This window comes from Thermodesulfobacteriota bacterium, from assembly GCA_034189135.1.
Lineage (GTDB): Bacteria > Desulfobacterota > Desulfobacteria > Desulfobacterales > JAUWMJ01 > JAUWMJ01.
In genome coordinates this window covers 1-57671 of the sequence record JAXHVO010000021.1, presented here as the reverse complement: position 1 = coordinate 57671, position 57671 = coordinate 1, and the positions used below count along the sequence as shown (strand labels likewise).

60 protein-coding genes and 2 tRNA genes (1 of these 62 running past the window's edge) are annotated in these 57671 nt (G+C 42.7%); 41 read left to right on the top strand and 21 right to left on the bottom strand.

The window, feature by feature from the left end; translation table 11 throughout:
* The 8 genes from SWH54_02695 to SWH54_02660 all read left to right on the top strand — a co-directional run.
* Window positions 1-1462 carry the 3' portion of a fumarate reductase/succinate dehydrogenase flavoprotein subunit gene (locus SWH54_02695; protein ID MDY6790155.1) on the top strand. It extends 452 nt beyond the left edge of the window, so 1462 of the gene's 1914 nt are visible here — the last part of the coding sequence; its start codon lies off the left edge, out of view; its stop codon occupies window positions 1460-1462.
* A complete protein-coding gene (locus tag SWH54_02690; protein MDY6790154.1) occupies window positions 1459-2226 on the top strand; it encodes a succinate dehydrogenase/fumarate reductase iron-sulfur subunit in 768 nt (255 codons plus the stop codon). The genes SWH54_02695 and SWH54_02690 overlap by 4 nt, the downstream gene beginning before the upstream one ends.
* 620 nt (window positions 2227-2846) lie before the next feature.
* Window positions 2847-3233, top strand: a complete 387-nt coding sequence (locus SWH54_02685; GenBank protein MDY6790153.1) for a response regulator — start codon at window positions 2847-2849, stop codon at window positions 3231-3233.
* Between the two features lie 69 nt (window positions 3234-3302).
* Window positions 3303-3995: a response regulator gene (locus SWH54_02680; protein ID MDY6790152.1), complete on the top strand. Its 693-nt coding sequence runs from the start codon at window positions 3303-3305 to the stop codon at window positions 3993-3995.
* 366 nt (window positions 3996-4361) lie between these two features.
* The gene (locus SWH54_02675) at window positions 4362-5465 is read left to right on the top strand and encodes a mechanosensitive ion channel family protein (protein MDY6790151.1); all 1104 of its coding nucleotides are present in this window, start codon (window positions 4362-4364) and stop codon (window positions 5463-5465) included.
* 118 nt (window positions 5466-5583) lie between these two features.
* Window positions 5584-6216 (top strand): PTS sugar transporter subunit IIA, encoded by a 633-nt coding sequence (locus tag SWH54_02670; protein MDY6790150.1) that lies wholly within the window; start codon window positions 5584-5586, stop codon window positions 6214-6216.
* 152 nt (window positions 6217-6368) lie between these two features.
* Window positions 6369-8093 (top strand): chloride channel protein, encoded by a 1725-nt coding sequence (locus SWH54_02665; protein MDY6790149.1) that lies wholly within the window; start codon window positions 6369-6371, stop codon window positions 8091-8093.
* Between the two features lie 72 nt (window positions 8094-8165).
* The gene (locus SWH54_02660) at window positions 8166-8933 is read left to right on the top strand and encodes a universal stress protein (protein MDY6790148.1); all 768 of its coding nucleotides are present in this window, start codon (window positions 8166-8168) and stop codon (window positions 8931-8933) included.
* A gap of 85 nt (window positions 8934-9018) precedes the next feature.
* On the opposite strand, the gene murI is transcribed toward SWH54_02660, so the two are convergent.
* A complete protein-coding gene (murI, locus tag SWH54_02655; protein ID MDY6790147.1) occupies window positions 9019-9807 on the bottom strand; it encodes a glutamate racemase in 789 nt (262 codons plus the stop codon).
* A 201-nt stretch (window positions 9808-10008) separates the two neighbouring features.
* Between murI and SWH54_02650 the strand changes: the two genes are divergently transcribed.
* Window positions 10009-10287, top strand: coding sequence for a hypothetical protein (locus tag SWH54_02650; GenBank protein MDY6790146.1), 279 nt, complete (start codon window positions 10009-10011; stop codon window positions 10285-10287).
* A 77-nt stretch (window positions 10288-10364) separates the two neighbouring features.
* Here SWH54_02650 and SWH54_02645 read toward each other — a convergent pair whose 3' ends face one another.
* The 8 genes from SWH54_02645 to SWH54_02610 form a co-directional block, all read right to left on the bottom strand.
* Window positions 10365-10769: a YkgJ family cysteine cluster protein gene (locus SWH54_02645; GenBank protein ID MDY6790145.1), complete on the bottom strand. Its 405-nt coding sequence runs from the start codon at window positions 10767-10769 to the stop codon at window positions 10365-10367.
* A complete protein-coding gene (gene recR / locus SWH54_02640; GenBank protein MDY6790144.1) occupies window positions 10762-11361 on the bottom strand; it encodes a recombination mediator RecR in 600 nt (199 codons plus the stop codon). The genes SWH54_02645 and recR overlap by 8 nt, the downstream gene beginning before the upstream one ends.
* Window position 11362: 1 nt before the next feature.
* Entirely contained in the window at window positions 11363-11674 is a 312-nt protein-coding gene (locus tag SWH54_02635; protein ID MDY6790143.1) for a YbaB/EbfC family nucleoid-associated protein, read from the bottom strand.
* A gap of 230 nt (window positions 11675-11904) precedes the next feature.
* A complete protein-coding gene (dnaX, locus tag SWH54_02630) occupies window positions 11905-13575 on the bottom strand; it encodes a DNA polymerase III subunit gamma/tau (GenBank protein ID MDY6790142.1) in 1671 nt (556 codons plus the stop codon).
* Between the two features lie 122 nt (window positions 13576-13697).
* A tRNA-Ser gene (locus SWH54_02625) sits at window positions 13698-13791 on the bottom strand.
* A 37-nt stretch (window positions 13792-13828) separates the two neighbouring features.
* Window positions 13829-13921: transfer RNA gene (locus SWH54_02620), tRNA-Ser, on the bottom strand.
* Window positions 13922-14032: 111 nt separating this feature from the next.
* The gene (locus SWH54_02615; GenBank protein MDY6790141.1) at window positions 14033-14755 is read right to left on the bottom strand and encodes a tRNA1(Val) (adenine(37)-N6)-methyltransferase; all 723 of its coding nucleotides are present in this window, start codon (window positions 14753-14755) and stop codon (window positions 14033-14035) included.
* A 205-nt stretch (window positions 14756-14960) separates the two neighbouring features.
* Window positions 14961-15278, bottom strand: a complete 318-nt coding sequence (locus SWH54_02610; protein MDY6790140.1) for a DUF721 domain-containing protein — start codon at window positions 15276-15278, stop codon at window positions 14961-14963.
* A 394-nt stretch (window positions 15279-15672) separates the two neighbouring features.
* On the opposite strand from SWH54_02610, the gene hflK reads away from it, so the two are divergent.
* The gene (gene hflK, locus SWH54_02605) at window positions 15673-16710 is read left to right on the top strand and encodes an FtsH protease activity modulator HflK (protein ID MDY6790139.1); all 1038 of its coding nucleotides are present in this window, start codon (window positions 15673-15675) and stop codon (window positions 16708-16710) included.
* Complete coding sequence (gene hflC / locus SWH54_02600) at window positions 16707-17648, top strand: protease modulator HflC (protein ID MDY6790138.1); 942 nt, start codon at window positions 16707-16709, stop codon at window positions 17646-17648. Before hflK ends, hflC begins: the two co-directional genes overlap by 4 nt.
* 92 nt (window positions 17649-17740) lie before the next feature.
* Here hflC and SWH54_02595 read toward each other — a convergent pair whose 3' ends face one another.
* On the bottom strand, window positions 17741-17839 hold the full coding sequence (locus SWH54_02595; protein ID MDY6790137.1) for an AURKAIP1/COX24 domain-containing protein: 99 nt from the start codon (window positions 17837-17839) through the stop codon (window positions 17741-17743).
* 207 nt (window positions 17840-18046) lie between these two features.
* On the opposite strand from SWH54_02595, the gene rplM reads away from it, so the two are divergent.
* The 3 genes from rplM (at window position 18047) to SWH54_02580 (ending at window position 19799) form a co-directional block, all read left to right on the top strand.
* Window positions 18047-18481 carry a 50S ribosomal protein L13 gene (gene rplM, locus SWH54_02590; protein MDY6790136.1) on the top strand — a complete coding sequence of 145 codons (435 nt, stop codon included), beginning with the start codon at window positions 18047-18049 and terminating at the stop codon, window positions 18479-18481.
* A 45-nt stretch (window positions 18482-18526) separates the two neighbouring features.
* Window positions 18527-18922 carry a 30S ribosomal protein S9 gene (gene rpsI, locus SWH54_02585; GenBank protein MDY6790135.1) on the top strand — a complete coding sequence of 132 codons (396 nt, stop codon included), beginning with the start codon at window positions 18527-18529 and terminating at the stop codon, window positions 18920-18922.
* A 103-nt stretch (window positions 18923-19025) separates the two neighbouring features.
* Window positions 19026-19799 carry a creatininase family protein gene (locus tag SWH54_02580; GenBank protein ID MDY6790134.1) on the top strand — a complete coding sequence of 258 codons (774 nt, stop codon included), beginning with the start codon at window positions 19026-19028 and terminating at the stop codon, window positions 19797-19799.
* A gap of 221 nt (window positions 19800-20020) precedes the next feature.
* Here SWH54_02580 and accC read toward each other — a convergent pair whose 3' ends face one another.
* Together accC and SWH54_02570 are read right to left on the bottom strand one after the other, a co-directional pair.
* Window positions 20021-21373 carry an acetyl-CoA carboxylase biotin carboxylase subunit gene (gene accC / locus SWH54_02575; GenBank protein MDY6790133.1) on the bottom strand — a complete coding sequence of 451 codons (1353 nt, stop codon included), beginning with the start codon at window positions 21371-21373 and terminating at the stop codon, window positions 20021-20023.
* Window positions 21357-21611 (bottom strand): acetyl-CoA carboxylase, encoded by a 255-nt coding sequence (locus tag SWH54_02570; protein ID MDY6790132.1) that lies wholly within the window; start codon window positions 21609-21611, stop codon window positions 21357-21359. Before SWH54_02570 ends, accC begins: the two co-directional genes overlap by 17 nt.
* Window positions 21612-21653: 42 nt before the next feature.
* Between SWH54_02570 and SWH54_02565 the strand changes: the two genes are divergently transcribed.
* The 7 genes from SWH54_02565 to SWH54_02535 all read left to right on the top strand — a co-directional run bounded on the left by SWH54_02565 (window position 21654) and on the right by SWH54_02535 (window position 27905).
* Entirely contained in the window at window positions 21654-22409 is a 756-nt protein-coding gene (locus SWH54_02565; protein MDY6790131.1) for a GntR family transcriptional regulator, read from the top strand.
* Between the two features lie 60 nt (window positions 22410-22469).
* Window positions 22470-23462, top strand: a complete 993-nt coding sequence (locus tag SWH54_02560) for a TRAP transporter substrate-binding protein (protein MDY6790130.1) — start codon at window positions 22470-22472, stop codon at window positions 23460-23462.
* 114 nt (window positions 23463-23576) lie between these two features.
* The gene (locus SWH54_02555) at window positions 23577-24080 is read left to right on the top strand and encodes a TRAP transporter small permease (GenBank protein MDY6790129.1); all 504 of its coding nucleotides are present in this window, start codon (window positions 23577-23579) and stop codon (window positions 24078-24080) included.
* Complete coding sequence (locus SWH54_02550; protein ID MDY6790128.1) at window positions 24080-25390, top strand: TRAP transporter large permease subunit; 1311 nt, start codon at window positions 24080-24082, stop codon at window positions 25388-25390. Before SWH54_02555 ends, SWH54_02550 begins: the two co-directional genes overlap by 1 nt.
* Before the next feature lie 53 nt (window positions 25391-25443).
* Window positions 25444-26220 carry a 5-oxoprolinase subunit PxpA gene (locus SWH54_02545; GenBank protein MDY6790127.1) on the top strand — a complete coding sequence of 259 codons (777 nt, stop codon included), beginning with the start codon at window positions 25444-25446 and terminating at the stop codon, window positions 26218-26220.
* Between the two features lie 15 nt (window positions 26221-26235).
* Window positions 26236-26946 carry a 5-oxoprolinase subunit PxpB gene (gene pxpB / locus SWH54_02540; GenBank protein ID MDY6790126.1) on the top strand — a complete coding sequence of 237 codons (711 nt, stop codon included), beginning with the start codon at window positions 26236-26238 and terminating at the stop codon, window positions 26944-26946.
* A complete protein-coding gene (locus tag SWH54_02535) occupies window positions 26946-27905 on the top strand; it encodes a biotin-dependent carboxyltransferase family protein (GenBank protein ID MDY6790125.1) in 960 nt (319 codons plus the stop codon). The genes pxpB and SWH54_02535 overlap by 1 nt, the downstream gene beginning before the upstream one ends.
* An 8-nt stretch (window positions 27906-27913) precedes the next feature.
* Here the strand turns inward: SWH54_02535 and SWH54_02530 are convergent, their stop codons facing one another.
* Window positions 27914-29128 carry a Xaa-Pro peptidase family protein gene (locus SWH54_02530; GenBank protein MDY6790124.1) on the bottom strand — a complete coding sequence of 405 codons (1215 nt, stop codon included), beginning with the start codon at window positions 29126-29128 and terminating at the stop codon, window positions 27914-27916.
* A gap of 168 nt (window positions 29129-29296) precedes the next feature.
* Between SWH54_02530 and SWH54_02525 the strand changes: the two genes are divergently transcribed.
* From SWH54_02525 to SWH54_02505, 5 genes are all read left to right on the top strand, one after another.
* Window positions 29297-30325: an ABC transporter permease subunit gene (locus tag SWH54_02525; protein ID MDY6790123.1), complete on the top strand. Its 1029-nt coding sequence runs from the start codon at window positions 29297-29299 to the stop codon at window positions 30323-30325.
* Window positions 30326-30636: 311 nt separating this feature from the next.
* On the top strand, window positions 30637-31680 hold the full coding sequence (locus SWH54_02520) for an ABC transporter permease subunit (GenBank protein MDY6790122.1): 1044 nt from the start codon (window positions 30637-30639) through the stop codon (window positions 31678-31680).
* 58 nt (window positions 31681-31738) lie between these two features.
* A complete protein-coding gene (locus tag SWH54_02515; protein ID MDY6790121.1) occupies window positions 31739-33640 on the top strand; it encodes an extracellular solute-binding protein in 1902 nt (633 codons plus the stop codon).
* 34 nt (window positions 33641-33674) lie between these two features.
* On the top strand, window positions 33675-34649 hold the full coding sequence (locus tag SWH54_02510; GenBank protein MDY6790120.1) for an ABC transporter ATP-binding protein: 975 nt from the start codon (window positions 33675-33677) through the stop codon (window positions 34647-34649).
* Window positions 34650-34746: 97 nt separating this feature from the next.
* Entirely contained in the window at window positions 34747-35745 is a 999-nt protein-coding gene (locus SWH54_02505) for an oligopeptide/dipeptide ABC transporter ATP-binding protein (protein ID MDY6790119.1), read from the top strand.
* A 107-nt stretch (window positions 35746-35852) separates the two neighbouring features.
* Here the strand turns inward: SWH54_02505 and SWH54_02500 are convergent, their stop codons facing one another.
* Entirely contained in the window at window positions 35853-37877 is a 2025-nt protein-coding gene (locus tag SWH54_02500) for a urocanate hydratase (GenBank protein ID MDY6790118.1), read from the bottom strand.
* 327 nt (window positions 37878-38204) lie between these two features.
* Between SWH54_02500 and SWH54_02495 the strand changes: the two genes are divergently transcribed.
* The 11 genes from SWH54_02495 to SWH54_02445 all read left to right on the top strand — a co-directional run bounded on the left by SWH54_02495 (window position 38205) and on the right by SWH54_02445 (window position 47936).
* Window positions 38205-38945 carry a GntR family transcriptional regulator gene (locus tag SWH54_02495; GenBank protein MDY6790117.1) on the top strand — a complete coding sequence of 247 codons (741 nt, stop codon included), beginning with the start codon at window positions 38205-38207 and terminating at the stop codon, window positions 38943-38945.
* 302 nt (window positions 38946-39247) lie between these two features.
* Window positions 39248-40402, top strand: a complete 1155-nt coding sequence (locus SWH54_02490) for an ABC transporter substrate-binding protein (protein MDY6790116.1) — start codon at window positions 39248-39250, stop codon at window positions 40400-40402.
* 132 nt (window positions 40403-40534) lie between these two features.
* Window positions 40535-41395 carry a branched-chain amino acid ABC transporter permease gene (locus tag SWH54_02485; protein ID MDY6790115.1) on the top strand — a complete coding sequence of 287 codons (861 nt, stop codon included), beginning with the start codon at window positions 40535-40537 and terminating at the stop codon, window positions 41393-41395.
* A gap of 3 nt (window positions 41396-41398) precedes the next feature.
* The gene (locus SWH54_02480; protein MDY6790114.1) at window positions 41399-42268 is read left to right on the top strand and encodes a branched-chain amino acid ABC transporter permease; all 870 of its coding nucleotides are present in this window, start codon (window positions 41399-41401) and stop codon (window positions 42266-42268) included.
* Entirely contained in the window at window positions 42268-43032 is a 765-nt protein-coding gene (locus SWH54_02475) for an ABC transporter ATP-binding protein (protein MDY6790113.1), read from the top strand. The genes SWH54_02480 and SWH54_02475 overlap by 1 nt, the downstream gene beginning before the upstream one ends.
* Complete coding sequence (locus SWH54_02470; protein ID MDY6790112.1) at window positions 43019-43753, top strand: ABC transporter ATP-binding protein; 735 nt, start codon at window positions 43019-43021, stop codon at window positions 43751-43753. The genes SWH54_02475 and SWH54_02470 overlap by 14 nt, the downstream gene beginning before the upstream one ends.
* A gap of 21 nt (window positions 43754-43774) precedes the next feature.
* A complete protein-coding gene (ftcD, locus tag SWH54_02465; GenBank protein MDY6790111.1) occupies window positions 43775-44671 on the top strand; it encodes a glutamate formimidoyltransferase in 897 nt (298 codons plus the stop codon).
* Between the two features lie 35 nt (window positions 44672-44706).
* Entirely contained in the window at window positions 44707-45960 is a 1254-nt protein-coding gene (gene hutI, locus SWH54_02460) for an imidazolonepropionase (GenBank protein ID MDY6790110.1), read from the top strand.
* A 10-nt stretch (window positions 45961-45970) separates the two neighbouring features.
* Window positions 45971-46591, top strand: coding sequence for a cyclodeaminase/cyclohydrolase family protein (locus SWH54_02455; protein ID MDY6790109.1), 621 nt, complete (start codon window positions 45971-45973; stop codon window positions 46589-46591).
* A gap of 9 nt (window positions 46592-46600) precedes the next feature.
* Window positions 46601-47425: an ATP-dependent sacrificial sulfur transferase LarE gene (gene larE, locus SWH54_02450; protein MDY6790108.1), complete on the top strand. Its 825-nt coding sequence runs from the start codon at window positions 46601-46603 to the stop codon at window positions 47423-47425.
* Window position 47426: 1 nt separating this feature from the next.
* Complete coding sequence (locus SWH54_02445) at window positions 47427-47936, top strand: hypothetical protein (GenBank protein ID MDY6790107.1); 510 nt, start codon at window positions 47427-47429, stop codon at window positions 47934-47936.
* Between the two features lie 57 nt (window positions 47937-47993).
* On the opposite strand, the gene SWH54_02440 is transcribed toward SWH54_02445, so the two are convergent.
* Window positions 47994-49334, bottom strand: coding sequence for a sigma 54-interacting transcriptional regulator (locus SWH54_02440; GenBank protein MDY6790106.1), 1341 nt, complete (start codon window positions 49332-49334; stop codon window positions 47994-47996).
* A 446-nt stretch (window positions 49335-49780) separates the two neighbouring features.
* Here SWH54_02440 and SWH54_02435 point away from each other — a divergent pair, with 446 nt between their 5' ends.
* The 4 genes from SWH54_02435 to SWH54_02420 all read left to right on the top strand — a co-directional run bounded on the left by SWH54_02435 (window position 49781) and on the right by SWH54_02420 (window position 52177).
* A complete protein-coding gene (locus SWH54_02435) occupies window positions 49781-50128 on the top strand; it encodes a NifB/NifX family molybdenum-iron cluster-binding protein (GenBank protein MDY6790105.1) in 348 nt (115 codons plus the stop codon).
* A gap of 109 nt (window positions 50129-50237) precedes the next feature.
* Window positions 50238-50453 (top strand): hypothetical protein, encoded by a 216-nt coding sequence (locus SWH54_02430; protein ID MDY6790104.1) that lies wholly within the window; start codon window positions 50238-50240, stop codon window positions 50451-50453.
* 9 nt (window positions 50454-50462) lie between these two features.
* Complete coding sequence (locus SWH54_02425; GenBank protein ID MDY6790103.1) at window positions 50463-51581, top strand: multiheme c-type cytochrome; 1119 nt, start codon at window positions 50463-50465, stop codon at window positions 51579-51581.
* 161 nt (window positions 51582-51742) lie between these two features.
* Window positions 51743-52177, top strand: coding sequence for a rhodanese-like domain-containing protein (locus SWH54_02420; GenBank protein MDY6790102.1), 435 nt, complete (start codon window positions 51743-51745; stop codon window positions 52175-52177).
* An 80-nt stretch (window positions 52178-52257) separates the two neighbouring features.
* Here the strand turns inward: SWH54_02420 and SWH54_02415 are convergent, their stop codons facing one another.
* From SWH54_02415 to SWH54_02390, 6 genes are all read right to left on the bottom strand, one after another.
* Window positions 52258-53916, bottom strand: a complete 1659-nt coding sequence (locus tag SWH54_02415; protein ID MDY6790101.1) for a TPM domain-containing protein — start codon at window positions 53914-53916, stop codon at window positions 52258-52260.
* Window positions 53917-54074: 158 nt separating this feature from the next.
* Window positions 54075-54653, bottom strand: coding sequence for a LemA family protein (locus tag SWH54_02410; GenBank protein ID MDY6790100.1), 579 nt, complete (start codon window positions 54651-54653; stop codon window positions 54075-54077).
* A gap of 257 nt (window positions 54654-54910) precedes the next feature.
* Window positions 54911-55693 carry a TPM domain-containing protein gene (locus SWH54_02405; protein ID MDY6790099.1) on the bottom strand — a complete coding sequence of 261 codons (783 nt, stop codon included), beginning with the start codon at window positions 55691-55693 and terminating at the stop codon, window positions 54911-54913.
* A complete protein-coding gene (locus tag SWH54_02400; protein ID MDY6790098.1) occupies window positions 55677-56414 on the bottom strand; it encodes a hypothetical protein in 738 nt (245 codons plus the stop codon). The genes SWH54_02405 and SWH54_02400 overlap by 17 nt, the downstream gene beginning before the upstream one ends.
* Window positions 56415-56726: 312 nt before the next feature.
* Entirely contained in the window at window positions 56727-57089 is a 363-nt protein-coding gene (locus tag SWH54_02395; protein ID MDY6790097.1) for a CHC2 zinc finger domain-containing protein, read from the bottom strand.
* The gene (locus tag SWH54_02390; protein ID MDY6790096.1) at window positions 57046-57351 is read right to left on the bottom strand and encodes a hypothetical protein; all 306 of its coding nucleotides are present in this window, start codon (window positions 57349-57351) and stop codon (window positions 57046-57048) included. The genes SWH54_02395 and SWH54_02390 overlap by 44 nt, the downstream gene beginning before the upstream one ends.
* Between the last annotated feature and the right edge of the window lie 320 nt (window positions 57352-57671).

The following is a 57671-nucleotide window of genomic DNA, read 5'->3' as shown; positions in this document are numbered from 1 at the left end:
AGTCCAAAGAACTTTTTATGCAAGGGGACAGACAGGTCAGCAGCTTCTTCTTGGCGCATACAGTGCCCTTATGCGACAGGTGGGAACAGGCAAAGTTAAAATGTTTCCCCGAAGGGAAATGCTCGACCTCGTCGTTGTGGACGGGCAGGCCAGGGGAATAGTTGCCCGAAACCTGATTACCGGTGAAATTGAAACACATTCAGGCGATGCTGTTGTCCTGTGCACCGGTGGCTACGGCAATGTTTACTTTCTTTCCACCAATGCCATGGCATCCAATGCCAGCGCCGCGTTCAGGGCATATAAAAAAGGGGCATATTTTGCCAATCCGTGTTTTACCCAAATTCATCCCACCTGTATTCCGGTACACGGCGATTACCAGTCTAAACTCACCCTAATGAGCGAAAGCCTGAGAAACGACGGTCGGGTATGGGTGCCTAAAAATCCGGGAGACAAACGCAGACCTCACCAGATTCCGGAGTCTGAACGGGATTATTATCTGGAGAACAAATATCCCAGTTTCGGAAACCTGGTGCCGCGGGATGTGGCTTCCCGCAACGCCAAGGAACAGTGTGATATGGGAAAGGGAGTAGGAGAAACCGGTCTTGCCGTGTATCTTGATTTTGACGATGCCATAAAAAGAGACGGGAAGGATGTGATAGAAAAAAAATACGGTAATCTCTTTCAGATGTATGAAAAAATAACCGCTGAAAACCCCTACGAAACACCGATGATGATTTATCCTGCGATTCACTATACCATGGGAGGGTTGTGGGTCGATTACAATCTGATGAGTACCATAGACGGTCTTTTTGTTCTCGGAGAGGCCAACTTTTCTGATCACGGAGCCAACCGTCTGGGAGCAAGTGCTTTGATGCAGGGGCTTGCAGACGGGTATTTTGTTTTGCCATACACCATAGGCGGATATCTTGCAGGCACATCCTTAAAAGAAGTAACCACCGACCATTCGGCATTCAAAGAATCCCGCACATCAGTAAACGACAGTATTGAAAGGCTGCTTTCGATCAACGGAAAAAGAACTGTTGATGATTTCCACAAGCAACTGGGACACATTATGTGGGATTACTGCGGTATGGCCAGAAATAACCAAGGGCTTGAAAAGGCCAGAGGATTGATACAACAGCTACGGGAAGAATTCTGGGAGGATGTGATCGTCCCGGGATCAAGCAAAGATTTCAACCAGAGTCTGGAACGCGCTGGACGAGTGGCAGATTTTCTCGAGTTTGGAGAATTGATGCTCATTGATGCCATTTCCCGGCAGGAATCGTGCGGTGGTCATTTCAACGAGGCATATCAGACTGACGAAAATGAAGCCTTACGGGATGACGAAAACTTTTGCCACGTCAGCGCATGGGAATATGCCGGTAAGGATAATGAACCGGCACTTAACAAGGAAGAGCTTAAATTTGAGAATGTCGAATTAACACAAAGGAGTTACAAGTGAGCAAGACGATTAATTTAACCCTTAAGATCTGGCGCCAAAAAGGACAGAAAAACAAAGGCAGACTCGAAACTTACCAAGCCGAGGATATATCCACAGACATGTCGTTTTTAGAAATGATTGATGTGATAAACGAGCGACTTACCCTTGAAGGCAAGGAGCCTGTCGCTTTCGACCATGACTGCAGAGAGGGCATCTGTGGAATGTGCGGAGCGGTTATTAATGGACGTCCCCACGGTCCTGAAAAAGGCACAACCCTTTGTCAGTTGCACATGAGGCATTTTTCCGATGGTGATACTCTTATAATAGAGCCATGGCGATCCAGGGCGTTCCCGGTGATAAAAGACCTGGCAGTGGATCGCAGCGCACTTGATAAAATGATCCAGGTAGGAGGGTTTATTTCGGTAAATACCGGTGGGGCTCAGGATGCCAATGCAATCCCGGTATCCCAGGAAGCGGCTGAACTGGCCATGGATGCTGCTGCCTGCATCGGATGTGGCGCCTGTGTCGCAGCCTGCCCCAATGCCTCCCCGATGCTCTTTGTAGGCGCCAAGATTTCTCAGTTTGCCTTACTTCCTCAGGGAAAACCGGAAGCCGCCAAAAGAGCAATATCCATGATCAGGGAAATGGACAGGTTGGGATTTGGAAACTGCAGCAATGAAACCGAATGTGAAGCAGAATGTCCCAAAGAGATTTCAATTACCAACATTGCCCGGTTAAATCGTGAATTTTTTAAAGCAGGATTTTTCTCAACAGAAAAATTTTAATCAACCCGCCATTAAAAGCAGTTCAAAAATATGTTTCTTTTCCAATATAGTTGGTGAAAATGGTTGGAGGATTCCAGGGTTCAAGTGGAAACGATTAACACTGCCGTGGGGTTCTTTGCTCCCTGGGGCTGGTTCAAATCCGATTTCAACGAGATAGCTGTCGTACGTTTATTTCCAGATAAGATGGAAACGTCTGGTACCGGTCAAACAGGCGATTCTCCGGACAAACGAACCAAGATGGAAAAACGAATGTTTGTTTCTAATGAATATGTTCCGTCGTGCTATTTTTTTGAAATAAATTCCATCTTCTTCATTCAATTAAATCGAAAGTGATCCATCTCTATTATATACAATAGCCCATCTTTTCAAAAAAAATTTTCCATATTGCTCAAGTTTTTTTAAAACCTGTCGATATTACTAGTCACAGCCCTTTATTTTCACTTCCATTGAACAACCGGTATTGTATCAGGATTTGTCAAAATGGATGCATATCGGAATAATGGATGATGCATAAAAATATTTTGATTACATAACGGTTGACGAAACCGCGGGAAGGGTAGCGGAAGGCTTGTTTTCCTTGCCACTAGTTATGCCAGGGTTGTTGAAGGATGGCAAAATCAATGAAACCTGCGAATGAAACATGCACCGTGCTGGTTATTGAGGATGAAGAGATGGTCATGGATGTCAGTCGAAAGATGCTGGAAAAGCTTGAGTGCCGTGTTCTACAGGCAAGAAACGGATCGGAAGCCAACCGGGTTGTAAAAACATATAGTGGCATCATCGACCTTGCCATAATGGATATTAATTTACCCGATATAAGGGGTGATGCACTTTACCCGGTAATTATCAAAGCACGTCCGAATATGAAAGTGATCGTTTCAAGCGGATATGAACTTGAGGGTCCGGTCCGAGAAATACTTGATGCAGGGGCCAAAGGGTTTATTAAAAAGCCGTACAGCCTTAATGCGTTGTCTGAGAAATTAAATGAGGTGATGGCTGTATGTTGAGTGAATGATTTGTGCTGAATGAATCACTCAACTTTTTAACGAATTATCTGCTCAACGGAGGAATATGAGATGCGTGGCATGATGGATGTTTCCGGTAGCACCCTTCTGGTTGTGGATGACAGCCCCCTCAGCAGCATGGTGGTGAGCCTGATTTTGAAAAAACACAGCGACTATTATACGGTCAGCGTCTGGGATGGGCCGGCATGTATAAAGAAAGCCAAGGAGATAAAACCAGATCTCATACTTCTTGATATCCAGATGCCTGGGATGAATGGCATTGAGGTGTGCAAAGTTTTGCGAAACGACGAGCAGACAAGTGAGATACCGGTTATATTCGTCACTTCAAGCACGGACAATGAGACACTTAAGGAAGCGTTCGAAGCCGGTGGCAACGACTACGTACGCAAGCCGGTAAATAAAACAGAGCTTTTAGCAAGAATCAAATCTGTTTTGCTCCATAAAAAGATGGAAAAAAAATTTATGGAAGAAGAGAAATTCAACGGTGTGTTGGAAATGGCAGGAGGAATCTGTCACGAATTGAACCAGCCGATGCAGGTTGTTTCAGGATACAGCGAATTGCTTTTAATGGATATGGGAAAGGAAAATTCGGCTTATCCATATATTAAGATGATTAAAGAACAAACCGATAAAATGGGAAGTATTACCCGAAAACTCATGCGTATTACTAAATATGAAACCCAGGATTATATTGAAGGTAGCAGAATTGTCGATATTGATAAGGCTTCGAATGCAGCGGGATAACAATCGTCCCTGAGTGTAATCTTATCTGTAAATACCTTATTGCCTCTTTCTTATTTATATTTCTTTATTTTCATCCGTACCTACCCAATGTGACTCTATAAACCTTAATATTTTGAATATCAGGGAAAACTTTGGGCAAATCTCTCTGACAATGGTTCGATATTTCAAAATTTATCGTTTTAACCAAATGGCCGGAACTTGCTCTCGGCACCATGCGTGCTTTTAAGACAGGCTTAAAAAAGAGGGCAGGGGGATTCGTATTTACACTATAGATGTCACCTCGTTTGTTAAAAAATGATTGGTTGACTGCCGCTGGGAAATTATTTATTTACAGCACAAAGACGGGTAATAAAAGGAGTGCGAATTATGAACAAATGGAATGAGCTTATTGAAAAAATTGCAGCAGGTGTAGGTATAGAGACGACTTATTTTGCGCTTATGCTTAAATCTATGATGGCCATTGCAGGTGCATTGATTGCATGGTTCATTTTAAAAGGGGTTTTAAGTACGTTTGAAAAAAGAATAAAAAAACATACTGATTTACAAATAAACGGCCAGGCCTTTAAATCGGTAAAAAAGGTATTCTTTTATGTGCTGTTCCTGGTAACTGTTACTTATCTGATCCGGCTTTTTAATATTCAGGTTATTGAAAATGTTTTTCATGCAATTATGGTGGTGCTTTTGGCATCTCCGGCTAACGAGTTTTTCAGAATTGCCATTCAATATCTTGAGAAACATTTGGCCGACAAGACAGAGACAGATATAGATAATATTGTTTTTGATCTTTTAAAGAAATTTGCCGGCGCCATTATTTATATAACCGCTATAATTATTGCCTTGGATATGCTGGGTGTTAATGTGATGCCCTTTATTGCCGGTGCAGGTGTTGCAGGTATAGCCATCGGTTTTGCCGCCAAGGACACTTTATCGAATCTTATCGCAGGGGTTTTATTGATTATTGACCGTCCATTTGAAGTAGGTGACAGAATCGAAGTGTGGACCGCTCCATCCGGCAGTGCGACCTGGGGTGATGTCATAGATATCGGCCTGCGTGCGACCAAGATTAAGACCACAGATAATATCGTCATTGTTATTCCCAACAATGAAATAATGAAGCGGGATATCATAAATTACACCATCATTACCTCTAAAATAAGGGTTCGTGTCAATATAGGCATTGCATATGATGCGGATATAGAGAAAGCAAAAGGGTTGATTAGGGAAGTTGCCGATTCCGCTGAATGGATATTAAAAAATCCGGCTCCCAAGGTGGTTGTAAGAAATTTCGGTGAATCTTCAGTCGATCTTCAGCTTCGTGTATGGATTGATGATGCCAGAAGGAGGATGGATACAATTTCTTACATTACCGACCATGTTAAAGCCACCTTCGATAAGGAAAAAATTGAAATACCCTATCCCAGAAGGGATATTCATATTAAACGGGAAAGCAGTGGTGATAAATCTTCTTGATTTGATCACTAGATAGGTGTAGTCACCAATTTTTCAAATTTTAAGATAGTTTTATTTTAACTTTATGAAATCAACATTAAATAAAATTGCAAAAAGTTTCGACCTTCCGCCAGCTACGATGGAACGGTGGATTCGGCAAGGCAGAATACCTGTTCAGCAAAGCGGAAAAGAATGTATATTCAAAAAATCTGTTTTAAACAAATGGGCGCAATCCCATAACCTTACATTTACATTTTTTGAACAAAACTCCGAAAAGGAGAAACAGACCGAGCTGGAAAATCTTCTTCCGGTGATGAAACGAGGAGGTGTAATCAACCATTTGAAGGGCGATACAGTTGAGGAGGTTCTCAAATCAGCTGTGGATCATTTATCCTTTTTTTCAACAGGTGCAAAAGAGGCATTATTGGTGAAGTTGCTTGAAAGAGAGAAACTTACATCCACAGGAATCGGCAGAGGAATTGCAATCCCCCATCCAAGGATTCCACTTGCCGATGTGGTTATTCATCCTGTAATCACAACCTGTTTTTTTGAAAGACCGATTGATTTTAAAGCAGTAGACAAAAGACCGGTGTTTGTCATGTTTGTTCTTTTAAGTCCATCTATTCAGATACATCTACATCTTCTTTCAAAGCTATCTTTCTGCGTTCGCAGCAACAAGTTTGTTGATTTTTTACAGACATATCCCGCTTCAGAACAACTTTTTAAAAAAATTGCTGATTTCGAGAAACCACCAGAAATCGGAGACAACTAGTTCTTTTTATTTTCAATAATTTCTTAAAAAGTCAGAAAATCCGTTTTTCTTAAAAACAGGTTGGGAAACCAGAACAATTTTGATCTGTTTAAAAACATCTTTTCAGGTTTCCCCGCAAAATTATACTGTATTATCCGGCCAATGGAAGGAATATGAGCGCTTATAAAACATGGAAATATCCGGCAAGATGGCGCATTTTCAGGTCAGACGATCGCCTGATGCTGATGATAATCGCAGCGATTGTTGGAATATGCAGTGGCCTGGCAGCGGTTATACTTAACCGGTCACTCACGGCAATGCTTGAGTGGCTGCATCACTTCCGGCATTTATGGTGGGCATTTATATTGCCTGCCGCGGGAGCGGCTCTTTCTTCACTATTTCTTGAAAAAATTGTAAAGGAAGGGGCGGGTCATGGCGTTCCGGAAGTAATATACAGTGTATCGCGTCATGGGGGCCTTATGCGTTTTCGCTCCAGCTTTTCCAGATTGATATCAAGTTTTCTGACTATCGGTAGCGGTGGTTCTGCAGGTCCCGAAGCTCCTGTGGTAATGAGCGGCGCTGCCATTGGTTCGAATATTGGAAAGTTTTTTTTGTTAAATGATCGCCAGCGTATAACCCTGGTCGGTTGTGGCGCAGCTGGGGCAATATCTTCAATTTTTAATGCGCCGATTGCGGGAATGGTCTTTTCTATGGAGGTGATTTTAGCGGAATGGAAATCTTTGCATATTATTCCGATTGCAATCGCCTCGGTAGCAGGAGCTGAAATTAGCCGTGTGATGCAGGGCAACCAGATTGCTTTCAGTCATCATCTTTTTGACATCAGCATTTTTGATATCTTTTCCTCCATTGGGCTGGCAGTTATTGCCGCCGGAGCTTCCATCGTGTTGACCCGGTTGCTCAGGGTTATGTATGGTTTGTCAAGCAAATTGACAGTTTCCTTGTGGATTCGCGCTGCCATCGGTGGCTGTGCGGTTGGTACACTCGGCATTTTCCTACCGGTTATTTTAGGAGAAGGATACAATTCAGTTAGACTGATGATTGAAGGTGCATATACCCAGGGACTTGTCATAGTTGCGCTCGGGGCATTTGCCAAGATGTTGGCTACTGCTTTCACCCTGGGCTGGGGAGGTTCCGGGGGAATATTTGCTCCCTGTCTTGTTATTGGCAGTCTGGTTGGCTTGGCATATAGCAGGGCATTGATAATGATCTGGCCTTCAATACCTCTGGCAAACGAAGGATGTTTTGCTTTGCTGGGCATGGCCGGTCTTATCAGCGGCATGCTGCAGGCACCGCTTACCGGAATTTTTTTGATCGTAGAAATCACAGGTGGTTATGGAGTTATTCTGCCACTTATTATTGTGTCAGCCGTTTCTGCGTCACTTTGCCATTATTTTGAGCCGGCATCATTTTATTTAAAAGATCTGGTTGAAAAAGGGCAGCTTTTAAGGCCCGGAACGGATGAAAGGGTTCTGGCAGATTTAAATATAAGTGAACTTATTGAAAAAGATTGCATCGCAGTAAAACATAACATGTTGCTTCATGATTTTATTAATATTATAAAAAAATCGCATAGAAATTATTTTCCGGTTGAAGACAACCAGAACAAGCATTTTTTAGGAATGATTCATTTAGATGATATCAGGGAGTATCTTTTTGATCCAGCTATCTATGATGCTGTCATTTTAGAACAGATAATGGACACAAGAATTGAAACCGTGAGTCCGGATGATGATTTGGTTGATGTTTTACGCCAAATGGATAAAAACAATCTATTCAGTATGCCGGTTGTCGCTAATAACAGGTTTCTGGGTATGGTTTCAAAAGCGACACTTCTAAATCAATATCGTAAAGAGCTTATGGTGCAGACGCATCAATAACGAAAGGAGACTTTAATGAATACGACCATATTTCACATTTTCAGAAATACCCCTTTGGGAAGAGAAACGATATTGCAGACCATTTATTTTTGCAAGAAGGTGGGGGTATCTCCAATAGTTTATGTTCCTGAATTTACACAGTTTTTAATGTATTTTGAAAACGATGTTGTCCAGATTGACCTTGACAAGTCTTACTTGACATCACCGCAAACAGCCGTGAAACATGCGGAAAAACTGCTACAAGAGGGGGGAATAACGCCCAGGTTATTAAAACCAAAGAATTATACGGCTTCAACATTACCCGATATCCCTACAAATTTTGATTTTATGTGCTGCCCGAGAAGTATAAGTGATTTGTCTTCTAAAATCGGCCTGGGTCACATAGGCCCCAAAGTCAGGCGTATTGTAAAATCTGCACATTTTCCGGTTTTGATCACAAGTCCCACTTATAAAGAGTGGAACAGCATCAGTGTTTTTTTCGGAGGATCTCCAAATGCGGTAAATGCGCTAAAGCTTGGATTTTATATCAAAAAAGAAACAGGAATGCAGCTTGACATTTTTACCCAGGTTGAAAAAAAATATAAAGAATCTTACGAAAAAGTCGTTGAAAGTGAAAATTTGAAAGAAGATATCAAACGCTATGTTAATGAGTGGCATATGTTTGAAAAAGGAAACTTTAAGGAGAATCTTTACGATGTGCCTCATGATTCCCTGGTCATATTAGGTGCATTCGGTCACGGTTTAATAAGAGATATTGTTTTTGGAAGTAAGATGGAAGATATACAATCTACCATAAGTAATAATCTTTTAATCGCAGGTCCTGAATATACTAAGAGGTGATTGGTGCTTGGCGACATCATTTCCAAAATATGTGATTGATGCCACTGATTGGGAAGATACGTAGTATAAAGTTTTAGTTTAATCGTTACAATGCATCTATTCTTTCGAGCTTCACCTTCCTGTTTAAAACCGCTTTGGCTGTTTTTTCAAACTGCCGGGTGATATCCGATACAAAAAGCTGAAATTTTCCGTTTTTAGCCAGTTTGTTTTCGATATCTTTATTGGTTTTAATAAAATCGCTTACTTTTTTTGCCACACCGGCAGAGGAGTCTATAATATTTACCCGTTTTCCGATTTTATGCTGTATAATATTTTTTAAAAGCGGATAATGGGTGCAACCCAAGATAAGCGTGTCTATCTGCCGGATTTTAAGTGGATGGAGATATTTTTTTACAACCATTGAAGTCACCGGCTTTTTAAACCATGCTTCTTCCACCAGAGGAACAAGCAGGGGACAGGCAGCGGAATAGACCCGGGCTTTCGGATTTATTGCAAGTATCTTTTTTTCATAAATACCGCTTTGTACGGTCGCACGGGTTCCGATAACTCCGATACACATTTTTTTTGAGGCTTGAACAGAAAGCCTGGCTGCAGGTGTGATAACCTCAAAAATGGGTACATTGTATTTTTGAACCAGGCTTTCGGTGGCAACGCTTGACGCGCTGTTACAGGCCATTACAACAATTTCAGCTCCTTTTTCCAGCAGAAAATCAGTATTTTCAATGGCATACCTGATGACCGTTTCCGGACTTTTTGATCCATAAGGCGTACGTGCAGTATCACCAAAGTAGATGATATCATAGCCGGGGATTTGCTCCATAACAGCGCGAACAACGGTAAGCCCGCCTATTCCTGAATCGAATATTCCGATCATTTTAATTGGATGGTTTTTAAAAAACTACTTTTTTAGCAAATGATTTAAGTTACATGAATTAACCGACTAATAAATCAGCTAAATAAATTAATATAAATTTCAAATTTTAAGTTTAAAACGCTAAAAATTGACTTTTTACAATTTTATTGTATATAAGTAGGTGTTGGAGTTTACAAGCAAAATAAACCGAGAGAAAATTTAATGCATATACATACAAAATCAATGGATCAGAAAATTTTTAATATTGGCCTTTCCATGGAAACAGTATCTTTATATCTTCTATGTTGCGGCCTTGCAGACGCAGGGAGTACCATTTCAAAAAAAAATATTCTTGAAATATGGAACAGCGATGAAGAAGAATTAAGAGACTGTCTGAGCACTCTGGAAGAAAAAAACATTCTTCTCAGGATTTTATCAGACGGAGAGGAGCATGATGTTTATAAACTGGTGGATGTAGAACACTGGAAAACCGGTCATTAGTCAAATGAGTGAAGATTTGTGGTGAGTTTCTCACCACACACAACTCATCTCTCAACAATGTCATCTATCCCTGGCAGTTATGAACTAACTACCATACCAGCTATTTTTTCAGTCACGCATTTCCTTACCATGCTGTCCGGAACATCCGGGTCAATCCCCGGGCACATGGACGACATCACACGCCAGTTTCCAACATCCACCAGCACGCTGTTTATAAAAGGCCATGCTTTACACATATACGGTTTTACCGGGTGAATGGTGCAAAGTTCGTCCCAAAACACACAGTACCCGTTATTGCCCTGGGCAAGGATTGGTTTGGTGCCTGAAAAGGTGCAGTAATTTTCCAAAAAAGATTTAACATCCGTTCCTTTAAATTTGGCAATCGCTTTGATATCCTTTTCGGATAAAAAAGTTCCGCCATAACCACAGCAGCAGTCCCCGCATTTTTGACAATGGAAAATTTCAGGAAGGGAATCAGACATTGTGCCTGGTCTCCATGGCTCTTTTCAAGGTCACCTGATCTACGTATTTCAAGTCACCTCCCATGGGAACGCCCGAGGCGATTCGAGTCACCTTGACAGGAAGTTTATCAACAAGTTGAGCAATATATGAGGCAGTTGCTTCTCCTTCAATATTTGTGCCTGTGGCGAGAACCACCTCTTTAACGTTGCCTTCTTTTAGCCTGGATACCAATTCCCTGATTTTTATATCACCGGGTCCGACTCCGTTCATGGGGGACAGTACACCGGATAGAATATGATAAAGACCTTGAAATGCGCCGGATTTTTCCACAGCTACCATGTCAGCCGGCTGCTCCACCACGCACAATAAAGAGCTGTCTCTTGCCGGGTTACTGCAGATACTGCAAAGATCGCTATCGCTTAAAGCAAAACATCTGGAGCACAATCTGATCTTGTCTTTGAGTTCTAGGATACTGCGGGCGAGGTGCTCCGCTTCAATGCGGGGCGTTTTCAGAATATGCAATGCCAGACGCTCGGCGGTTTTTTCTCCGATGCCGGGTAGCCTTGAGATATTTTTAATCACGTTTTGAATTGAAGGTGGATAGTAGTTCATATTACATCAATCCCGGGATGTTTAATCCACCGGTTAATTTGCTCATTTCTGATGAAACCATTTCCTGGGATTTTGCCAGAGCGTCATTTACCGCAGCTAAAATTAAATCCTGCAGCATTTCCACGTCTTCAGGGTCGACCACTTCTTTTTCCACCTGTATGGATACAATCTGCTGCTTTCCGCTTGCCACAACCTTAACCATGCCACCGCCAGATGTTGTTTCAACTGTCCTGTCAGCCAGTTCTTCCTGAAGTTTCAGCATTTTTGACTGAAGCTTCTGGGCCTGTTTCATCATGTTTCCCATGCCTTTCATTAACATACCTCCATATATGCTTCATCTTACAACGACATTTGTCGTTACCCGTAATACGTTTTTTAAAACTGGTTCGTTTGGTAATTACGTAATTGTTTCGGGTTGCGTGTTGCCTTCTTTTTTTATCGGGAATAATTCTTTTTATGACCCGCAACCCTTAACCCTAAACGATTACATGTGACACGCAAAGACACTGTTGCTAAATTTGGCTTGCAAGTTGCGTTGTCGGGTTAATTCACTTTTACATCCACCGCCTTGCCGTTGAAAATTTGTATTGCATCAGTAATAAGCGGATGGTTGAGGGCTTCTTTTTTGAGGTGATTGTCCCTCCTTTTTTTATCCCTCGTATTTGCACTAGCTATTTTTTCGATGATAATAATTTTCATGTTTTTTGAGAAAAAATCTTTGCAGATATTTTTTAAAATGCCCATGTTTTTGCTGCGTCGTACCATCTGAGCATTAAAAGCGTTTCCATTTACTTCTATTTCAAGGCTTTGTTCCGTTAGACTTTTCAGAGTGCTGTTTGCCAGGTTTGCGGCAAGGGAAGGATGTTTTTTTGAAATAATTTCAAACAGCCTGTTCCATGTTGAACCCAGATTATAAGAGGAGTTTGAAACAGTGGATGGCGCTTGGCTTTCAGTCCCTCCAATATCCTGTTTTCTGAGTGTGTCCGTCACGTTATCATTTGGTTCATTTTTATTTTTGTTAGGGATATAAGGGGCCTGTGTTTCAAAAAGCTCTTTTCCTTGAATCGGTCCGGTCTCCTGTTTTAGGGTGTCGAGTTTATCAATCAATTCATCAATGGACAGGGCCGGTTTGATCTGAAACATTTTGACAAACGCCATTTCAAGGGCGATCTTCGGTTGTGCGGAAAATTTTATGGTTGTTTCCTCATTAAAAAGAATATTAAAAAGCTGGTTTAAGTAAACTTCAGAAATGTGTGTTACCTGGTCTGTCAGCAGGTCAATTTCGTGGGCAGGAAGATCAACCAGTTTGCTTATTTTTTTTCCCATTTTAACCACCAGCAGATTTCTGAAATGTTCAACAAGATCCGAATAAAGCTTTTTTATGTCATGGCCATGGGTATAAATATCATCAAGAATATCAAGTATCACCGGAATATTTCCGCTTATAATAGCGGAGGAAATGGCAAAAAGATTTTTACGATCAATCACGCCAAGAATATCAACTATGCGGTCAAGGGTGATCCTTCCTTCAAGACAGGCCATAACCTGATCAAGAAGGCTGAGGGCGTCTCTCAGGCTTCCGTCGGCTTCACGGGCAATAAGTTCCAGGCTTTCATCTTCAATATCAATTCCTTCTTTTGAACAAAGAAGCGACATGTGTTTTGACATTAATTCCACGTTTATGCGTCTGAAATCATGCTTTTGGCAGCGCGATAGAATAGTTATTGGAATCTTGTTGGGTTCGGTGGTGGCGAAGATAAACATGGCATGGGAAGGAGGCTCTTCTAAAGTTTTTAACAGAGCATTAAAAGCAGATGTGCTGAGCATATGCACTTCATCTATTATATATATCTTATAGAGACTGTGCGCAGGCATATACCGTACATTTTCGCGAAGTTCCCTTATTTGATCAACGCTGTTATTCGAGGCACCATCAATTTCAAAAACATCCACAGCTCTTCCCGAGGTAATCTCTCTGCAGGATCTGCATTCATTACAAGGGATAGGCGCAGGTCCTTTTTTGCAATTCATGGTCTTGGCAAGTATACGGGCCACGGTGGTCTTGCCTGTTCCTCTAGGGCCGGAAAACAGGATTGCATGGGCGACCCGGTCAGAGGAAATTGCATTGGCCAGGGTACGGGTAATATGGTCCTGCCCAACCACCTCTTCAAATGTTTGTGGACGATATTTGCGTGCAAGAACGAGATAGGACATAGAAAAATTTCTGAATATTTTTTATGATCGGATTGACAGGATTTTCGGGGTTCTTTTGCCTTTTCGAAAGAAAGGCAAAAAAATAAAAAATCAAAAACCCTGTTCAACCTGTCAGATTATGATGGCGGAGAGAGAGGGATTCGAACCCTCGGTGCCGCTTTTGACAGCACACACGATTTCCAGTCGTGCTCCTTCAGCCAGCTCGGACATCTCTCCGGAAAGCCTATTTCTACGCGAGTCCTTAGTGATTGCCTGGCGGAGAGGGTGGGATTCGAACCCACGATCCCGTTTCTAACGGAATACCGCTTTTCGAGAGCGGGGCCTTCAGCCACTCGGCAACCTCTCCGGAACTTTAAACATGTTATAAAGATGCTTTCAATATAATTTTTTATTAAAGCCTGTCAATAACCTTCTGGAATCTTCTCCGGGTAAACGCATTGGGAAAAATAAAACTGGATTAAGGGGAAAGCATTGCTTCCACTTCTTGTGTATAAGAGCCATTTTCGTCGTAGATTAAAAGCGGCGGACCAATCTTCAGGCCCGGACGCCCACCTTTTATTCCTTCCGCCAGAACCAGTTTTGCCTCTGTTTTAATATTTGAGTGAATCATGCGAAGAAATTTTGCTTCAATGCCGGCATATCTTAGATGGGTCAGTAGGTCGGTGATACGTTCGGCTGAGTAAATGGTGACGAACCTTCCGGCGGTTCGCAGAACACGGCGAACGGTTGCAGTAATATCATCAAGAGAGATCTTGATTTCATGTCGTGCCACTGCGCGTTGTTTATCAGGATTTATCCTTCCGGAATTTGCCTTCCGGTATGGCGGATTGCTTATGATCAGATCGACAGGGCCTGAAATCATATCATTTTTCAGTTCTTTCATATTTTTACAAAGAACGGTTATAATGTTGTCCATCAGATTTTCTTTAACATTGCAAGAAGCGATGTCGGCCAGTTCTTGTTGCACTTCGATTCCATAAATTTTCAGATTCGGTTCTCGATGTGCCAGTATAAGAGAGATAATGCCGCAACCGGTTCCCAGGTCAACCACCTTATCTCCAGGCCGGGGTGCGGCATGGCAGGCCAGCAAAATCGAATCAATGGAAAATCGGTATCCGCAGCGATCCTGTTTAACTTTTATGCGGCCGTTGAAAAAGGTTTCCGGGGTTTTCGATTTCATAGCTCCTAACATAGGTACTTGGTTCAAGGATCGTTTTGCTTAAAGACCACTGCGTTCAAGGGGCACGTGATTTGAGGCATTAAATTCCGTATAGTGCCATATTCCTCGAGGCTGAAGGCCGCTCTTTAAAGCCCCGCCTTGGCGGGGGACTGGTCTTCAGGGGCGCCAGACCACTCATTGGGCCCGAAGGGACGCTCCTCAAAGCCTAAAATGTTCCTATTTTAAACTTTATTTCTTCCACCAGGTTTTCCCCTGACACTGAGTTAATGTTATTAATGATGCCCTTTTTAAGAAAACGAAGCTCATGGATCCAGGTTGAACTGGTGACGTGCACAAGCAAAACTTTGCCTTTAAATGCAGCGGGTTGGGCGTTTTTCGCAATCGTTTTTCCCACTGCATCATCCCAGAAACTCCAAACATGGGAAAGCCTTGAATCTGATTTCTCACGATACGTATGTAATATATTATCCAGAATCGCGCTGATATGAACAGATTCTTTTAGTTTTTTTCTTTTTTTCTTCATGACTTAATAATGATGAATTTATAAAAAGTCCATACCGTAATTTTAATAAATATTGCAAGAATTATACTTAAAAATAGCAAACGTTCACGGGATGTTGAAACCGGAAAGCAGAAAGGGGAAAGTTGGAATTACGGCGAATTTCAATCTTTCATTTAAAACATCAAACGTGAACGGATGATAACATGTTTACATCATGACGCATTTGTTTAAGATATGGAACAAAGTGAAATAACCCGGTTTTACCAAAAGCTTAAAATTGTATTAAATTGCTTTTTACTTGACTTGGACGTTTGAGTAAATTATTAGTAAAGTTTAAAAAGGCTACAGATTGGCCTGCTCCGATAGAGAAGGGGCAATTTTTTGTATATCAAATAAAAACATAAGGTAGAATACTATGGCTTGGGATTGGGAAAAACTAAAAGAACAACAGAGGCAGACGGGTGGGGGCGGTGTTCCGCCCCAAATGGATGAATTTGTAAAAAAATTCAAAAAGGTCAAACTACCCGGCGGACCGATTATAGCATTAATCGTTATTATTTTGCTGGTGGGAACTTCAACATTTTATACGGTTAAACAAGATGAGGTGGGAGTTGTCCAGCGATTCGGCCGGTATGTACGCACCACCCAGCCGGGACTTAACTTCAAGCTTCCTATAGGAATAGAAAAGGTTACCAAGGTCAATGTCAAACAAGTGCGGACAGAAGAGTTCGGTTTTACTTCAGGTCCAGGAGATACGAGATCTCGTTTTTCAGGCAGAAGTGAGAATGTAAACGTGGCTCTCATGCTTACAGGAGATTTGAATGTGGGCCTTGTTCCGTGGATTGTACAGTACCGGGTAAAAAATCCGTTTAATTATCTTTTTAAAGTTAGGGACATCAGGAAAATCCTTGTAGACATGTCCGAAGCTTCAATGAGGCTGGTGGTGGGTGACAGGAGCATTAATGATATCATTAACAAGCGGGATGAAATTGCGGTTGAAGCCAGGGAGATCCTTCAAAAAGAGCTGGATCACGCCGAAGCCGGCATTCATATTGTTACCATTGAAATGAAACGAACCAATGTGCCGGGTCCTGTACAGCCGTCATTTAATGAAGTGAACCAGGCAACACAGGAAAAAGAGCAGATGATTTATCAGGCAAAAGAGGAATATAACAAGGAGATTCCTGCCGCCCGCGGAGAGGCGGAAAGAACCATCAAAGGTGCTGAAGGGTATGCCCTTGACCGGGTGAACCGGGCCAAGGGTGATGTGGCAAGATTTGTTTCTGTGTATAATGAATATATAAAGGCCAAAGATGTGACCAAAAGGCGATTATATCTCGAGACATTAAAAGGTCTTTTTCCAAAACTCGGTGCAAAATATATCATCGATGCGGATCAAAAAAATGTACTCCCTCTGCTTAATCTTGGAGAACAAAAAGGTATAGTGAAATGAAATCAAAAGGTATAATAATAATAATTTTAATAGCCGCAATAATTTTAGTCTATAATTCAGCCTATGTAGTGGATGAGACTGAACAGGTGGTAATCACCCAGTTCGGCAGAATCACCGGGGAATCAAAAACGACCCCTGGTCTTAGGTTTAAAATCCCCTTTATCCAGAATGCGAATGTTTTTAATAAAAATCTGCTGGAATGGGATGGTGACCCCGGCCAGATACCGACACTGGATAAGACTTTCATATGGGTGGACACCTTTGCCAGATGGAAGATAGTTGATCCGGTTAAGTTTTTTCAGACAGTAAACAACCGGTTTAATGCCATAACCAAGCTCAACGATATCATTGATCCGGCTGTGCGAAATTATATTACCTCTTACAGCCTTATTGAGGCGGTACGTAAAACCAATCGGGAGTTGGGGATAGATGAGATCGGGCTTGAAGATATTAAATCAGATCAACAGGCGTCATATGCGATTTCGTTCGGCAGGGAAAAGATAACCGAGGGGATTATGAAGCAGGCCCAGCCGAAACTGGCTCAATTCGGCATCGAACTGGTAGACGTTAAAATAAAGCGGATTAATTATGTGGAGTCTGTAAGAAAATCGGTTTATGACCGGATGATTGCAGAGAGAAACCAGATTGCTGAAAAGTTTCGTTCCGAGGGAAGGGGCGAAGCCCGCAAAATTATCGGTGAGAAAGAGAGGGATTTAAAAAAGATCACCTCCCAAGCATATAAGACAGCCCAAGAGATTAAGGGTAAGGCTGACGCCGAGGCAACCAAGATCTATGCCAAAGCCTATGGTTTGGATCCGGAATTCTATTCGTTCACCCGGACCCTTGAAATTTACAACGAAGCTTTGGATGAAAAAAGTTCTCTCGTTCTTTCAACCGACTCGGAATTTCTAAAATATATGAAAGGGTATTCCCGGTAAGATTTAAGTCAAAGACAAAAAATCAAAAAGCGCCGTTGCCATAGTATGCAATCAGGCGCTTTTTTGGTGGGCAGAAAAGATAGCAGGCATAATTATTTACCTTTCCTTCTCTGATGACGCGTACTTGCAAGAAGCTTTCTGTGTTTATGTTTTCTCATCTTTTTTCTTCGTTTTTTAACTACGCTGCCCAATGTATCACCCCCAGTCTAAAGTTATTTTAAATATTGAAAAATTTTAAAAAAATATATCTAACATTATTTTGACATGTATGTCCACAATTTTCTAAAGATTTTTTAATGAACGGTAAATTGTTCTGAAATTAAGATATTTTTTCCTTGACACTTGACAATTATTTATTTAGATAATTCGTTTCTTTTAAAAAAGGAGCTTTATAAACCGTGAAAAAATATACCTATAGCGCAAAGAACTCTGACAATAAGGGCAAATGGTGGTTTGTTGATGCAAACGGCGAAATTCTGGGTAGACTGGCAACCAGGATAGCTGCGCGTCTAAGAGGTAAGCATAACCCTCTGTTTACGCCTCACGTTGATACCGGTGACTGGGTAGTGGTGGTAAACGCGGATAAAATTATTCTCACCGGAAAAAAAATGGAAAAAAAGAATTATTACCGGCACAGCGGCTATATTGGCGGACTGAAAACAACTACAGCGAGAGATCTGATAGAAAAAAGCCCCGAAGACCTTCTACGTTTTGCTGTTAAAGGAATGCTGCCAAAAAACAGGCTGGGAAGAAAGCTATTTAAAAAGCTAAAGGTATATGCAGGTGATAAACATCCCCACGATGCACAGATGCCGGAAATCATGCAACAATAATTATACAAGCCGGTGTAACCGATTTGAAATCTGGAGAAAAATTTAATGGAGAAAGAAAACATTTATTACGCAACCGGAAAAAGAAAAAATGCGATAGCCAAAACCTGGATGAAACCCGGAAAAGGTGAAATCATTATAAATGATCGTCCGGTAGATGAATACTTTCGTGTTGAATCAGCAAAAAGCAAACTCATTAAACCACTGCTACTTACCAATAAACTTGAATCATATGATGTGAAAGTACGGGTACTTGGTGGAGGCTTTGCAGGGCAGGCCGGTGCAATAAGGCACGGTATTACCAAGGCGCTTATACTGATCGACCCTGACCTCAGGGCGACCTTGAAAAAGGCCGGGTTTGTCAAGCGAGATTCAAGAGTCAAGGAAAGAAAAAAGTACGGACAGAAAGGTGCAAGAGCGCGATTTCAGTTTTCCAAACGTTAAAATATTTATTTTTAAATTGATGATGAAGTTAAAAAAGGGGGAGCAGGTAATAAGCTGTGCCCCCTTTTTTGTTTTATAAATCATACAAAGAGAGGCCATTATTATGGAAAAACAGGTTTGGTTACAGAATTTGACGTGGGAAGAGGTTCAGGCAAAGACCGAGAAAAGCAGGGGAACAATTATTCTGCCAATTGGCAGTACCGAACAGCACGGGTATCATCTTCCGGTTGGAACAGATACCATGGTGGCCAATTCAATAGCGGAAGCCGCAGCAGAAAAAGCCAAAGTGCTGGTTGCACCACCCCTCTGGTTCGGCTGGAGCCCTCATCACCTCGTTCTTCCGGGGACGATTACCATAAGGGCTGAAGTGCTGATTGAGGTTGTGTACGATATCATTCAATCATTGTATCGTCACAAATTTGATAAATTCATCCTGTTAAACGGGCATCGTATCGTTAATGTCACCTGGCTGCAAATTGCGGCTGAAAGGGCAAAAAGAGAACTTGGGGTTAAAATCGTTATATTTGACCCGGCCTATATGTCAAAAGAGTTTAAAAATGACCTGGAATGGGGCGAAGTGGGGCATGCCGAGGAGATTGAAGGATCGCATATGTGGTATTGTTATCCTGATCTGGTAAAAATGGAACGGGCCAAAGACAACGCGCATAATCATAACAGTCTATACCATGTGGATCCAAAGTATAAAGGAGATACATTGTGCTATGTTCCCAGCAGTCCTGCAGAAATGAAAGAGCTTGCACAAAAATCAGGCGGAACTTCCGGTGAACCAAGCAAGGCTTCGCAGGAAGGCGGAAAAAAATATCATCAACATCTCGTTGACAGGATGGTAGAGGTGATTGAATTTCTACAGGAATAAAATGTTCGCAAAATTTTAACTCTATAAAAAGGGTTAAGTTGCTTTAAGAGGAATAATTTAAAAAAACTCGTAAAAAGCTATGTTTAGACGGTTTCGTATAAAGTTCAAATTCCCTCGCTAAAAAGCAACGGGATAAAAAGGCGTGCAAATTTTGTAATCATGAAGCGTACTTGTCGTACGTTGAATGATTGCGAAATGCAGCACAACGAAGAAGTTGGACTTTATACAAAAGCGTCAAATTTTTCTAAGAAATGGGTATGGATATCCCCTTTGATAAAGTCTGGGTCTTGAAATACCCTCTCATGAAAACCGGTGGTCGTTTTAATGCCCTGTATGCTAAATTCTGCCAGGGCGCGTTGCATTCTCTTGATTGCCATGGGACGGTCATTACCCCACACCACCAGTTTTCCGATAAGGGAATCATAAAAAGGAGAAATTTCATAGTTGTTATAAATATGGGTATCCAGCCTGACCCCGGGGCCGCCGGGGATAACAAGATTTTCTATCTTTCCGGGCGAAGGCATAAAGTTGTCTGCAGGATCGGCAGCGTTAATCCTGCATTCCATTGACCATCCGTTTAATTGAATATCATCCTGCTTAAACGCCAGTTTGCTGCCGGAGGCAATCAGAATTTGCTGCTGGACGATATCGATACCGGAAACCATTTCGGTTACGGGATGTTCAACCTGAACCCGGGCATTTACTTCCATAAAATAAAAATTCTTATTGCGATCAAGCAAAAATTCCATGGTACCGGCATTGGTGTAACCGATGGAACGCGCAATAAGAATAGCCGTTTCTCCCAATTTATTTCGCAATGCGTAATCGACAAAAGGTGATGGAGACTCTTCAATCAGTTTCTGATATCTCATCTGAATGCTGCATTCCCGTTCACCCAAATGAATATAGTTGCCAAAACTGTCTCCCAGTATCTGAATTTCTATATGCCGTGGTTTTTCAATGTATTTTTCAAGATAGAGATCCGAGTTGCCGAAGGCCGCTCTGGCTTCGCCGGAGGCAATAGAAATTGCTTCAGTCAGCTCTTGCTTATTATGGGCGATACGCATGCCCCTGCCGCCTCCGCCACCAGAGGCCTTTATAATAACAGGATAGCCTACATCTGTGGCGATATGAATGGCTTGTTTTGCAGAAGAGATGACGCTATTACTTCCGGGAATAATCGGAACACCTATGGCGGTTATTTTTTTACGGGCAGCAGACTTATTGCCGGCCATGGCAATGCACTCAGCTGTGGGGCCGATAAATATGATGCCGTTTTCCGAGCAGGCTTTTGCAAAGGATTCATTTTCTGAAAGAAAACCGTATCCGGGGTGGATGGCGTCCACCTGTTTATCCAGTGCGGCTTCAATAATGTGATCCATATTCAGGTAACTTTTCCTGCTTAAAGGAGGGCCGATATTGACAGCTTCATCTGCATATTTTACGTGAAGGGAATCTTTATCTGCATCTGAATAAACAGCCACGGAAGTAATTCCCATTTCTTTGCATGCACGAATCACCCGGAGAGCAATTTCACCCCTGTTGGCGATGAGTATTTTATGAATCGATTTCAATTTCAATCAACTCCTGGTTTTTCATGACCGGCTCTTCATCATCAACGAGAATTTTTATTACGGTTCCCTCATGATCCGCTCGGAGCTCAGTGAATATTTTCATTGACTCAATCACACATACCACTTTATTTGCTTTAATTTTCTGACCGACCTCCACCAGAGGCTTTTCTCCTGGTGCAGATGCTTTATAAAAGGTCCCCATAAGAGGAGAGGTTATTTTATATGTTGCCGGGCTCATTGATTTGCCTCCTTTCAATTTTGTTAAAAATATACTTGACATATACAAAACATATATGTCAAGTATATTTTCGAAGTTATTGATCTTCTGCAAAAAAATATCTCTTTTAAGGAGAATGGAAAAATAATTACCAATAATAAGAAACCGCTGGGTGCCGCCGCTTACGAAAAAATTTACCGAAAGATTATCAGTCTGGAGTATGAACCGGGCCAGAGGCTGGAAGAAAATCAGCTTGTGAAGCAACTGGGAATCGGGCGAACTCCAATAAGAGAAGCTCTTTTGACTCTGTCAGCCGATATGATGGTTGAATCACAGCCCAATAAGGGGTTTGTGGTCAGCCCCATTACGATTCAAAAAACAAAAGCGGCATTTACCGCATTAAAGATTCTGGAACTGGGTGTGGCTGGTCTGGCTGTTCAGCGGGATGTCACCCACTATCTGTCACAAATGGAGATCGCCAATCGTTCGCTTAAAGACGTAATGGAAAAAATGAACATTCTTGGTCTGGTTGAAGCCAACAGCGCTTTTCACAGCTATTTCGCACACTGTTCAAACAACGACTATCTTATTCAGAGCTTGCATAAGGTTAGATGTGAAACAAACAGGCTGGCCTATTTATCCTATGGCAATGAAATAGATCCGTGTAACTCCCTGCACGAACATTATCAATCTGTTATCAGTGAACATAATGATATCATTAATTATATAAAAAAACGAGACGAGACCGGGCTTAACGAAACCATCTGCCGGCACATTAAAACGTTTCAAAAACGGATTATCCGCTATATGGCTTCATGACGTGCTGAATGTCAGCCATATTCAATCAACCCATTTATTCAACAGTAAAAGGAGGGAAAAATGAAAAAAGTAATACTTGTAATGCTTTGTCTTGGTGTGGTGATTGTATTTGCCGCTTCTGATGTATTGGCAAAAACAAAATGGGACGTTCATTTGAATTATCCGGCAGGTAATTTTCATTCAAAAGGCGCTCAACGGTTTGCTGACAGGGTAAAGGAAGCCACCAATGGCGAACTGGAAATTGTACTTCATCCGGGCAGCGCCCTTGGATTTAAGGGTCCGGAATTGCTTCGTGCAGTTGCAGAAGGCCAGCTTTCCTTAGCTGAAATTCCCACCGGAATGGTGGAAGGAGATGGTCCTGTTCTTGCGCTGACTGCACAACCATTTTTATCAACCAATGCTTTTGAACAAAGACTGTTGTATCAAATAGCCAAACCGACATACGCAAAGATACTTAAGAAATTCAACCAGATTACTCTTTATACATCTGTCTGGCCTTTTTCCGGGATCTATACCCAACGCTCTATTAAGTCTGAGGCTGATCTTAAAGGACTTAAAATGAGGGTGTATGACGGTACTGGTCTTAATTTTGGTAAGGCTACCGGCATTGCGGCACGAAAGATGCCTTTTAGTGAAGTGTATCCTGCCATGAAGGCCGGGCTGTTAGACTCCATGTATACATCATCCGTGTCAGGTGTGGATGCAAAGGCATGGGAAGTGCTCAAGTATTTTACACCGATCAATATAGTTGGCCCGGTGAATATGATGAATGTCAACATCAAGGCATGGAATAAACTGCCGAAAAGTATTCAGGCAAAGGTATTAGAAATTGCCGCTGATATGGAAGACGAAATGTGGAACCTGGCAGGTGACATGGATCGTAAGAGCAAAGCGACGCTTATAGAAAACGGAATGACTATTAACCCTGTGAGTAAAAAGTTCCGCTCAGAGCTTGAAAAAATCGGCAGCGAACTGAGAGCTACCTGGGCAAAAAAGGCCGGAAAAGACGCCCAGAAAATTCTAAAAGAATATGACAAGATTACAGGACGTTAAAAGCTATAATAAATAAGTTTTATAGTTTGCATAGGTCAATGAGCGGGATTTACATTCCAGCGCGTAGTCCCGCTCTTTTTTAGACCCTCATCTAAATTTTCTTATGGTGATATAATGAATACCCTCGTTCGCGTCATAGACAGTCTTAGTGACTGGTTGGCCAGGATTTCGGGTGTCATGCTGGGATTGATGACTATTTTAATCCTGGTTGAAATCTTTTTATGGAATGTATTTACAAAAACCACCCTTATAGCTGATGAATATTGTGCTTACGGTCTGGCCGCCATTATTTTTATGGGGGCCGGATATTGTCTCAAAGAAAAGGGACACATCAGAATTACCCTTGTGCTCGGCTTTCTTCCCAAAAAATTGTCAAGAGTGATCGCATGTGTAGCGACCGGAATCACCACCATTTTTATGGGATATCTGTGGTGGTATCTTTTTAAAATGGTGAGTGCAACATTTCGCTACAACTCAACTTCCGGCACATTGACGAATACGCCTTTATGGATTCCGCAGGCAATGATGCTAGTCGGTGCGGGGTGTTTTCTCATTCAGCTTTTTGCAACGACAATTAAAACCTTTAATGCTATCGGAGCGGGAGAGGATGTAATATAATGGAAGCGAGCATGGGATACATGTCCTTTATCGTGTTTGGAATTCTTTTTTTAACCCTGGCTTCCGGCATCTGGGTCGGTTTTTCCCTTTTCATCGTAGGTTTTATGGGGATGGTTCTTTTCGGCACTCTACCCGCTGGAAATAACATGGCCTCATCGTTGTGGGCAACCTGTGAAAAATGGGAATATGTGGCTCTTCCTCTTTTTATACTTATGGGTGAGATACTGTACCGATCCGGAATTTCTGAAAAACTCTTTAAATCTTTGGTTCCATGGCTTTATCGCCTCCCGGGGGGTCTTCTTTTGATGAATATTATCTCGTGCACTCTGTTTGCCGCTGTTTCAGGCTCAAGTGCTGCTACAACTGCCACAGTAGGGAGGATAACTCTGGCAGAGTTTGATAAACTCGGTTACGACAAGCGTCTGGCCATGGGGTCTCTGGCCGGGGCCGGAACACTCGGATTTCTCATTCCACCTTCCTTGATCATGATTGTTTATGCCATTCTCGCCGAAGTTTCCATCGGTAAAATGTTTATGGCCGGTATCCTTCCGGGTTTGCTTTTAGCGGGAATTTATTCGAGCTATATTATTTACCGGGGCATAAGGAATCCTGGAATTGCACCCAGAACACAGGAGAGCTACAGCTGGAAGGAGCGTCTGGTGGGTCTTAAGGACATCGCTCCGGTACTTATTCTCATCCTTATGGTTTTAGGAAGCATTTACGGGGGGATTGCGACTCCCACAGAGGCGGCTGCTCTGGGTGTTTTGGGAGCAACCATATTTGCCTATATCAACCGACGGATGAATAAAAAAATTATGTTTGAGTGTCTGATTGGCGCAGTCAAGACCAACGCTATGATTATGCTGATTGTGGTTGGAGCGGGTTTTTTATCAAGGGTAATGGGATTTCTCGGAATACCGACCGCCATCACCACAGCCATAACAGAGCTGAACCTTTCCCCTTACACGCTGATGTTGCTTCTGGGCGGGTTCTATATTTTATTGGGATGCCTTCTGGACGGTTTTTCCATTGTGGTGATGACGCTGCCCATCGCGCTACCAATGGTTGTTGCAGTTGGTTTTGATCCAATATGGTTCGGCATATATCTTATTTTAATGGTGGAGGTCAGCCAGATTACGCCGCCGGTGGGATTTAACCTTTTTGTTATACAAGGCTTGACCGGTGAACCGATTGTACAAATCGCCAAATATGCGTTTCCATTTTTCCTGCTGATGCTTATTACCACAGCTATTCTTACAATTTTCCCGGAAATTGCGCTGATACTTCCAAAATTGATGGTAGGAAAATAAAAAAGAATATATCGAATATCGAAGTGAGGATAAAAAAAAGTTGAGAGGACTTAATGAAAGCAATAGACCTTAACAGCGATGTGGGCGAAAGCTTTGGTGCATACAAGCTCGGTATGGATGAAGAAGTGATAAAATATATCACATCTGCAAACATTGCTTGCGGATGGCATGCCGGGGACCCCTCCGTAATGGAAAAAACAGTAAAAATGGCAGTTGAGCACGGGGTCGGTGTCGGAGCGCACCCGGGATATCCTGATTTGCTCGGTTTCGGACGCCGGAATATGAACTGTAGCACAAAAGATGTTAAAGACTACCTGGTCTATCAGATTGGCGCTCTTGAAGCATTTTGTAAAGTACATGGGACCCGGTTATGCCATGTCAAACCTCATGGTGCATTGTACCTTACGGCAGTTGAGAACCAAGAAGTTGCCCGTGCGGTTGCTGAAGCCATCGTCAGTGTGAATGACGATCTTTTTTACGTTGCTCTTGCAGGTAAAAAAGGCGAGCGTATGAGGGAAATCGGTCAGGAGGTGGGTTTAAAAGTGGTTTATGAAGCGTTTCCTGACCGGGTCTACACGCCGGAGGGAAATTTGCTGTCGCGAAAGCTTCCTGGAGCGGTGATCAAAGATCCCGAAGTTGTATCCAAACGGGCATTGAAAATGGCCAAGGAGGGCCAGGTGATCGCAGTAGATGGTAAAACTATCCCTTTGGAGGTCCAGACCCTTTGCGTTCACGGTGATACGCCGACTGCTGTTGATCTTGTCAAAAGCATCCGGACAATACTTAAAGATAACAGAGTCGAAGTTAAACCCATGATAGAATTTGCCTGATTGAAAGCACGAAGCATGATGCAAAATAATCTTTTTACCAAACCCTCTTTTCGTATTGCTGGAGATCGTGGGTTGCTGGTGGAATACGGTGATGAAATCGATCCTGATATTAATAACAAGGTCAGGTCCATGGCCATCGTTATGGAAAAGGAGTCATTGACAGGTGTTTTAGAAGTTATTCCAACATACCGTTCACTGTTGATTATTTATGAGCCGGACATGACAAATCCCACCAAGCTGGAAAAAGAAATTTTAGCTCTGGAAGAGCGTTTATCGACAATTAAAATACCACCACCGGATAGGGTCGAAATACCGGTTTGTTATGGAGGAAAGTATGGACCGGATATTCGGTTCGTGGCAGAACATAACTCTATAACCACAGATGATGTGGTTCGAATCCATTCAAGAGCGGAGTACCAGATTTATATGATCGGATTTACACCGGGTTTTCCGTTTTTAGGGGGGCTTCCGAAAAAACTTTACACTCCGAGGCTGGAAACTCCGCGTTCTTTTGTTCCCGAAAGGTCAGTGGGAATTGCCAACAATCAGACTGGAATATATCCTGTGGCAAGCCCGGGAGGCTGGCAGTTGATCGGGCGGACTCCGATAAAGTTGTTTGACCCGGAAAGCTCAAAGCCTTTCCTATACAAAGCAGGGGATAGGATTAAGTTTACGCCTATATCCGCTGAAGATTACAACAGACTGGCCGGGGAGGTAAGGAAATAATGGATGTATTTTCAGTCCTCACACCCGGCGCCTATACCACAGTTCAGGATTTTGGCCGTTTCGGGTATCAACAGGTAGGCATACCGGTTTGTGGCGCTCTTGACTCATTTGCTTTTAGTATGGCGAATATGCTGGTGGGAAATTCCGTTAACAGTGCCGCGTTGGAAATTACTGTTATGGGACCTCGCCTTGAAGTACTGGGTGAAGCAGATATCGCCATAACCGGTGCAGAGATGGGAATGACCATAAATGAAAAACCGGTGGAATGTTGGAGATCATTCGGGGTAAAATCCGGGGATACTATTGATATTAAACAGGTTAAAAGTGGTTGTCGGGCTTACCTTTCAGTGACCGGCGGCATTGACGTTCCCGATGTGATGGGAAGCCGTTCAACCTATGTGGGTGGCAATATCGGTGGGTATTACGGTCGTTTGCTTAAGCAGGGGGATATTATTAAAAGAGGAAAAGGGCAACGGCAAAACCAGGCGCGGCAACTTTCTTCCGTTGTGATACCAAAATATTCCTCTAATATTGTTATTCATGCGGTTGCCGGGCCTCAGGATGATTTTTTTAATGAAAGTTTAAAAACTTTGTTTAAATCAGAATTTATGGTCAGCCCAAAGGCGGATCGAATGGGATACAGGCTCCAGGGTCCTGTAATAACTCACCGGGATAACGTGCCCAAAAGTATTATTTCGGAACCAAGTGTGCCCGGTGGTGTTCAAATCCCTGCGGATGGGCAGCCGATCATACTGATGGTAGAGCAAACCGTGGGCGGATATGCAAAAATTGCAACCGTTATCTCCACAGATCTTGACAAAATTGCGCAAGCGACACCAGGAGACACGATCTGTTTTGAACAGGTGACTCTGGAAAAAGCGCATGCATTGTATCATGACCGTCATAAGCTGATGAAAGAGATAGAAGAAAAGCATATCATTGCGGCTTATAGTCGATAGTTCATAGGCTATAATATAATAATTTTTTCATCAAAATGGGTCAGCTGTTTCAAGCCTTCACTTGTTACCACATGGCTGTTCTCAATTCCAACCACTCCTTTTCCCGGAAAGATCAGTTTTGGCTCGAGTGCGATGGTCATTCCTTTTTCTAATTCAAGGTCCTGACCCTTTGCCAGAAAGGGATACTCATCCAGTTCAAGACCGATGCCGTGTCCGACAAAACGGATACGGGGAGCGTCGACTCCCATGAAAGATTTTTCAAAACCGAGTTTTTTGGTTAGCTCAAGGGCTATATGATACAGTTTGCCGGACCTTACTTTCGGTTTGGCTTCTTTTTTTATAACGGATTGAACTTTCAGCATGGAATCATGTGCTTTGAGCAGATCATCGGGAAGATGGCCCAGGGCAAAAACCCGCGCATGGTCCGACATGTAGCCGTTTAAGACAAAAACATAATCGACAAGCACAGGTTCACCGCGTTGAATCGGTCTGAGACCGGCGCTCTGCGACACAGCCGGGCTGACACCAGTGCCCCCTGTGGGAGAAGATAAATAACTAGGCACGGCAGCAGAAGGGCCCGACATTAAGTGTCCGTAAAACAATTCGCTGCCCCACAGTCTCATACGGACGAATCCCGAATGGCCCAGTTTCCGTGCCCTGGCTTCAACTTTTCCCGCAAGTTCGATTTCAGATATTCCTTCGTGGAGAAATTCCTGAACACAATCGGCTACCTGATCTGACATACGGCCAGCCTTTTGGATAAGGTCGATTTCATAAGCCGATTTTACAGCTCTTATGAGTCGTAGATGATGTGAAATATCTATAATCTTTGCATGTTCAAAGAGGCTGTTGTAGTTAAAATATAAATTGGCAGGAAGGACATCGAGTTCCATACCAAGAATACGGGGCAGTACGTATCCGTTATCATGCAACAGACTGCAAATTTGTCCGGTATTTTTTAAAGTCACCATATTCTTCAGTGAGGACTCTGCCCTGGCACGTTTATTATTTTTGTAAACCATTAGGATTGGATCTTTATCTGCAGGTACATATAGATGGGCATCCTGAATGGTTCCTGAAAAATAGAAAAGGTCTGCCTTTTGAAGGATCAGTGCGGCATCAATGTTGTTTTCACCAAGCCTTGTTTGGAGTTTCTTAATTCTTTTTTCCAGCTCTGATTTCGGTGTGTTTAAATCCGTGTTGAACATTTTTTCAGTTTCCATTTGGTCAAATATCCTGTTGTGTTGTAAAAGTGTTATAATTAAAATTGAAAGGGTATTATCATCACTTGTCTTTGCAGTCAAACAGCAACCTTGCCTTGAAAAAAGGGCAGTTGTGATGTATGCATGTTTTAGTTGAAAAAGTTGTGGGTCATTCAAGCGGAGAATTAAATGACAGCTTATTTTATCAGGCGTTTGCTTTTGATTGTACCGACGTTTATTGGAATAACCATTATGGTGTTCACCGTCACCCGTTTTGTTCCTGGTGGTCCCATTGAACGTATCATCGCTCAGGCTCAGCAGATGTCAGGCATTGAAGGTGGGAGAGGCGGAAAATCATCCACTGAGCAAACCCAGCCGCTTTCCGATGAACAGATCGAAGAATTAAAAAAATACTACGGGTTTGACAAGCCTATTCTGGCGAGCTATTTCCTCTGGCTGGGCAAAGTGCTGACCGGAGATCTTGGTACCTCAACCCGATATTACGATCCGGTCTGGGATATGATTAAGGAACGGATTCCCATATCTCTTTATTTCGGCATACTCTCTTTGATTCTGGTTTACGGGGTATGCATTCCCCTGGGCATTCTAAAGGCGATTAAGCATAAAAGCTCTTTTGATAATTTTTCATCAGTGGTGGTTTTTACCGGTTATGCCATACCCGGCTGGGTTGCCGGTGTATTTATGCTGGTGTTCTTTGCCTCACACTGGGGAATATTTCCCCTCGGAAACCTGGTGAGCGATGATTTTGAAGACTTTACGCTGATTGGAAAAATGCTGGATGTAATCTGGCACACAATTCTTCCTCTCATCGCTTACGTGATCGGGTCGTTTACCGTGATGACCCTACTGATGAAAAACACGCTTATGGATAACCTGGCTTCGGATTATGTGCGCACTGCCATTGCCAAGGGACTGCCATTTAGGGAGGCTATTTTTAAACACGCCTTACGAAACAGCCTGATCCCCATTGCGACCAGTTTTGGAAACAATATATCCATCATCCTTTCCGGTTCATTTCTTATTGAAACTGTTTTTAATATAAACGGAATGGGGCTACTGGGCTATGAGTCAGTTGTGGAAAGGGATTATCCCGTGGTGATGGGGATTCTGGTGATATCCTCTCTTCTTTTTATGATTGGAAATATTCTGTCGGATATATGTGTGGCTATTGTGGATCCCCGGGTAAAATTTGAATAAATTTTCATGCCTGACTGGGCACAACGAAGGTTCGTCCGGGGAATCGCCTATTTGCCCGGTACCGGACTTTACCATCTTATCTGGAAATGAACGTACGGTAGCAACCTTGATGAGATTATATTTGATCCAGCCCCAAGGGACAGAATCCCACGGCGGTGCTGATCGTCTCTGACTGTATCGGTTTAACTGAGAAGATAGGGGGCGTGTACGATACCGATATCATTTGTTAAGTCCGGTACCGGGCAAATAGGCGATTCCCCGGACGAACCGAACTAAAATTGAAAAACGACTGTTTGTTTCTAATGAATATGATGAAACTCAATCCGTTAACATTAAAAAAAATCAAGCGTTTCAAATCGATAAAAAGGGGATACTATTCCTTTATCATTTTCGTTGTGATGATCATTGCCTCTCTTGTTGCCGAACTGCTTGTCAATAACCGTGCAATTATGGTGTATTATGAAGGCGAGTTCTATTTTCCAACGTACACACAAATGATCACTGGAACCACATTTGGCTTAAGCTACGACTACGAGACAAATTACCGGCAGCTTGACAACCTCTTTGGTGTTGAAGGCAAAGGAAACTGGGTCTTGATGCCTTTGGTACCTTATAACGCTTACGAAAACGATTTGAAAAAAGACGAATTTCCACCTTTTCCGCCGTCTATAAAAGAAAAACACTATTTGGGCACGGACGCAGTTGGCAGGGACATTGTTGCCAGGCTTGTATATGGATTCAGAATTGCAATATTTTTCTCGCTTTTGCTTTTGCTGGTCAACTACGTGATTGGTGTTAGCATTGGAAGCGCCATGGGGTTTTGGGGCGGAAAATTCGACCTGATTTTCCAACGGATCATCGAAATCTGGTCAAACGTGCCATTTTTATATGTGATCATTATTATTGCTTCCATCATGGTGCCAAATTTTTTCATGTTGATTTTGATCATGGCATTTTTCGGTTGGATCGGTATCACCTGGACCATGCGAACGGTGACTTACAAGGAAAGAGAAAGGGAATATGTGCTTGCCGCCAGGGCTTTGGGGTCTTCCAGCCTTCGCATCATATTCAAACACATCATTCCCAATACCATTGCGATCATTGTCACTTTTGCTCCCTTTGCGGTTTCAGGTGGAATCGTCGCTCTGACCTCCCTTGACTATCTGGGATTTGGATTGCCCCCCCCCACACCGAGTTGGGGCGAGCTGTTGCAGCAGGGCTGGAATAATCTGGATGCCTGGTGGATCGCAGGTTCGGTTATTATTGCAATGATTGTGACGCTGATCACTGTTACCTTTATCGGAGAAGCGGTAAGAGAAGCCTTTGACCCTAAATTGCATACCACCTATGAGTAATTCGCAATTGTGGCTTTTATGACCATTGTAGTTTAAAGCAAAGAGATGTGAAAGGGTTATGGCAACAACATCCAAAGAAAAAACTTTTTTGTTAGCAGTTGCTCTAATTGCCATGATGTTTTTGCTGGTTGTGTTTATGGTTGCATACCAGAGTAAAAGCTCAGGAGAGGTCGGATCGAGCCAGGCGAACTTGGCTGAAAACAAGGTGATTTTCAAAGCAGATATTTCTAAAACACCTCTTCCCCCTAACTTAAAATGGTTAACCAATAATTCGGACCGTGTTTTTTCAGCTGTAAAAACAGAAAAGGGAGGGACTTTGAAGCTATCCGTTAGGAGCTTCCCGTTGACCTTTCGCACCGTGGGACCCGATTCAAACACTGAATTCAGAAGCGCGATTCTCGGTAACCAACTTTCCCTGATAGGGCTTCACCCTAATACCATGAACATCGTCCCGGAACTTGCCACCCACTGGGCTTATGGCAAAGATAAAAAAACGATGTATTTTAGGCTCAACAAATCTGCCCGATGGTCCGACTGGGCGCCTGTTACAGCGCATGATTATGCCTATACCATAGAGTTTATGCGTTCGAAATATATTGTGGCACCTTGGTACAATAACTATTACACGGAAGAAATTGAGAACGTCATTGTTTATGATGACCACACCTTGGCAGTTATTAGCACCAAAGCACAACCCGATCTCCATCTTAAACTTTCACTGGCGCCGACTCCCAGGCATTACTTTGGTCAACTCAAAAGTGATTTTGTGAGGAAATACAACTGGAAAATTGTACCAAACACAGGACCTTATCAGATATCCGATTTTAAGAAAGGCAAATATGTAAAGTTCAAACGAAAAAAGGAATGGTGGGCCAAAGAACTGCGCTATTTCAAAAATCGATTTAACGTGAATCGTGTCATATTTAGTGTGGTAAGGGAGGACAATCTAGAATGGGAGTATTTCAAAAAAGCAAAGATTGATGTTTTCGATTTGGGATTGCCCAAGTACTGGCATGTCAAGAGCCATACACCGGTCATTGATCATGGTTATGTTAATAGAGTATGGTTTTACAACGATACAACCCGGTCGCCTTTTGGAGTATGGCTCAATCAGGACAAAGATATTTTTAAAGACAGAAATGTGAGGTATGCTTTTGCACATGCTTTGAATATGCAAAAGGTGATTGAGGAAGTGCTACGGAACGACTTTATTAGGCTTGAACACGGTTATGTGGGTTACGGACCCTATTCAAATAACAGTATTAAAGCCAGGCGGTTTGCTCTTGAAAAGGTAAATGATTACATGAAAAAAGCAGGTTGGGAAAGAGGTGCCGACGGTATATGGGTGAAAAATGGGAGGCGCTTTTCGGTGGAGATGACTTACGGCTCTGAACATCATACCCCCAAGCTGGTGGTTTTAAAAGAGGAAGCCAAAAAGGCCGGGGTGAAATTGAGACTTTCCAAGCTGGATCCAAGCGCATGGTACAAAAAGATTAGCGAAAACCGCCATGAGGCGGTCTGGATGGGATTTGGCACCAACCTTCGACCTTCGTATTGGCAAACCATTCATTCGGACAACGCGCATAAACCTCAAACCAATAATGTTACCAATACGGATGATGCTGAACTGGACAAGCTGATTGAAACATATCGAAATTCTCTTGATGAACAAGAAAGAATAAGACTGTCACTGATCATTCAACAGAAGATCCATGAAATAGGAGCATTTGTTCCGGAAGCCATGAAGCCTTATTTGCGTGTGGCATACTGGAGATGGTGGCGGCTTCCAAAGATCCCGGGAACGAAACATTCTGAGAACCTGTTTGCTCCCTTTAACAGTTTTACCGGCGGACTTTTCTGGTACGACCAAAAGCGGTATGAAGAGACTAAAAAAGCCATGAAAAAGAAAAAAACGTTTTTGCCGACGACCATTATAGATAAAACATACAAGGACAATTGACCGGACTTAAGCCAATGACTGAAAGGAATAATAGTTGAACAACCCAGTGATTCTAGAAGTTAAAAACCTTGTTACCGCCTTTGATACTGAACAGGGCCGGATTCGAGCGGTTGAAAATGTCAGCTTCGCAGTAAAGAAGGGCCAGACTCTGGGAATTGTGGGGGAATCCGGGTGTGGGAAAAGTGTCACCGCACTTTCTATCATGAGGCTTCTGCCAAAACCCATCGGTATCATTGAAAACGGGGAAATTATTTTTCATGATAAAGACATTGCCAAGCTTCCTGCAGAAAAGATGCATGAAATAAGGGGATATGGCATCTCCATGATTTTCCAGGAACCGATGACTGCGTTGAACCCGGTGCATAAAATCGCCAGACAACTCGGTGAAGTTTTTCAGCTCCATTTTCCGAAAATGAACGATAAAGAGATCCGGGAAAAATCGATTAAAATGATCCAAAAAGTGGGTATTCCTGAGCCAGTACAGCGGATGGAGGAGTATCCCCATCAGATTTCAGGGGGCATGCGTCAGCGGGTGATGATTGCAATGGCTTTGGCAGGTGAACCGGATATCCTGATTGCCGATGAACCCACCACAGCACTTGATGTCACCATACAGGCACAGATTTTAGAATTGATGGAAATTTTGCAGCGGCAAACCGGTATGGCCATCATTTTCATTACACACGCCCTTGGGGTGATCGCGGAAATCTGTGATGATGTTTTGGTCATGTATGCCGGTCAAATAGCAGAAAAAGCGCCGGTGAAAGAACTCTTTAAAAATCCAAAACACCCTTACAGTATGGGTTTGCTTTCATCAATTCCAAGACTTGAAAATGAAAGAAAAATCGAACTGAACACAATTAAAGGCATGGTACCGAGTCTTTACGAATTGCCCAAAGGATGTCGATTTCAAAACCGTTGCCCAAAGGCCATGCCGCGTTGCCAAATCGAAGTACCACCGCTGAAGTCAGTGGGTGAGAACCATTTGGTGAGTTGTTTTCTCTATTAAATCCTGAGGGCAAGAGATTTGGTGACGATAAGGTTTGAAAACTGACAAGTTAAACTTCGTATTGGGTTTGATTTGAAATCAATCGAGCTAAAAAAATATGTCCGAGTATTTGCTGGCAGTTAAAAATCTGAAAATGCATTTCCCCATCCACGGGGGTATACTCTGGAGGCGAATTGGCAAAGTATATGCCGCTGACGGAATTTCCCTTAAAGTAAAAGCAGGCGAAACCGTTGGACTGGTGGGAGAATCCGGTTGTGGCAAAACAACGGTCGGTCGCAGTATAGCCAGACTCTATAGGCCGACTGAAGGAAAAGTAATATTTGATGGAAAAGATATGTCGCATATCAGCCGCAAGGAACTTAGAGAGTTGCGGAGGGATTTGCAGATTATATTTCAAGATCCTTTTGAATCATTGGATTCCAGGCAGACGGTGGGTGATATTCTGGAAGAACCTTTTATTATTCATGGAATTGGTACATCCGAAATGCGCAAGATAGAGGTAAACAAACTGCTTGAACGAGTCGGGCTTAATGAAAATGCCATCAATCGGTTTCCCCATGAATTCAGCGGCGGTCAGCGACAGCGAATTGGTATCGCAAGGGCTATCGCACTGAAACCAAAAATGATTATTTGTGATGAACCGGTATCTGCCCTTGATGTATCAATTCAATCACAAATTTTAAATCTGCTTTTAGAGCTTCAGGAGGAGATGAAACTATCTTATATTTTTATTGCTCACGACCTTTCAGTGGTAAAACATATTTCAGATCGTATTGCCGTGATGTACCTGGGCAAAATCGTGGAATATACGGATGCCGACACCCTTTATCAAAGGCCTGCGCATCCTTATACCCATGCACTCATATCGGCCATTCCGGTTCCTGATCCTGCTATAAGAAAGAAAAAACAGATTCTAAAGGGAGATGTTCCCTCACCGATCCATCCACCGTCCGGGTGTGTTTTTCATACCCGCTGTCAGTATGTGACAGATCGTTGTAGGAAAGAAGAACCGGAATTGTCTCCTGCACCTGGAAGCATTGGAAAGAATCATTTGCAGGCATGTCTTCGTGCTGGAGAATTGTCTTTTAAAGGATAAATGTGGTGATCCAAACCATCATTTCAAAATCGAGATTTGTTCACCAGAAATATGCTAAACGATATGTTGGGCTATATTTTTTATGCGACCGGCTTTTTTGTCAGCCTTTATTTATTAAAAACATCTGCAACCGCAGTCTTCACAAGATCCTCATCCGGAATATAGGGGATGGTAATCTGGTCGCTGTTTGGATTGTTACGATTATATTCCATAGCAACGGACATGGCGTTGGGGTTGCGCGCCCAGTTCCTTCTGGCCACCCCACCCAAAACATCCCATGAAAGGGCCGACCGAATAATTTTATCAATTCTTTCACTGCCGTCCAATACCAAACCAAATCCACCATTGATCGCTTTTCCGATGCCTGTTCCACCTCCATTATGCAAGGCCACCAGAGACATACCTCTTGCGGCATTACCGGCAAAACAGTGGATGCTCATATCTGCAGTGACGTTACTTCCGTCTTTGATATTAGCGGTCTCTCTGAAAGGGGAGTCGGTTCCGCCGGGGTCATGGTGATCCCTGCCGATCATGATGGGGCCGACTTCGTTGTTTCTCACCAGCTCATTAAATTTCAAGGCGATTCGCATGCGTCCTGCGGCATCCTGATACAGGATGCGGGCCTGGCTTCCCACCACCAGTTTATTCTTTTCCGCGTCCCTAATCCAAACATAATTATCCCGGTCTTCTGCTCTGCGTTTCTGGTCAATGCAGTGCATGGCCGCATGATCGGTTTTCACCAGATCCTCATGCTTTCCGCTCAGGCAGACCCAGCGGAACGGACCATATCCATAGTCAAAAATGGGTCCCATAATATCTTCAAAATAGGATGGAAAGATGAAACCGTCTTTGTCGTCTTTTCCATTTTTTGAAATCTCTTTGACTCCTGCGTCAAAAACAGCTTTCATGAAGGAATTCCCATAGTCAAAAAAATAGACGCCTCTGTCTACCAAAATTCTAACCAGCTCAAAATGATGCTTAAGACTTTTATCCACTTGCTTTTTGAAAGCAGCCCGGTCTGAGGCAAGAAGCTGCGTTCTTTTTTCAAAAGTAATGCCCTGCGGGCAGTAACCGCCATCATAAACAACATGGCAGGAGGTCTGATCGGTGAGAAGATCCACCTTAATATTCTGGGCAACTATGTATTCCAAAAGATCCACTATGTTGCCATGATAGGCAATGGATAGAGGGGTTTTCGACTTTATCGCCTCATTTGCTTTTGCAAAGACATCGTCAAGATCAGAAGAGATTATTTTAACCCATCCTTGTTCGTTCCTGGACTGAATGCGAGAGAAATCCACCTCGGCAATGATTGATACTGCGCCGGAAATTTCTGCGGCTTTAGGCTGAGCCCCGCTCATGCCACCCAGACCGGATGAGACAAACAACAAACCCTGCAAATCTTCGTCAGGTCCGACATTGCATTTTAATCGTGCTGCATTGAGCAACGTATTATAGGTGCCATGGACAATGCCCTGTGGGCCGATGTACATCCAGCCGCCGGCAGTCATCTGGCCGTAGCTGGAAACACCCATTTGAGTGGCAACTTCCCAGTCTTTCAAATTATCATACAATCCAACCATTAAGCCGTTGGTGATAATTACCCTGGGATTTTCAGGTCCGGATTTGAACAAGCCAAGAGGATGGCCGGATTGAACCACCAGTGTCTGCTCTTCGGTTAGTGCTTCCAAGTACATCTTAATCAGTCGATATTGCATCCAGTTTTGACATACACTACCGGTCTCGCCATATGTAACCAGCTCATAGGGATAGAGAGCCACGTCAAAATCTAAATTATTATCGATCATGAGTTGAAAAGCTTTACCTGCCAGACAGTTACTACGATAGGAGTCAATGGGTTTTGCCTTTATATGTCCTTTGGGTCGATAACGATAACCGTAGATTCTTCCTCTTTCCTTTAGTTCTTTTAAAAATTCCGGTACCAGCACAGGCTGAAGTTTTTCCGGGATGTAACGAAGAGCATTTTTTAAGGCAATTTCGGTCTGATTCTTAGAAAGACGGAATCCTCTGTCAGGCGCACGGCGAATGCCTTTAACAAATTCTGGCATTTCCGGAAGTTTATCATCCAACTTGATATTCATTGTTTTAGATATTTGATGATTGGAAAGCATTTTCATGTGAATCATGTCTCCTTAATAAGGTGGGTTGTCAAATGATGGAGTTTTTAGTTGATCCCGTGCGGTTACTCTCCAGTAAAATAAGTTGTATATACATTTTATGTTTATACAATATATTTTTTAATTGTCAAGAAAAATATCGACAAAATAGATTGAATATGCAATAGCTTGTCAGTCCTGTAATATAGTTTAATGATAAAATAGGATAAAATATTTGATTTACAACATAAAGAAATATAACGTTTATTTGGCTCATTGCCAACACAGTTTTAAAATGTATTGATGTATATACATTTATTGCTGGAATAATAAAGATAAAGAATGAGAAATCAAAATACCAAATGCCAGCAAATTAAGCAGCATCTTCTTCAAGGCATCAGGCTGAATCATTTTAAAGCGGCCTTGCCATCAGAAAATCAGCTGGCAAAGAGGTTCACCGTCAGCCGCATGACTGCGCGCAGAGCATTAACCGAGCTGGAGAATGACGGTTATGTTAAACGAATTCAGGGGAAGGGGACTTTTGTAAAAAAGCGTAATTTTTCACAAGGATATTTTAAAGTTCAACCCTCATGGCAACAGGCCGAGGAATTAAACGTAAAACTGACCACAAAAGTATTACAGCTTCAACCTGTAGCCGAGCCTCCACAGGAAGTTGTCGAAAGGCTACAATATAAACAGCAAACAATTCTTGCGCGACGGTTGCATTTTTTTAATGAAAAACCGGTTCGATACGAAATCAGATTTTTACGTGGAGATTTATGCGGCGGTATTCTTTGGGAAAATTTAGAAAAAATATCCATACACGAGCTTTTAGTGAAAAAGTTCAACCTACCGCTTACCAAAGTCTGGCAACGAATGACCGCTTTGTCCATGACAAAAGAAATTGCAGAAATATTCCATGAACCTCCCGGTCATCCTGCTTTTCATATCAAGCGTTTAACTTATACTTTCGAAAAACCGGTCACATTTGTGGAATATTATATCCGTGGTGAACTTGCATTTGAAGATAATTTCAAGCCGGGTGAAAAAATTGATCAGAAGTCATTAGGAATTTTATATTAGAGATATTTAAAACAAAGAATAAAAACTTGACATAAAAAATGAGGACTGTTACCAGAAATATAAGATGTATATACAACTAATTTGAAAATGCGCATTCAAAAAAGTATATATTAATAATTAAAGTTAAATTGTATATACATATTTTAAGATTTGAAATAAAAAACGATTATTGTAGGATGAAGAGGGTGACAGGTTTGATCGTGGTTTATAAAATTGTTCCATATTGGCTGAGATATACAAATTAATTTCGGTATATTACACATATATAAATTTTGAAAACATGATAAAAAGGAGGTACGGAAATGATTAAAAGAATTTCGGTGATTGTTTTGGTATTATTTTTGGGTATAGCGGTGGTAGCAGGGATTGCAATGGCTGATAAAAAAATTAAAATTGGACTCAATGTTCCCTTGACAGGCTTTGCAGCATCCGATGGCAAATCGGCATCAGAGGGTGCAAAACTGGCATTGGAACAAATCAACGAAGCAGGGGGGATTCATGGCAAGATGATTGAACTGGTGATATACGACGATCAGGCACAGCCATCCCAAGCAATACATATTGCAAATAAACTTATTGGTCAGGACAAAGTCGTCATAGGTGTTTCCGGTAGTTATTCCGGTGCAACAAGGTCAGCTGCCGGTGTGTTTCAGGAAGCAAACATACCCTTTATATCCGCTTATGCCATCCATCCGGACATCACACGTGCCGGTGATTATGTTTTCCGAACTTCTTTTTTGGGTGAGATTCAGGGGCGCGCTGGGGCAAAGCTTATAGGAAAAATATTAAACAAAAAACGCGTGGTCATCATCACCCTTAGAAATGATTTTGGAAAGTCGTTGGCTGCCGGATTTAAAAATGCAACCGATAAGTTTGGTGTCAAAGTAATTAATGAATACCAATACTCCATCAAGGACAGAAAATTCGGTTCGATAGTGGCCAAGGTCAAATCGGACAATCCAGATGCCATTTATGCATCCGGGTACTACTTTACTGCCGGGCCTTTGGTAAATCAGCTTAGAGCCGCCGGTGTGACTGTACCAATTATCGGCCAGGAAGGATATGATTCACAAAAATTCATTGAGATTGCCGGTAAGGCATCAGAGGGGGTGATCATCACCACCAGCCTGGACCGCGACTCGGATGTTGCTGAGACCAAAAGTTTTATCAAAAAATTTGAGAAAAAAGCCGGTTTCAAAGCAGATATGGTGGCAGCTTCAGCCCATACAGCCATCATGGTCGCTGCTGATGCCTTAAAGCGGGCCGGATCGACAAATCCAAAAGCCTTGAGAAAAGCTATAGCTGAGACTAATCTTAAGGTTTCTACCGGCACGATTGCCTTCAACAAGCTGGGAGAAGTCATGAAGGCTGTTCAGAATCAGATAGTCAAAAGTGGTAACTGGCACAGGCATTCGATTATTGATGATCCAAAACTCCTTGCCCCACCGGAAGAATAAATCTGTTTGACGCATACCTGGAAGGGTAAACTCTAGACAGGTTTACTATTCTTATGATCCAGATGGAGGTAGAGATATAAACTCTGCCTCCTGAAGGATGATCTGCGGGATATTCACCGGGAGTCGACTTTTATGCTATACCTAGAATTGTTGATTCAAGGACTCATTTACGGCAGTATGTATGCCATGATTGCCGTGGGGCTGACTCTGGTCTACGGTTTGCTTCGCATCCTGCACGTGGCTCACGCAGGTCTTTTAGCCATGGGAGCATATCTGGGACTAATTATAACCAACGCCACAGACAGCTTGACACTGGCCATGATTTCTTCAGCCGTAATTGTCGGCATCGTAGGTATGTTAATGTATCGTATCTGCTACCAACCCATCCTTAACCGACCCCCATACGTTGCTCTAATCGCCTCGATAGGTCTGTTCATTGCCATGGAAGAGATATTTCGTCTGGTTTTCGGACCCTATGGACTGACTTACAACAATCCACCGCTTCAATCACAGATCAGCTTTGTTGGTGTCAACCTGAGGACCGCGGAGATTAGTATGGTAGTCACCGCTATCGTCTTGCTGGGTTTGCTCTCATACATGGCTCAGAGCACAAGGATCGGTATCGCATGGCGGGCTACGGTGGACGATGCGGAGATGGCCAAGTCTTTCGGCATCGACACCATTAAGGTTAGATATCTGAACTTTTTTATCGGCTCCGCTTTAGCCGCTATTGCCGGAATTTTTATTTCTCTTCTTAGCAATATAGTCGAGCCAACCATGGGCGGCGTTCCCAGTTATAAGGGTTTGGCTATCATAGTCCTGGGCGGTTTGGGAAACGTCAGAGGTACTCTCATTGCTTCACTGCTGCTGGGCGTGCTCGAAGCTTTTGGCACTATTTACATTGGCGACTTTTTGGACCGTGATGCCATCGCATTCGCATTTTTAATCGTGGTCCTCATGATCAGGCCCCAAGGATTGATATCCGGGAGATAGGTTATGGGCATCTATGAAATCAGTTTGGCTACCATCGTGTGTATAAATATCATTCTGGCACTTGGTCTGAACATGATCTCCGGTTTTTGTGGACAAATCAGCTTGGGACATGCCGCATTCTATGGCATAGGCGCATACACGGCCGCCATTCTGGCAAAAACCGGAATACCTCTTCCTGCAGCCATTGCAGCTAGCATGATTTTGGCCAGTGGCGCCGGACTGATCGTAGGTTTGACCAGCCTGCGCGTACGCCATGATTTTTTAGCCATTACAACCATGGGTGTCGGTTTCTTATTTTTAGGAATTGTGCGCCAACAGGAAGCCCTGGGCGGTGAACTGGGTATATCTGGAATTCCTGCGCCAGGCTTGGGAAAAGTCGGATATCTGATTCTGGTCATGGTCATTGCCTGTTTAACCGCAGCTTTCAGTTTGTGGATAAAGCGGTCATGGATGGGTTTTGCTTTCGATGCCGTGGCCGATGACGAAGACACTGCCCGGGTAGTAACCGTTGATGTGGGCGCTTACAAGCTGGCAGCCTTTGCCATGGGCACAGCTATGGCAGGCGTTGCTGGCGGCCTGTATACTTTTTTTTCACGGTTCCTTATGCCTGATGACTTCGGTTTCATCACTTCAATCACCGTACTCTCGATGGTGGCCGTGGGTGGGATTGGTTCAGTATTTGGTGTGATTGTGGCCACCATTATACTCACCCTCATGCCCGAATTTTTTCGTTTCATCAGTAACTATAAACTTCTGCTGTACGGGGCTTTGCTATTTTCCGTCATGCGGTTCGCACCTGACGGTTTGGCAGGGTTTGTAAAGAGTATGGTCGGGTTTATTAAAAAAAAGGTACGGGGAAAAGAGGTGTCTTGATGAACGAAATCCTGGATATGAAAAATGTCACCGTCCGCTTCGACGGAGTCGTCGCCGTGGATAATGTTTCATTCAAGGTTAATCAAGGCGAATTTTTATGTATGATCGGACCTAACGGCGCAGGCAAAACGACTATGATGCTGGCCATCACCGGAATCATCAAACCTCAATCAGCTAACGTTTTTTTAGCACAGCGGAACATAACCCATTTACCCACTCACAAACGGGCCTTGTTGGGCCTGGCGATGACCCACCAGATAGTAAGGCCTTTTAGGTCTATGACCGTGCTGGACAACGTTGCTCTGGCAGCCGGTCACCGACGTATTAAAAACGTGTTCAAGGCCATGGTTCATAGCGATCGTTCGGCCGAAAGAAAACGTGCTCGAAAATACCTGAATATGGTTGGCATTGCCGATGCTGCAGAAAAAAGCGTTGTGAGCCAACCTTTGGGAGTGACCAAGCGGCTTGAAGTGGCCCGAGCTCTCGCTTTGGAACCTAAAGTTCTGTTGCTGGACGAGCCATTGGCCGGTTTAAATAATATTGAAGCCGCACAACTGGCAGATACGGTGGCAACCATCAATAAAAAAGGGCTGACCGTTGTTATGATCGAACACAATCTGGGTGAAGTTTTGCGGGTCAGCCAGCGACTGGTGGTACTGGATAATGGCTGCAAGATTGCAGACGGAATTCCAGATGAAGTAATGCGTGATCCAGGGGTACGAGCGGCATACGTTGGAAAGGAAAAACATCATGTTGCAGCTTGATCTTTTAAGTTGTGGATACGGAGAAATGACTGCGGTACATAACTTATCGCTCGATGTTCCGGCAGGAAAAATTACTGCCTTGCTCGGGGCCAACGGTGCGGGCAAGACATCTACCATTCTATGTATTGCCGGCCATGTTGCTGTACATGAAGGCCATGTCATTTACCAGGATTTAGACATCACTCAAGCATCGCCTATGGCACGCATAAAAAGCGGAATTGCCGTGTCGCCGGAAGGTCGGAGGCTTTTTGCAAGCCTGACAGTTAAGGAGAATCTAATCGTAGGCGGGTATAGCAGAGCCAAAAATAAGACGCAGGAGGGTATCGATCGGATCATTGCTCTATTTCCTCGATTAGGAGAAAGGTTACCGCAAAAGGCCGGATCACTATCCGGTGGCGAACAACAGATGCTCTCCATCGGACGGGCCCTTATGTCCAAACCGCAATTACTTTTAATCGATGAGCTCTCTTTGGGATTGATGCCAAAAGTCATCGATATTTGTTATGAGGCCATCACAGAATTGAAACGAGACGGTTTGACCATTATTTTGGTCGAGCAAAGCACACAAAGAGCTCTCGAAGTGTCTGATCAGGTCTGTGTGCTGGAATCCGGCAGAGCTGTGTGGAAGGGATCTGCTGCAGAAGCTCGAAATGATATGGGGTTGATTGATGCATTGCTGGGATTGAGTGATGAAAATGAAATGTCCGAAGAGAAACAATAAAGGAGCTTGATGATGTCAGGCATGAAAAAAATTTTAGAGTGTGTTCCCAATTTCAGCGAAGGCAGAGATTTGGAGAAAATAGACAAAATTATACATCCCTTCAGAGGAAAAAAGGGTGTCAAGCTTTTGGACTATCAAAGAGATGAAGATCACAACAGGCTGGTCGTCACAGCCATAGGAGAGCCGCCTCCCCTGAAACAGTCGGTTATGGAAGCCATAGGAACTGCCATTGATCTCATTGACATGAGAAAACATAAGGGGCAGCACCCGAGAATGGGGGCAATAGATGTGGTTCCTTTTATACCGGTGAGAAATATCAACATGACTGAGGCTATCGATTTTTCCAAAGAGGTCGCCAAGGAGATAGCGTCAAAATATGAGTTGCCCATATTTTTATATGAAGAATCCGCTACTGCTCCTGAAAGGAAAAATCTGGCGCTAATAAGAAAGGGAGAGTTTGAGAAAATGGCCGAAAAAATGAAAGCTTCCGCATGGAAGCCTGATTTTGGTCCGGAGAAAATCCATCCAAGCGCCGGTGTAACAGCAATGGGTGCCAGAATGCCGCTGGTGGCTTTTAATGTTAATCTGAATACAGGTGATATGAAAATTGCCGACGCCATATCAAAAAATGTCAGGCATATAAGTGGAGGACTGCGATACTGCAAAGCCATCGGAATATCTTTAACGGAAAGAGGCATTGTTCAGGTTTCCATGAATATGACGGATTATACCAAGACGTCTCTATACCGGTCTTTTGAGCTGGTCAGGACAGAGGCTAAAAGATATGGAGTTCAGGTCATTGGAAGTGAAATTGTCGGACTTGTGCCTATGGAGGCCTTAATTGATACAGCTGTGTATTATATGGGAATAGAAAATTTTACTACGAAGCAGGTACTGGAAGCCAGGATTTGGGAGTAAGTTAAATCAGACAAAATGAGCTAAAAGGACACAAAATGAACGGAAATATCATCATAAAGAATTCTTCTCAACTGGTTACCTGCAGCGGGTTTGAAGGCAAACAGGGAAAAGACATGTCCGATCTTAAAATTATTACTGATGGGACTGTGGTTATTGAAAAAGGTATCATTAAGGCGGTTGGCAAGACCGGAGAAGTTTTAGCCGGATTTGATGAAGACAAATTTACAGTCATAGATGCCGAAGGCAAAGCGGTTTTGCCTGGATTTGTCGACTCACACACCCATTTTGTCTTTGGAGGCTACAGGGCACAAGAGTTTTCATGGAGGCTTCGCGGTGACAGCTACATGGAAATTATGGAACGTGGCGGGGGAATCATCAATACGGTTCTGGCAACCAGGGAAGCCAAAAAAAATGAATTGATTGAAGCTGGGGAAAAAAGGCTGGATTCAATGCTGTCATTTGGTGTGACCACGGTTGAAGGGAAAAGCGGTTACGGTTTGGATTATGATACTGAGCTGAAACAGTTGGAAGTTATGTCGGACTTGAATAAAACCCACCCGGTTGATATTGTGCGGACATTTTTAGGCGCTCATGCTGTTCCAAAAGATTATAAAGGAAGGGAAGACGAATATATCGACTATGTGATTGAACATGTCATACCCGAAGTTTCAAAGAGAAGGCTGGCAGAATTTTGCGATATTTTTTGCGAAAAGAATGTATTTTCCGTGGAGCAGTCGAGGCGACTGTTAAGTCGAGCCCGGGATATGGGATTTTTATTAAAAATTCATGCAGACGAAATTGTTCAGCTTGGAGGGGCAGAACTGGCTGCCGAACTCGGTGCCGTATCGGCAGATCATTTGCTTTGCGCCTCTGAAAAAGGTATCCGGGATATGGCCCAAAAAGGCATAGTAGCTACATTGCTTCCGGCAACGGCATTCAGCCTGAAAGAACCATACGCCAAGGGCCGATACATGATTGACAGCAACTGTGCGGTGGCTCTGGCAACCGACTTAAACCCGGGAAGCTGTTTTACGGAGTCCATACCGTTGATTTTTGCCCTGGCTGTTCTTTATATGGATATAACCACGGAGGAGGCTGTGACGGCTTTGACAATTAACGGAGCAGCGGCCCTCGACAGGGCAGATACAATCGGAAGTATTGATATCGGCAAGAAAGGTGATGTTATCGTACTTGAATTTCCCTCTTACCAATATATTCCCTACCATATTGGGGTAAGTACGGTAGAAAAAGTGATAAAAGACGGAAACCTGGTTTTTGAAAAGGAATAAAATGAATCATATGAATTTAGCAGAGTTAAGCATAAAAGAATTTCTGGCAAAGACCGCGTCAGGTTCTCCGGTTCCCGGAGGAGGGAGTATTTCTGCACTGAGTGCGGCTATAGCGGCAAGCCTTGCTGAAATGGTGGCTCACCTGACGATAGGGAAAAAAGGTTTTGAAGCAACAGAAACACAGATGAAAGATATTGTAAAAGATGCCACTGATTTTAGAATTGAACTTATGAAAGACATAGACCGGGATTCAGGTGCATATGATGATGTGCTGACAGCATTTAAATTGCCAAAAGGCAATGGACAGGAGGAGAACAAGAGAAAACGGGCGATACAGGATGCGTTAAAAAATGCTGCCCTGGTTCCACTGGGTGTAGCCAAAAAAGCTATAAAGATTATTGAACTAGCCCATAAAGTAGTAAAACACGGAAATAAGAATGCCGTTACAGACGGGGCAGTGGCAGCTATGATGGCAAGAACTGCTGTTCTCTCCGCTTTATATAATGTTAAAATCAATCTGGCTTCCATAGAGGATGTGGATTTTGTAAAAGGAATAAGAAAAGATGTCATCCATTTGGAAAAAGAGATCGAAAACAAGGAAAGAATAATACTGTTGGGTATTTCCATATAAAACAAGTAAATGAACAAAGACATTCAAAATAAAAAGCAAAAATTAATTTCGATTATAGAGAGATACGATCATTTGATGGTTGCTTTCTCAGGCGGTGTGGACAGCACATTTCTTCTTGAGACGGCGAGTAAAGTATTACACAAGAATGTAATTGCGGTAACGGCACAATCTCCCATTCACCCTGAAAGAGAAACCGAATTTACCAAAAAGTTTGCCAAAAGATTGGGTATAAAGCACATTATGATGCAATCAAGAGAGATGAAACTGCCCGAGTTTGTGGTTAACAACGAGGACAGGTGCTACGTCTGCAAGAAACTGCTTGCCGAAGGGCTTTTAAAACTGGCTGCTGAAATGGGGATTCAATATGTCGCCCATGGCGCCAATGTGGACGATCTGGATGATTTTCGCCCGGGATTTAAGGCGGCAGTGGAAATGGGAATAATTGCTCCGCTGTTGGATGCGAAAATGACAAAAAAAGATATCCGCAGGCTTTCCCAAGAAATGGGTTTAGCTGTATGGAATAAGCCTTCAATGGCCTGCCTTGCCAGCCGGATTCCATATGGCATTCCCATAAGCGGAGAAGCCCTTGACAAGATTGACCGGGCCGAACGATTCATTTTAAGTCTTGGATTTATATCCTGTCGTGTACGATACCACAATGAGGTGGCCAGAATAGAGGTAAGTCCAGGTGATTTTAAAAAATTAATCGATGATAAAACCAGGACAGCTATTATAAATAATTTGAAAGATCTCGGGTTTTTATATATATCCATGGATCTGGAAGGATATATATCGGGGAGCTTGAACAGATCTTTTGGTTTGGTAAATCTCTAAAATGGGGCTAAAATATAAATTTAACAAAGCGCAGAGAATTATTGAAGATTTAGATCATAAAGATCTGATAGCTGTTAAGGGAATATGTGAAGAAATTCAAATGGCTCAAAATAATCTTTTTAAAGAGGGAAAAGAGATTTTAGCCTATTGTCAGCACAGGTGCCGGGGACTATGTTGCCGTAATATACAACCGGACGAAATTATCACCCTTACGGATTTTGTGTATATTTTGGTGATGGAAAGCTCTGTGAGAGGTGAAATTTCGGAATGTTTAAAAAAAGAAACCTTATTTTCGTCCAACTGTATCTTTCTTAAAGGAGGAGAAGGACCGTGCATTTTCCCATCTGATTTGAGACCGGAAATGTGTATTACCTCTTTTTGCGGTGGTGACAACTCAATTAAAAAAGAAATCAATGGGGTAGAAACAAAATTTAATAAGCTGGTTAGATTTTTTCTGCTAAGAAAGCCAAGGAGATTCAAAAACTTACTGTTTAAGACGGTTGGCGTATAAAATTCAAACAAAACATAAACCGCAAAGCAATGCGCCAACGCTTATTTTAAAAAAAAACTAACGGGGTGTAGCGATTCCGAACCGGTTGATTTTACGGCGCAGGGTGTTCTTATCGATGCCCAGTTCACGGGCCGTTGCCATTCTTTTCCACTGGTTTCTTTGAAGGGCCTGCTGGATGGCGTGTTTTTCAATTTCCTTGAGGGTCAAACCCGTGGGGACAAGCACGGAATCGTTTTTGGGTACAATCCGGTCAGGTAAGTTATGCATGCGGATCAAATCATCCCGGCAGAGCACAAAGGCGTGTTCGATGGCATTTTCCAGTTCACGTACATTTCCCGGCCAATCATAGAGCATCAGTGCGGCTACAGCCTTTTGGGACAGGCCTACGTTTTTCTTGCCGGTTAAATGCTTAAAGCGTTCTAAAAAATGGTCTGCCAGCAGCGGAATATCTTCTTTTCGTTCTAAAAGAGGCGGTAGTGATAATTTTATAATATCAATACGAAAATACAAGTCTTCCCTGAATTTACCTTCCTTTACCATACTTTCCAGGTTTCGGTTGGTGGCCGCAATTACCCTGGCATTTGTTTTGATTGTTTTGGTGGATCCTAAAGGTTCGTAGACCTTATTTTCCAGAACACGGAGCAAGCGGACCTGCACGGCCTTTGAGATATCACCGATTTCGTCTAGAAAAATGGTCCCATTCTGGGCCAGGGCAAACCGGCCGGGCTTGTCTTTTTTTGCATCCGTAAACGCACCGGCCTTGTATCCAAAGAGTTCGGCTTCGCAAAGATTGTCGGGCAGGGCACCGCAATTGATGGCTATGAAAGGCCCCTTTTTTTTCAGGCTATTGTTATGAATGGCTCTGGCAAAAAGCTCTTTTCCGGTACCGCTTGCCCCCATAATCAGCACGGTACTGTTGCTTTCAGATATTTGTGGCAGAATTGAAAAAAGTTCGAGCATCTTCCCGCTCTTGCTCACGATATCGTCAAAAGAATGTTGTTTGCGAAGTTCTTTCCTCAGTTTGTTAACTACCGTCAAGTCTCTGAAACTCTCCACGCCTCCGATAATCTCGCCCTGTGAATCTTTCAACAAAGCGGTGGTCACACTGATGGGAATGCGCTTTTTATCCGCACGAAGAATATAGACCGGCATGTTTACAATCGGTTTTTTTTCCTCAATGGTCTTGCGAATAAGGCAGTCGGTTTCACACATACTGGCCCTTAAGACTTCAAAGCACGGCCGTCCGATCGCCTCTTCTCTGGGGATCCCGGTGATATGTTCTGATCCTCTGTTAAAGGAGGTAATGTGTAAATCCAGGTTAACCGTAAAAACGCCATCTGCAATGCTGTCCAAGATAATTTGATAGTGTTCTTTAATTTGTTCTTTAGGTAGTTTCATTTACCCAGTTGGATTTTTGGCTTATGCAAAAATTATTTTTATCTGTTAAATGCCGTTTTTTGCTGCAGGGCTGTTTGGCCTACAAAATAGCTGCGAACAAACATCTTTTTTTAACAATAATATAGTGGTGATGTCAATCATCTAGACCGGTTTTGGCGAATTAAAATCGATAAAAGTCATAATATATGGATTATAATGGGGCTATTTTGTTCCTTAAAAATGTAGCAAACGGGTGTAAAATGACCCCAATAATCGGGTGAATACTGATGATGTTAATTTTTAAATATTATTTATTTAATTGTTATTCAGTCAGTTATCTATGATGGGAAAATTAATTGGGGTTTTGGCACGTATATTGCTGAAATATATGTGTAGTGTTGTCGTTCAATAATGAGACCGATAGGCCTTTCATTTAGTGAACCGAAAAAAATTAAAGCATAACCGGTATGGTTAGAATTGCGATTCCCATTTTTCAATCAAGGGTTTCGCCGGTGTTTGATTCATGTACCCGGCTCTTGTTGGTGGATATTGACCATAGCAAAGAAATAGAAAGAAGTGAGATCTATCTGGATCAGTTGTCCATAACGGAACGCGCGGCAATTTTGCAAAAGCTGAAAGTTAAAACCATTATATGCAGCGGAATCAGTGATTTGCTTTACCACATGCTTCAGAGTGCAAAGATCCATTTAACCACCGGCATTGCCGGAGAGATAGACCAGATAGTGGCGGCATATTTGTCTAAGAAGCTAAACGAACCTCGGTTTCATATGCCTGGATTCAAGTATAGCCGCTGATGGGACCTGGTTTAAAGCATAAAGGAGGTGATAAGGGTAAAGGAGGATTGTTTGAGGGGTAAAATTGATGCCAAGAATAATTGAAGTATGAAAATTAAGGAGCAAGACCATGAAAGCCATTAGAGTTGTCATTTGTTTGGGGTTGGTCTTTGCTGTTTCCCTTTTATTGCTTTATAGCAGCCCGGGGGCCCGATCGGCAGAGAAGGAGAATTACTGTTTCACCTGCCATACAAATGCACGAAAGTTGATAAAGATCACCAGAGAGATTGCTAAAGTCAATAAAGGTAAGCCCGGAGCTTCAGCAGAAACGAAAGGAGAGGGATGAGGTGGAGCGGTGGAGCCGTTGGCTCCGCACGAAAAGCTCTTTGTGGACAGCGAAATAGCCGAAGATGAAAATCATGGTGAGATTGAATGTCAGGAATGCCATGGTGGTAATCCAGACGAACCTGACTGGCGTAAAGCCCACAAAGGAGTAGCCAAAGATCCATCCTTTCCTGATCCGTCAGAAAGTTGCGGTGCATGCCATGAAGAGATTGCAGAAAACTATAAAACCAGCCTTCACATTAGCCTGTCTCCTTTTAAGAAAATAATAGACGCCAGGGCGAATACGGACAAGCCGGTCCACCAAAAGGTAAATGCGGCCAGAGAGGGTCATTGCAGTGCCTGCCACAGCAGTTGCGGGCAATGCCATATCAGCCGTCCTGATTCGGTGGAAGGAGGATTACTGGAAGGACACCTGTTCCAGAAAAGACCTCCGATGCAGGAAGTCTGTACGGCTTGTCACGGAAGCCGGGTCGGAAAAGAGTATCTCGGTGAAAATAAGGGATTTAAACCGGATATACATAAAGAAAAATATTTTAAATGCAATAAGTGCCACAAAGCAGATGAAATGCACGGGGATGGCAAGGATTATGCGAATCGTTATGAGGTGGAAAACGGTCCCAAATGTTTGGATTGCCATCAGGCGATCTATGACGCAAAAGCGCAAAATGTTAAAAACCATTGGATTCATAAAGATCAGGTGAGCTGTAATGTTTGTCATTCACAGCCCTACAAAAACTGTTATGCCTGTCATGTTGGAAAGGATAAAAAAGGCCTTAAGTTCTTTAAAACCAAGTCGTCAGACATGCAATTCAAGATCGGTCTGAATCCCGCGAAATCGGAAAAAAGACCCGAAAGTTTTGTTACGGTTCGTCATATCCCGGTGGATCAGGATACCTTTAAGTTTTATGTCAAGCGTGGATTGAAAAACTTTGATAGACTTCCCACGTGGAAACTGGCTACGCCGCATAATATAAGAAGACAGACGCCGCAAAACAAAACGTGCAATGCCTGTCATGGAAATAAAGAACTGTTTCTGCTTAAAAAGGATGTGAAAAGAAAATATGTAAAGGCGAACAAAAATGTGATTGTGCCCAAACATCTGATTCCCCCTAAAAGGAGAAATGAGTAAAAAGAGCTACACCCGGCTTTTACCGCAGGTTTTTGAATCAGCGAAATGATCGATAATGATTCAATACCGGAAGATAATGGCAAACAGACATTTAGTGATATCGTCTCAAGGTATCTGCCGGCAAATGGTCTTCACACTTAAGGATTAAAGGAGGAAATGCCATGAAAAAAAGTATTCTGTTTGTATTTGTACTGGCTATAGTTTCAACCTTGGCTCTGACCGCTCCTGTTGCGGTGGCCAAGGATATGACAGCCAAAGAGCTTGTGGCCGAAGCCAAAAAAAATATTTGTGAGGTATCGGTCTCTGAAGCCAAAGGCCTACTAGACAAAGGCGGATATATTTTTTTGGACTGTCGGACAAAAAAGGAGTTTAAAATGGGACATATCCCCGGGGCAATGAATATCCCCAGGGGCTTGCTGGAGTTTAAGATTGCTAAAAAAATCCCCGACAAGAATGCCAAAATTGCCATGTACTGCAAGAGCGGAGGACGGGGATGCCTGGCAACCTGTACCCTTTGTCGAATGGGATACAAAAACGTCAAAAATATGGCTGGTGGTTGGAAGGCTTGGGAAAAAGCCGGATATCCGATTGAATAACCCCCCCCATTATTCAAAAAAAGGGCACTTCAACTTGAGGTGCCCTTTTTTATTTGTACATCCGCGTTTAGACAGGTCTGCTATAACAGCTTATTTTTTCTCAGCCACGATTTCAACCAGGTGATTCTTCTTGCATCCGGTGTCACCGTCTGTTGGGCTTTTTGCTGCATTTCAATGGTAAGTTGCTTGTTGCTGTGGGTTGAAATAGGCATTACGGATCTAGATTTATTGAGATGAAGCAAACCATAACATCTTGATAATTTGCAAAAAGCGTAACAATTGTCTTTTTTCAGCTCCACGGCTTTATTGAATTCAGTAATGGCCGGGTGATATTTTTTTAGGCAAAAATAAACATAACCCAAAAAATTTCGCCCAAAGACATCGTCCGGTTTTAATTTTACATAGGCTTTCATCTCTTGTATGGCTTTACGGTACTGGTAAGTACTGTCCACATAGCGAATGGCAAGATATTTATACGGAAGCGGGTGGTCAGGGTTAAACTGTTTCGCCTTTTTCAAAATAGGAATGCTTTTTAAGCCCATAGACGTAATGGTATATAACCTACCCAGTTCAATCAGTAAACCGATGTCAGCGGGATTGGTTTGATATTTCTTTTCAAGCCTTTTGATCTGCCCGGCAATTTGTTTATCATCGATCGTTCGATATTTATCCTGTTTTTCAAGGGGGATGTCCTGACCCATCCAATAAGGGCATTTTGCTAACAGATCGATATAGGGATGGTTGGTGCGTTCAATCCCCCATTTGGGGTTGGGGCCCATGCGGATATACTTGCGTTGATGGACGATATCAAACTGCCATCCTTCAGAAGTCCTGCAGAATAAGAAGGGGGCATTTTCCCATCCGGTTTTATTCCCGAAAAAAATGACCGCATAATGATTATTGCCAATGACCTCATAGGGTTTTTTCCCGTAGGTTTTTACATCTTCTTCATATCGGGAATCCGGAAGGTTTTGAAAATCCCTGTAAGCCAGTCGGGTGACGTGGGTATATATTTCCAGGTTCGGGTTGCGGGACTTCATGCGCCAGCTGTTTAGCAGGGTCTCCCATGCTTGCGCAGGGGTTTTTCCGGCCGGAAAAAAAGCGTTGCCTGTTTGCACAGTCTCTTTGTTAAACTCGAGTAACTTTTGTGTGGCCCCTGCACCTCCTGAAAGCAGAATACCATCCAACCGTGAAATTGAATGGACGTTATATTTACCCTGGTGTTTTATTTGAGCGCGGTTTTCTATTTCTTCCATGACTGCCAGCAGGCCGGTGCCCAGTTGTCCAGCTAAAAAATAGGGTCCAAGCTGTTTGTCTTCCACATAGCCGCAGAAAATATCGGTAAATACGTCTTCCAGTTCATACGATACTTCAAGTTTAACCTGTTTTTCTTTATCTGCCAGCAGCAGGAGGATTCCTCTGCCATTATCATCTTTTCCGATTTTCCAGTTGTTTAATATCTCCACAGCCGCTTCCCCAACAGTTCTCAGGTGGTTAAGGGAGGGAATGCTTACCATAAGCGTTTCTATCTTATAACGATCATTAATCGTTTTTAGATAGTTATTTGAATATTCTTCCACATCTTGAAGTATATTGGCGTAGTCAAAAAGATGGGCATTACCGGCCGGCCTGTGCTTAAAGTCAATGTTTTGGAGTGGAAAAAGTATTTGATGAAAATAGAGGGTATAAAGAACCGCTCCGAGGATACAGATAAAGAAAATGAGAAAATATTTCTTCATTTGACCTTGTATTCTTTGTAGTAACTACTCAGATTTTAGGTTTAAGAAAGAAGGTTGTCATGGAAATCAGATATTTTCGTCAACATACAGAAATCGTGTTTTTTCCCCTTCAGCCTTCAGTCTAAACAGCTTCAGCCTGACGACGTGATTAGTTACATTTATTCAAATTTCACTTTGGGTGCGGCCTTTTCAGCTTCAGGAATTTCATAGTATTCTGCTTTTGAGACGTTGGCAAATGCGGCAAAGAATCTGCCGAAAAATGTTCGGATGTATGTATTTAAGATCTGAACCGCATCGTTGTATCTTTTCCTTTCAACCGCAATTCTGTTTTCGGTTCCTTCAAGGCTGTCCTGGAGCTTGAGAAACGACTGGTTTGCCTTTAGGTCCGGATATCTTTCCTGCAAAAGGAGCAGCCTTGACAGTACACCTTCAAGACGATTGGCGCCTGCCACCTTATCTTTTACACCTTTGGCCTGAAAGTACTTGGTTCTGGCTTCTGCAATATTTTCAAACAGCTCTTTTTCGTGTTTGGCATAGCCCTTAACTGTTTCAACCAGATTGGGAATAAGGTCATACCTTCGCTTGAGCTGATTTTCCACCTGGGCCCACTTTCCCTTAACATTTTCGTCCATGGAAATGACGGTGTTATACCCGCTGATCAGTTTTCCGCCCACCAGCAAGGCAAGCAAGAGAAATACACCGAATATGATTAGAATGATTTTTGTTCCAGTTGACATAGAAACCTCCATAAAGGTATTTTAAAATGGTTTTCTTCCAGATTGATTGATTGTAAGCGTTCACAGTACGTTGAAATTAGAAAGTTGAGATTGGAAATTTAGTTTTCATGTTTCCCGAATTTCTACTTTTCAATTTCGAGTTTCAAGCCGTAAATGGTTACATAGTACCTTTACTAAACTTTTAATTCTTAAGCAGTTTTATCCGCCTGTTCTGTGGCGGATCACTCGAACACCTGAACCCTCGAATCATTATGATCTTACCATCCCCCTGAAGCGCCGCCTCCGCCGAAACCGCCGCCTCCGCCACCAAAGCCGCCGCTTCCACCGAAACCGCCTCCGCCTCCCCAGCCTCCGCGTCTTCCTCCAATGGAAGAAAAAAGCAAAAGCATGAGAAACAGTCTTGGATTTCTGATAAACAGAATAAATAAAATGACGAAAAAAATAACGGATACGATCTTGCCAAAGAAACCGGTGGGCTGATCTTCTTTGGTGCGTTGAAAGGTCTTCCCCGGTTGTGGCATTCCGCTGATGGTGACGCCGGAATCTTTGGCGATTTCATTGGCCAAAGCAACCGCAGCAGTATAAATTCCGGTGGAATAATCCCCCTTTCTGAAAAAAGGAACCAGATAGTTGCGTCCAATGCTTCCGGCCAAACTATCCGGAATCACTCCCTCAAGGCCGTAGCCGACTTCAATTCTGTACTTTCTGTCGTTGAGGGATACCAGCAGCAATATGCCGTTGTCCTTTCCTTTTTGGCCGAGTTTCCATTTATCATGAGCCACCGTTATGGATAAATCTTCAATTGATCCGCCCTCGAGACTTTTAATGGTGAGAATCGCAATCTGTGCGGTGGTCTTCAGTTGGAGTTCTCTTAAGTACTGATTGAGTTTGATTTTAATCGGATGATCAATGATATCTGCAAGGTCAACCACATGTTTGCCGGGGCTTTCCGGTATGCTGACCGCATGGGAAAATTGGGCCGTCAACAGCAATAAAAATAAAATTGAAAGAATATATATTAAATTACGCTTTAATTTCATCGGTAATATTCCCCAGTTGTTCGATCGCCCTATAGTAGTCTTCGAATATGGAGTTTAACGTTTCAATGGAAAGCTCTGTTTTATCTTTTTTAGCTTTCAATACCTTTTTAAATACATCGAGATTAACACCGGATGCATCCCGCAAAGCGGTCAGTACCTCTTCATTTTCTTTGGGAGGCGCTTTCCCAAAAAGAACAATGATACCCCTGAAAAGGGGAATATATCCGGAAAAAGAACGTATGAATCCGTCTGCTAGGAACTTTTTGCTCCCTAAAGAAGAAAGATATCCCTGCCTGAGTTCAATTAATTTCACTTTCAGCTCACTTTCACACTGATGCCTGAGATCAGAGTGGTTTATTTCAATGTCTTGGAGGATATCTTGTCCGAAAACGGTATGGTGAAGGAGTTTTATGGTTAGAAATTCAACCGGGAAAACATCCAGGGAAGTTGAAATATAATCCGGGGTCATAATCAGCGGGGAAGCAACCTGCTTTTTGCCGAATTTTTTGCCAAGAGGGGCAAAATCTTCAAGAAATTTCAAATCCATTCGATTCAGTACAATGATGGAATTGATATCCGAGGTATGGGGATTAAAATCTTCAGTCAATGCACTCCCCGTGAGGTGAATGGAATGGATCTTGTCCATATATTTGTTTAATACAACATCCAGAAAAGGCTTAAATTTAGTTGAAGCCTCATCCTTTACATTGATATCATTCATAAAATCCTCCTTAGAAAAAAAGCCTGAATTAAGGCAGAAAATAATGAGAAATATTTTTAAAACAAAGAGATTTAAATATCAACTCATATCTTTCAACCGTGGATGTCTGGAAGCCACTAATGTTGACAGGATTAACAGGATTTATTGGATAGGTGGTTCATTTGTTTTATTTGTTGCAGGGTAAAGGGCACTTCATTATCAAGGCAGCGGATAAAATACTTAAACATCATATAGTCCTGATCATCTGAAAAAATATCCTCGCCACGTCTTCCACGGTTCATTACATGCTACTATGCATCTGGATATTGTATTCTAAATGGTCGTGCCATAATTGGATTGCCTATCATTACTGGCCAAATAAGTCATAAATGGACTTGACCCCTTTTCAGCGGTCTTTTTAAAACCGTTATCCGTCAATATCTCGACCGCCTCTTTAAAGTCCACCTGGTCAAACAGCTCGACAAACCGGATCACATCACCGCCTGTGCCGCAGCCAAAACACTGCCATAAGTTTGTGGTTGGATTGATAGAAAGTGATGGATTGTGATCGTCATGGAAGGGGCACAGGCCAAAAAAGCTTTTGCCGTTTTTCTTGAGTTTAACGCCTTTGGCCCTGACCAGGGCGGCAAGGTCAACCGTGGTTTTGATGCGTTCGATTTTTTCTTTTTCTATCATTCTCGTATCTCCTGCTATCTCGTAGTTTTTCAAATAAAATGTCACGCAAACGATTTAAGGACTCTCTGAACTGAACCGGATTAACCAGGGCATGGCCGTTCATATAATCTTTATCCAGCTTATCCAGATCAGCGCCGGTAAACATAAAAGATGCGATTCGTTTTCCATTGGTTCTGAACCGGATATCACTTAAATCACCGCCCATGCATAAAAAGAATGCGCCTCTGAATATGTCTGTTGTTTCAAGGCTGCTTGTGTTCAATAAAATCACCTCCTTTCTTGATTTTTCCGGGAAGATACGATAGAAAAAAGTAAAGGTTCCTAAGTGGCTTTGTCCACTGGAACACTTTCCAGGCCATCAACTCCGATCTCGCCAAAGTTCAAAAGTTGATGGCCTTTTTTCTGCCGAAAATTCCCCCTCAAAAAACTTGTCAAGAAAATAGTTGACAAAAAATCAATTTTTTAATTAGTGTCTGAACGACAATTGAAAACTGTTTGAATTTACGATGTAAAATCGCATAGAAGTAAAACGAAGATTTTCCAGAAAATGCATAATTTACTTGCATTGGCAACTCGTTAAAG

Coding starts and splice junctions, on each gene's coding strand:
- SWH54_02670 (MDY6790150.1), top strand. CDS start 5,584: ATGGAACGGTGGATTCGGCAAGGCAGAATACCTGTTCAGCAAAGCGGA.
- SWH54_02455 (MDY6790109.1), top strand. CDS start 45,971: ATGAATTTAGCAGAGTTAAGCATAAAAGAATTTCTGGCAAAGACCGCG.
- SWH54_02675 (MDY6790151.1), top strand. CDS start 4,362: ATGAACAAATGGAATGAGCTTATTGAAAAAATTGCAGCAGGTGTAGGT.
- larE (MDY6790108.1), top strand. CDS start 46,601: ATGAACAAAGACATTCAAAATAAAAAGCAAAAATTAATTTCGATTATA.
- SWH54_02560 (MDY6790130.1), top strand. CDS start 22,470: ATGAAAAAAGTAATACTTGTAATGCTTTGTCTTGGTGTGGTGATTGTA.
- SWH54_02665 (MDY6790149.1), top strand. CDS start 6,369: ATGAGCGCTTATAAAACATGGAAATATCCGGCAAGATGGCGCATTTTC.
- dnaX (MDY6790142.1), bottom strand. CDS start 13,575: ATGTCCTATCTCGTTCTTGCACGCAAATATCGTCCACAAACATTTGAA.
- SWH54_02395 (MDY6790097.1), bottom strand. CDS start 57,089: ATGATAGAAAAAGAAAAAATCGAACGCATCAAAACCACGGTTGACCTT.
- SWH54_02410 (MDY6790100.1), bottom strand. CDS start 54,653: ATGTCAACTGGAACAAAAATCATTCTAATCATATTCGGTGTATTTCTC.
- SWH54_02610 (MDY6790140.1), bottom strand. CDS start 15,278: ATGAAGAAAAAAAGAAAAAAACTAAAAGAATCTGTTCATATCAGCGCG.
- SWH54_02650 (MDY6790146.1), top strand. CDS start 10,009: ATGCATATACATACAAAATCAATGGATCAGAAAATTTTTAATATTGGC.
- murI (MDY6790147.1), bottom strand. CDS start 9,807: ATGATCGGAATATTCGATTCAGGAATAGGCGGGCTTACCGTTGTTCGC.
- SWH54_02405 (MDY6790099.1), bottom strand. CDS start 55,693: ATGAAATTAAAGCGTAATTTAATATATATTCTTTCAATTTTATTTTTA.
- SWH54_02445 (MDY6790107.1), top strand. CDS start 47,427: ATGGGGCTAAAATATAAATTTAACAAAGCGCAGAGAATTATTGAAGAT.
- SWH54_02545 (MDY6790127.1), top strand. CDS start 25,444: ATGAAAGCAATAGACCTTAACAGCGATGTGGGCGAAAGCTTTGGTGCA.
- rpsI (MDY6790135.1), top strand. CDS start 18,527: ATGGAGAAAGAAAACATTTATTACGCAACCGGAAAAAGAAAAAATGCG.
- SWH54_02580 (MDY6790134.1), top strand. CDS start 19,026: ATGGAAAAACAGGTTTGGTTACAGAATTTGACGTGGGAAGAGGTTCAG.
- pxpB (MDY6790126.1), top strand. CDS start 26,236: ATGATGCAAAATAATCTTTTTACCAAACCCTCTTTTCGTATTGCTGGA.
- SWH54_02515 (MDY6790121.1), top strand. CDS start 31,739: ATGGCAACAACATCCAAAGAAAAAACTTTTTTGTTAGCAGTTGCTCTA.
- hutI (MDY6790110.1), top strand. CDS start 44,707: ATGAACGGAAATATCATCATAAAGAATTCTTCTCAACTGGTTACCTGC.
- SWH54_02495 (MDY6790117.1), top strand. CDS start 38,205: ATGAGAAATCAAAATACCAAATGCCAGCAAATTAAGCAGCATCTTCTT.
- SWH54_02440 (MDY6790106.1), bottom strand. CDS start 49,334: ATGAAACTACCTAAAGAACAAATTAAAGAACACTATCAAATTATCTTG.
- SWH54_02505 (MDY6790119.1), top strand. CDS start 34,747: ATGTCCGAGTATTTGCTGGCAGTTAAAAATCTGAAAATGCATTTCCCC.
- SWH54_02535 (MDY6790125.1), top strand. CDS start 26,946: ATGGATGTATTTTCAGTCCTCACACCCGGCGCCTATACCACAGTTCAG.
- hflK (MDY6790139.1), top strand. CDS start 15,673: ATGGCTTGGGATTGGGAAAAACTAAAAGAACAACAGAGGCAGACGGGT.
- SWH54_02550 (MDY6790128.1), top strand. CDS start 24,080: ATGGAAGCGAGCATGGGATACATGTCCTTTATCGTGTTTGGAATTCTT.
- SWH54_02400 (MDY6790098.1), bottom strand. CDS start 56,414: ATGAATGATATCAATGTAAAGGATGAGGCTTCAACTAAATTTAAGCCT.
- SWH54_02685 (MDY6790153.1), top strand. CDS start 2,847: ATGAAACCTGCGAATGAAACATGCACCGTGCTGGTTATTGAGGATGAA.
- SWH54_02645 (MDY6790145.1), bottom strand. CDS start 10,769: ATGTCTGATTCCCTTCCTGAAATTTTCCATTGTCAAAAATGCGGGGAC.
- SWH54_02635 (MDY6790143.1), bottom strand. CDS start 11,674: ATGAAAGGCATGGGAAACATGATGAAACAGGCCCAGAAGCTTCAGTCA.
- SWH54_02615 (MDY6790141.1), bottom strand. CDS start 14,755: ATGAAATCGAAAACCCCGGAAACCTTTTTCAACGGCCGCATAAAAGTT.
- recR (MDY6790144.1), bottom strand. CDS start 11,361: ATGAACTACTATCCACCTTCAATTCAAAACGTGATTAAAAATATCTCA.
- SWH54_02475 (MDY6790113.1), top strand. CDS start 42,268: ATGAACGAAATCCTGGATATGAAAAATGTCACCGTCCGCTTCGACGGA.
- ftcD (MDY6790111.1), top strand. CDS start 43,775: ATGAAAAAAATTTTAGAGTGTGTTCCCAATTTCAGCGAAGGCAGAGAT.
- SWH54_02420 (MDY6790102.1), top strand. CDS start 51,743: ATGAAAAAAAGTATTCTGTTTGTATTTGTACTGGCTATAGTTTCAACC.
- SWH54_02680 (MDY6790152.1), top strand. CDS start 3,303: ATGCGTGGCATGATGGATGTTTCCGGTAGCACCCTTCTGGTTGTGGAT.
- SWH54_02525 (MDY6790123.1), top strand. CDS start 29,297: ATGACAGCTTATTTTATCAGGCGTTTGCTTTTGATTGTACCGACGTTT.
- SWH54_02570 (MDY6790132.1), bottom strand. CDS start 21,611: ATGAGCCCGGCAACATATAAAATAACCTCTCCTCTTATGGGGACCTTT.
- SWH54_02480 (MDY6790114.1), top strand. CDS start 41,399: ATGGGCATCTATGAAATCAGTTTGGCTACCATCGTGTGTATAAATATC.
- SWH54_02530 (MDY6790124.1), bottom strand. CDS start 29,128: ATGGAAACTGAAAAAATGTTCAACACGGATTTAAACACACCGAAATCA.
- SWH54_02485 (MDY6790115.1), top strand. CDS start 40,535: ATGCTATACCTAGAATTGTTGATTCAAGGACTCATTTACGGCAGTATG.
- SWH54_02500 (MDY6790118.1), bottom strand. CDS start 37,877: ATGCTTTCCAATCATCAAATATCTAAAACAATGAATATCAAGTTGGAT.
- SWH54_02555 (MDY6790129.1), top strand. CDS start 23,577: ATGAATACCCTCGTTCGCGTCATAGACAGTCTTAGTGACTGGTTGGCC.
- SWH54_02435 (MDY6790105.1), top strand. CDS start 49,781: ATGGTTAGAATTGCGATTCCCATTTTTCAATCAAGGGTTTCGCCGGTG.
- SWH54_02490 (MDY6790116.1), top strand. CDS start 39,248: ATGATTAAAAGAATTTCGGTGATTGTTTTGGTATTATTTTTGGGTATA.
- hflC (MDY6790138.1), top strand. CDS start 16,707: ATGAAATCAAAAGGTATAATAATAATAATTTTAATAGCCGCAATAATT.
- SWH54_02520 (MDY6790122.1), top strand. CDS start 30,637: ATGAAACTCAATCCGTTAACATTAAAAAAAATCAAGCGTTTCAAATCG.
- SWH54_02470 (MDY6790112.1), top strand. CDS start 43,019: ATGTTGCAGCTTGATCTTTTAAGTTGTGGATACGGAGAAATGACTGCG.
- SWH54_02430 (MDY6790104.1), top strand. CDS start 50,238: ATGAAAGCCATTAGAGTTGTCATTTGTTTGGGGTTGGTCTTTGCTGTT.
- SWH54_02415 (MDY6790101.1), bottom strand. CDS start 53,916: ATGAAGAAATATTTTCTCATTTTCTTTATCTGTATCCTCGGAGCGGTT.